Source organism: Paenibacillus sp. FSL H7-0326 (assembly GCF_001955535.1).
GTDB lineage: Bacteria > Bacillota > Bacilli > Paenibacillales > Paenibacillaceae > Paenibacillus > Paenibacillus shunpengii.
Map to the genome: position 1 here is coordinate 1,555,202 of NZ_MPVN01000001.1, position 57,671 is coordinate 1,612,872.

General features: G+C 44.2%; 59 protein-coding genes and 1 pseudogene (2 of these 60 running past the window's edge). 14 read left to right on the forward strand and 46 right to left on the reverse strand.

Annotation, left to right across the window (positions count from 1 at the left end; translation table 11 throughout):
* On the reverse strand, positions 1–375 hold the beginning of the coding sequence (locus BK126_RS07650) for a glycoside hydrolase family 43 protein (protein WP_076311993.1). The gene continues 1,284 nt to the left of window position 1, outside the view; the window shows 375 of its 1,659 coding nt (coding positions 1–375); it begins with the start codon at positions 373–375; the stop codon falls past the left edge of the window.
* 294 nt (positions 376–669) lie between these two features.
* Here BK126_RS07650 and BK126_RS07655 point away from each other — a divergent pair, with 294 nt between their 5' ends.
* Positions 670–1,560: an AraC family transcriptional regulator gene (locus tag BK126_RS07655; protein WP_083655760.1), complete on the forward strand. Its 891-nt coding sequence runs from the start codon at positions 670–672 to the stop codon at positions 1,558–1,560.
* 162 nt (positions 1,561–1,722) lie between these two features.
* On the opposite strand, the gene BK126_RS07660 is transcribed toward BK126_RS07655, so the two are convergent.
* Complete coding sequence (locus tag BK126_RS07660; protein WP_076311994.1) at positions 1,723–2,493, reverse strand: hypothetical protein; 771 nt, start codon at positions 2,491–2,493, stop codon at positions 1,723–1,725.
* Positions 2,494–2,729: 236 nt separating this feature from the next.
* Here BK126_RS07660 and BK126_RS29630 point away from each other — a divergent pair, with 236 nt between their 5' ends.
* Positions 2,730–3,053 carry a glycoside hydrolase family protein gene (locus tag BK126_RS29630; protein WP_218639242.1) on the forward strand — a complete coding sequence of 108 codons (324 nt, stop codon included), beginning with the start codon at positions 2,730–2,732 and terminating at the stop codon, positions 3,051–3,053.
* A gap of 25 nt (positions 3,054–3,078) precedes the next feature.
* On the forward strand, positions 3,079–3,924 hold the full coding sequence (locus BK126_RS07670) for a family 43 glycosylhydrolase (RefSeq protein WP_076311996.1): 846 nt from the start codon (positions 3,079–3,081) through the stop codon (positions 3,922–3,924).
* Between the two features lie 103 nt (positions 3,925–4,027).
* Here BK126_RS07670 and BK126_RS07675 read toward each other — a convergent pair whose 3' ends face one another.
* Positions 4,028–5,392 carry a TrkH family potassium uptake protein gene (locus BK126_RS07675; protein ID WP_076311997.1) on the reverse strand — a complete coding sequence of 455 codons (1,365 nt, stop codon included), beginning with the start codon at positions 5,390–5,392 and terminating at the stop codon, positions 4,028–4,030.
* 418 nt (positions 5,393–5,810) lie between these two features.
* Between BK126_RS07675 and BK126_RS30115 the strand changes: the two are divergent.
* Positions 5,811–5,993 (forward strand): annotated as a pseudogene (locus BK126_RS30115) (hypothetical protein).
* 403 nt (positions 5,994–6,396) lie between these two features.
* Here the strand turns inward: BK126_RS30115 and BK126_RS07685 are convergent.
* The 5 genes from BK126_RS07685 to BK126_RS07705 form a co-directional block, all read right to left on the reverse strand.
* Positions 6,397–6,819, reverse strand: a complete 423-nt coding sequence (locus tag BK126_RS07685; protein ID WP_076311998.1) for an OsmC family protein — start codon at positions 6,817–6,819, stop codon at positions 6,397–6,399.
* Positions 6,820–6,872: 53 nt separating this feature from the next.
* A complete protein-coding gene (locus tag BK126_RS07690) occupies positions 6,873–7,619 on the reverse strand; it encodes an amino acid ABC transporter ATP-binding protein (RefSeq protein WP_076311999.1) in 747 nt (248 codons plus the stop codon).
* Positions 7,620–7,635: 16 nt separating this feature from the next.
* Positions 7,636–8,280 (reverse strand): amino acid ABC transporter permease, encoded by a 645-nt coding sequence (locus BK126_RS07695; RefSeq protein WP_076312000.1) that lies wholly within the window; start codon positions 8,278–8,280, stop codon positions 7,636–7,638.
* A gap of 30 nt (positions 8,281–8,310) precedes the next feature.
* Entirely contained in the window at positions 8,311–9,138 is an 828-nt protein-coding gene (locus BK126_RS07700; RefSeq protein WP_076312595.1) for a substrate-binding periplasmic protein, read from the reverse strand.
* Between the two features lie 127 nt (positions 9,139–9,265).
* The gene (locus BK126_RS07705; RefSeq protein WP_076312001.1) at positions 9,266–9,898 is read right to left on the reverse strand and encodes a TetR/AcrR family transcriptional regulator; all 633 of its coding nucleotides are present in this window, start codon (positions 9,896–9,898) and stop codon (positions 9,266–9,268) included.
* A gap of 208 nt (positions 9,899–10,106) precedes the next feature.
* On the opposite strand from BK126_RS07705, the gene BK126_RS29785 reads away from it, so the two are divergent.
* Together BK126_RS29785 and BK126_RS29790 are read left to right on the forward strand one after the other, a co-directional pair.
* Complete coding sequence (locus BK126_RS29785) at positions 10,107–10,328, forward strand: Arm DNA-binding domain-containing protein (protein WP_076312002.1); 222 nt, start codon at positions 10,107–10,109, stop codon at positions 10,326–10,328.
* Positions 10,329–10,511: 183 nt separating this feature from the next.
* On the forward strand, positions 10,512–10,937 hold the full coding sequence (locus BK126_RS29790) for a tyrosine-type recombinase/integrase (RefSeq protein WP_076312003.1): 426 nt from the start codon (positions 10,512–10,514) through the stop codon (positions 10,935–10,937).
* A gap of 76 nt (positions 10,938–11,013) precedes the next feature.
* Here the strand turns inward: BK126_RS29790 and groL are convergent, their stop codons facing one another.
* The 7 genes from groL to BK126_RS07750 form a co-directional block, all read right to left on the reverse strand.
* A complete protein-coding gene (gene groL, locus BK126_RS07720; protein WP_076312004.1) occupies positions 11,014–12,648 on the reverse strand; it encodes a chaperonin GroEL in 1,635 nt (544 codons plus the stop codon).
* A 137-nt stretch (positions 12,649–12,785) separates the two neighbouring features.
* The gene (gene groES, locus BK126_RS07725) at positions 12,786–13,067 is read right to left on the reverse strand and encodes a co-chaperone GroES (RefSeq protein WP_047912166.1); all 282 of its coding nucleotides are present in this window, start codon (positions 13,065–13,067) and stop codon (positions 12,786–12,788) included.
* Positions 13,068–13,283: 216 nt separating this feature from the next.
* Positions 13,284–14,069 carry a twin-arginine translocase subunit TatC gene (gene tatC / locus BK126_RS07730; protein ID WP_076312005.1) on the reverse strand — a complete coding sequence of 262 codons (786 nt, stop codon included), beginning with the start codon at positions 14,067–14,069 and terminating at the stop codon, positions 13,284–13,286.
* A gap of 107 nt (positions 14,070–14,176) precedes the next feature.
* Complete coding sequence (locus tag BK126_RS07735; RefSeq protein ID WP_076312006.1) at positions 14,177–14,419, reverse strand: twin-arginine translocase TatA/TatE family subunit; 243 nt, start codon at positions 14,417–14,419, stop codon at positions 14,177–14,179.
* A gap of 148 nt (positions 14,420–14,567) precedes the next feature.
* Positions 14,568–15,062 carry a MogA/MoaB family molybdenum cofactor biosynthesis protein gene (locus tag BK126_RS07740; protein ID WP_047912169.1) on the reverse strand — a complete coding sequence of 165 codons (495 nt, stop codon included), beginning with the start codon at positions 15,060–15,062 and terminating at the stop codon, positions 14,568–14,570.
* Between the two features lie 16 nt (positions 15,063–15,078).
* Positions 15,079–15,585 (reverse strand): cyclic pyranopterin monophosphate synthase MoaC, encoded by a 507-nt coding sequence (gene moaC / locus BK126_RS07745; RefSeq protein WP_076312007.1) that lies wholly within the window; start codon positions 15,583–15,585, stop codon positions 15,079–15,081.
* Between the two features lie 20 nt (positions 15,586–15,605).
* A complete protein-coding gene (locus tag BK126_RS07750) occupies positions 15,606–16,289 on the reverse strand; it encodes a 5-formyltetrahydrofolate cyclo-ligase (RefSeq protein WP_083655762.1) in 684 nt (227 codons plus the stop codon).
* Positions 16,290–16,704: 415 nt separating this feature from the next.
* On the opposite strand from BK126_RS07750, the gene BK126_RS07755 reads away from it, so the two are divergent.
* Positions 16,705–18,651: an ABC-F family ATP-binding cassette domain-containing protein gene (locus tag BK126_RS07755; RefSeq protein ID WP_076312008.1), complete on the forward strand. Its 1,947-nt coding sequence runs from the start codon at positions 16,705–16,707 to the stop codon at positions 18,649–18,651.
* Positions 18,652–19,324: 673 nt separating this feature from the next.
* Here the strand turns inward: BK126_RS07755 and tsaD are convergent.
* The 6 genes from tsaD to BK126_RS29050 form a co-directional block, all read right to left on the reverse strand.
* Complete coding sequence (tsaD, locus tag BK126_RS07760; RefSeq protein ID WP_076312009.1) at positions 19,325–20,371, reverse strand: tRNA (adenosine(37)-N6)-threonylcarbamoyltransferase complex transferase subunit TsaD; 1,047 nt, start codon at positions 20,369–20,371, stop codon at positions 19,325–19,327.
* Positions 20,368–20,889, reverse strand: coding sequence for a ribosomal protein S18-alanine N-acetyltransferase (rimI, locus tag BK126_RS07765; protein WP_076312010.1), 522 nt, complete (start codon positions 20,887–20,889; stop codon positions 20,368–20,370). The genes tsaD and rimI overlap by 4 nt, the downstream gene beginning before the upstream one ends.
* 20 nt (positions 20,890–20,909) lie before the next feature.
* A complete protein-coding gene (gene tsaB, locus BK126_RS07770; protein ID WP_076312011.1) occupies positions 20,910–21,731 on the reverse strand; it encodes a tRNA (adenosine(37)-N6)-threonylcarbamoyltransferase complex dimerization subunit type 1 TsaB in 822 nt (273 codons plus the stop codon).
* A gap of 2 nt (positions 21,732–21,733) precedes the next feature.
* Complete coding sequence (tsaE, locus tag BK126_RS07775) at positions 21,734–22,216, reverse strand: tRNA (adenosine(37)-N6)-threonylcarbamoyltransferase complex ATPase subunit type 1 TsaE (protein WP_076312012.1); 483 nt, start codon at positions 22,214–22,216, stop codon at positions 21,734–21,736.
* Positions 22,217–22,378: 162 nt separating this feature from the next.
* Positions 22,379–22,564, reverse strand: coding sequence for an H-type small acid-soluble spore protein (locus tag BK126_RS07780; RefSeq protein WP_370510356.1), 186 nt, complete (start codon positions 22,562–22,564; stop codon positions 22,379–22,381).
* A gap of 1 nt (position 22,565) precedes the next feature.
* Positions 22,566–22,889 carry a hypothetical protein gene (locus BK126_RS29050; protein WP_143757692.1) on the reverse strand — a complete coding sequence of 108 codons (324 nt, stop codon included), beginning with the start codon at positions 22,887–22,889 and terminating at the stop codon, positions 22,566–22,568.
* Positions 22,890–23,062: 173 nt separating this feature from the next.
* Here BK126_RS29050 and ku point away from each other — a divergent pair, with 173 nt between their 5' ends.
* The 4 genes from ku to ligD all read left to right on the forward strand — a co-directional run bounded on the left by ku (position 23,063) and on the right by ligD (position 26,920).
* Positions 23,063–23,992, forward strand: a complete 930-nt coding sequence (gene ku / locus BK126_RS07790) for a non-homologous end joining protein Ku (RefSeq protein WP_076312013.1) — start codon at positions 23,063–23,065, stop codon at positions 23,990–23,992.
* A gap of 179 nt (positions 23,993–24,171) precedes the next feature.
* The gene (locus tag BK126_RS07795; RefSeq protein WP_076312014.1) at positions 24,172–25,035 is read left to right on the forward strand and encodes a VOC family protein; all 864 of its coding nucleotides are present in this window, start codon (positions 24,172–24,174) and stop codon (positions 25,033–25,035) included.
* A 31-nt stretch (positions 25,036–25,066) separates the two neighbouring features.
* Positions 25,067–26,023, forward strand: coding sequence for an ATP-dependent DNA ligase (locus BK126_RS07800; RefSeq protein ID WP_076312015.1), 957 nt, complete (start codon positions 25,067–25,069; stop codon positions 26,021–26,023).
* A 3-nt stretch (positions 26,024–26,026) separates the two neighbouring features.
* Entirely contained in the window at positions 26,027–26,920 is an 894-nt protein-coding gene (ligD, locus tag BK126_RS07805; protein WP_076312016.1) for a non-homologous end-joining DNA ligase, read from the forward strand.
* A gap of 146 nt (positions 26,921–27,066) precedes the next feature.
* On the opposite strand, the gene BK126_RS07810 is transcribed toward ligD, so the two are convergent.
* Positions 27,067–27,954, reverse strand: a complete 888-nt coding sequence (locus tag BK126_RS07810; protein ID WP_076312598.1) for a YitT family protein — start codon at positions 27,952–27,954, stop codon at positions 27,067–27,069.
* 184 nt (positions 27,955–28,138) lie between these two features.
* Positions 28,139–29,578 carry a cardiolipin synthase gene (cls, locus tag BK126_RS07815; protein WP_076312017.1) on the reverse strand — a complete coding sequence of 480 codons (1,440 nt, stop codon included), beginning with the start codon at positions 29,576–29,578 and terminating at the stop codon, positions 28,139–28,141.
* A gap of 277 nt (positions 29,579–29,855) precedes the next feature.
* On the opposite strand from cls, the gene BK126_RS07820 reads away from it, so the two are divergent.
* Positions 29,856–31,208, forward strand: coding sequence for a hemolysin family protein (locus BK126_RS07820; RefSeq protein WP_076312018.1), 1,353 nt, complete (start codon positions 29,856–29,858; stop codon positions 31,206–31,208).
* A 104-nt stretch (positions 31,209–31,312) separates the two neighbouring features.
* Here the strand turns inward: BK126_RS07820 and BK126_RS07825 are convergent, their stop codons facing one another.
* The 4 genes from BK126_RS07825 to BK126_RS07840 form a co-directional block, all read right to left on the reverse strand.
* Positions 31,313–32,392 carry an AI-2E family transporter gene (locus tag BK126_RS07825; RefSeq protein ID WP_076312019.1) on the reverse strand — a complete coding sequence of 360 codons (1,080 nt, stop codon included), beginning with the start codon at positions 32,390–32,392 and terminating at the stop codon, positions 31,313–31,315.
* 140 nt (positions 32,393–32,532) lie between these two features.
* Positions 32,533–33,312: an ABC transporter permease gene (locus BK126_RS07830; RefSeq protein ID WP_076312020.1), complete on the reverse strand. Its 780-nt coding sequence runs from the start codon at positions 33,310–33,312 to the stop codon at positions 32,533–32,535.
* Positions 33,309–34,214 carry an ABC transporter ATP-binding protein gene (locus tag BK126_RS07835; RefSeq protein WP_076312599.1) on the reverse strand — a complete coding sequence of 302 codons (906 nt, stop codon included), beginning with the start codon at positions 34,212–34,214 and terminating at the stop codon, positions 33,309–33,311. The genes BK126_RS07830 and BK126_RS07835 overlap by 4 nt, the downstream gene beginning before the upstream one ends.
* 73 nt (positions 34,215–34,287) lie before the next feature.
* Positions 34,288–34,668: a hypothetical protein gene (locus tag BK126_RS07840; protein ID WP_076312021.1), complete on the reverse strand. Its 381-nt coding sequence runs from the start codon at positions 34,666–34,668 to the stop codon at positions 34,288–34,290.
* Positions 34,669–34,982: 314 nt separating this feature from the next.
* Between BK126_RS07840 and BK126_RS29795 the strand changes: the two genes are divergently transcribed.
* Entirely contained in the window at positions 34,983–35,108 is a 126-nt protein-coding gene (locus BK126_RS29795; RefSeq protein ID WP_256209821.1) for a hypothetical protein, read from the forward strand.
* Between the two features lie 125 nt (positions 35,109–35,233).
* On the opposite strand, the gene BK126_RS07845 is transcribed toward BK126_RS29795, so the two are convergent.
* The 17 genes from BK126_RS07845 to BK126_RS07930 all read right to left on the reverse strand — a co-directional run bounded on the left by BK126_RS07845 (position 35,234) and on the right by BK126_RS07930 (position 52,016).
* Entirely contained in the window at positions 35,234–35,725 is a 492-nt protein-coding gene (locus BK126_RS07845) for a hypothetical protein (RefSeq protein ID WP_083655764.1), read from the reverse strand.
* Positions 35,726–35,784: 59 nt separating this feature from the next.
* On the reverse strand, positions 35,785–36,312 hold the full coding sequence (locus BK126_RS07850) for a VanZ family protein (RefSeq protein WP_076312023.1): 528 nt from the start codon (positions 36,310–36,312) through the stop codon (positions 35,785–35,787).
* Positions 36,309–37,259, reverse strand: coding sequence for an LCP family glycopolymer transferase (locus BK126_RS07855; protein WP_076312024.1), 951 nt, complete (start codon positions 37,257–37,259; stop codon positions 36,309–36,311). The genes BK126_RS07850 and BK126_RS07855 overlap by 4 nt, the downstream gene beginning before the upstream one ends.
* Positions 37,260–37,323: 64 nt before the next feature.
* Positions 37,324–38,658, reverse strand: a complete 1,335-nt coding sequence (locus tag BK126_RS07860) for a UDP-glucose dehydrogenase family protein (protein ID WP_076312025.1) — start codon at positions 38,656–38,658, stop codon at positions 37,324–37,326.
* Between the two features lie 23 nt (positions 38,659–38,681).
* Positions 38,682–40,130, reverse strand: coding sequence for an oligosaccharide flippase family protein (locus tag BK126_RS07865; RefSeq protein ID WP_076312026.1), 1,449 nt, complete (start codon positions 40,128–40,130; stop codon positions 38,682–38,684).
* 36 nt (positions 40,131–40,166) lie between these two features.
* Positions 40,167–41,186 carry a dTDP-glucose 4,6-dehydratase gene (rfbB, locus tag BK126_RS07870; RefSeq protein WP_076312027.1) on the reverse strand — a complete coding sequence of 340 codons (1,020 nt, stop codon included), beginning with the start codon at positions 41,184–41,186 and terminating at the stop codon, positions 40,167–40,169.
* A gap of 19 nt (positions 41,187–41,205) precedes the next feature.
* Entirely contained in the window at positions 41,206–41,754 is a 549-nt protein-coding gene (rfbC, locus tag BK126_RS07875; protein WP_076312028.1) for a dTDP-4-dehydrorhamnose 3,5-epimerase, read from the reverse strand.
* Between the two features lie 24 nt (positions 41,755–41,778).
* Complete coding sequence (locus BK126_RS07880; protein ID WP_076312029.1) at positions 41,779–42,531, reverse strand: sugar phosphate nucleotidyltransferase; 753 nt, start codon at positions 42,529–42,531, stop codon at positions 41,779–41,781.
* Positions 42,532–42,552: 21 nt separating this feature from the next.
* Positions 42,553–44,784, reverse strand: a complete 2,232-nt coding sequence (gene cps2T / locus BK126_RS28780; protein WP_083655765.1) for a beta 1-4 rhamnosyltransferase Cps2T — start codon at positions 44,782–44,784, stop codon at positions 42,553–42,555.
* On the reverse strand, positions 44,781–45,950 hold the full coding sequence (locus tag BK126_RS07895) for a glycosyltransferase (RefSeq protein WP_076312030.1): 1,170 nt from the start codon (positions 45,948–45,950) through the stop codon (positions 44,781–44,783). The genes cps2T and BK126_RS07895 overlap by 4 nt, the downstream gene beginning before the upstream one ends.
* Positions 45,928–47,376, reverse strand: a complete 1,449-nt coding sequence (locus tag BK126_RS07900) for an O-antigen polymerase (protein ID WP_076312031.1) — start codon at positions 47,374–47,376, stop codon at positions 45,928–45,930. The genes BK126_RS07895 and BK126_RS07900 overlap by 23 nt, the downstream gene beginning before the upstream one ends.
* 24 nt (positions 47,377–47,400) lie before the next feature.
* Positions 47,401–48,060 (reverse strand): sugar transferase, encoded by a 660-nt coding sequence (locus BK126_RS07905; protein WP_076312601.1) that lies wholly within the window; start codon positions 48,058–48,060, stop codon positions 47,401–47,403.
* A gap of 29 nt (positions 48,061–48,089) precedes the next feature.
* Positions 48,090–48,998 (reverse strand): UTP--glucose-1-phosphate uridylyltransferase GalU, encoded by a 909-nt coding sequence (galU, locus tag BK126_RS07910; RefSeq protein WP_076312032.1) that lies wholly within the window; start codon positions 48,996–48,998, stop codon positions 48,090–48,092.
* Positions 48,999–49,250: 252 nt separating this feature from the next.
* Positions 49,251–49,940: a CpsD/CapB family tyrosine-protein kinase gene (locus tag BK126_RS07915; protein WP_076312033.1), complete on the reverse strand. Its 690-nt coding sequence runs from the start codon at positions 49,938–49,940 to the stop codon at positions 49,251–49,253.
* Complete coding sequence (locus BK126_RS07920; protein ID WP_083655768.1) at positions 49,921–50,670, reverse strand: YveK family protein; 750 nt, start codon at positions 50,668–50,670, stop codon at positions 49,921–49,923. The genes BK126_RS07915 and BK126_RS07920 overlap by 20 nt, the downstream gene beginning before the upstream one ends.
* A 37-nt stretch (positions 50,671–50,707) precedes the next feature.
* Positions 50,708–51,466 (reverse strand): tyrosine-protein phosphatase, encoded by a 759-nt coding sequence (locus BK126_RS07925; RefSeq protein ID WP_076312034.1) that lies wholly within the window; start codon positions 51,464–51,466, stop codon positions 50,708–50,710.
* A gap of 118 nt (positions 51,467–51,584) precedes the next feature.
* The gene (locus BK126_RS07930) at positions 51,585–52,016 is read right to left on the reverse strand and encodes a hypothetical protein (protein WP_076312035.1); all 432 of its coding nucleotides are present in this window, start codon (positions 52,014–52,016) and stop codon (positions 51,585–51,587) included.
* A 223-nt stretch (positions 52,017–52,239) separates the two neighbouring features.
* Between BK126_RS07930 and BK126_RS07935 the strand changes: the two genes are divergently transcribed.
* A complete protein-coding gene (locus BK126_RS07935; protein WP_076312036.1) occupies positions 52,240–52,611 on the forward strand; it encodes a helix-turn-helix domain-containing protein in 372 nt (123 codons plus the stop codon).
* A gap of 244 nt (positions 52,612–52,855) precedes the next feature.
* Here BK126_RS07935 and BK126_RS29335 read toward each other — a convergent pair whose 3' ends face one another.
* Positions 52,856–53,002: a hypothetical protein gene (locus BK126_RS29335; protein ID WP_177178789.1), complete on the reverse strand. Its 147-nt coding sequence runs from the start codon at positions 53,000–53,002 to the stop codon at positions 52,856–52,858.
* A 206-nt stretch (positions 53,003–53,208) separates the two neighbouring features.
* Positions 53,209–57,671, reverse strand: partial view of a glutamate synthase large subunit gene (gene gltB, locus BK126_RS07940; protein WP_076312037.1) — the 3' portion only. The gene runs 133 nt beyond the window's last position; 4,463 of the gene's 4,596 nt are visible here — the last part of the coding sequence; the start codon falls outside the window, past its right edge; the stop codon is at positions 53,209–53,211.

The window sequence follows — 57,671 nt, forward strand, 5'->3', positions numbered from 1 at the left end:
AGAAGTCAAATAAATTGGATCAGACCAAGGTCCATTTATATCTTCAGCCCACACGGCATAGGAGTCTGAGTTGAACTCACGACCTGCCATATTGAGCATGTGGGAAAAGGCCAGCCAATATTTGTTCGTAGAAGAATCATAGGATAAATGCGGCGCCCAGATTCCAGCCGGTGTATTGGTACCGCGCAAATTGATCTCACCGTTCTTTAATACATGGCTAATGAGCTGCCAATGGGCTAAATCCGTCGATTTAAAAATTTGGATACCCGGGTTCCAATGAAATGTGGATGTGGCGATATAATAAACCTCACCTACCCGAATAATAGATGGGTCTGGTGCCATGCCAGGAATAATAGGATTTTGAATGACTGTCATTTTACTACTTCCTCTCTCTCTAATGCTATGTTGGGAACGCTGCTCAATACGATAAGCACATCCCCGATCATGACCTCCTTATTTACCCTTTTTTTCTTGCTGACTCAAACTTCCCAATGACTTCATGATTCCGCTTTCTATTTTGACTATGATAAAATAATCAAAGGACATAAGTGTTTAAGCTGATTTAAGAAAGCGTTTGCTGCTGCATAGCTATATTATAATAATAATTATTCGATCATTACGTTAGTACAACTAGGGTTAAATTTACCCTAATCAAAGGTGGCCTGATGAATGGAATATGACAACAGCTTCATGGGTTATAAGACACAAATTTTTCCACGTATTGACTGGAACATACGTTTATTCGGTGCACACAAACAAACTGTTTATTCCAATTGGTCCATGACCAAGGAATATCACCATGCTTTTGAAATCTTGATCGTCTTAGATGGGGAACAGGAAACCTGGATTGGAAATAAACAATATATGATCAAGAAAGAGGATATCCTTCTGATTCCTCCGGGTTTTGAGCATACCAACAAGTGTGTCACTGCTGATTCTATGACCTATTTTTGCGCTCATTTTGATATTGACGAACCAGCTTTACGGATGAAAATCATGAAAAATAGTGATTGGATCTATCAGCCTGCTAATCCCAATCACGGTAGGTTAAGAGCTTGTCTTCAGAGATGGCTGAATATCCTGGATGATCCAGATATCACAGGCTCCAAAGCCAAATTACGAGCACAAGTGGTACTCTTTGAGCTATTAGAGGTTCTCATCGATATCGAGCCGCTGGATACGGAGATCCGAAGTCATCAGTCGATGACAACCGCAAAATATGCAAAGGAAATTGCAGAAGCCATCAAGTGGAGCTTTAAACAAAAATGTATACAGATGGACGAAGATACCTCCATCCATATACAACCGATTATCGCTTCTCTCGGGATCAGCCCTAATTACGGCTTGGAGGTTTTTCAGAAGATTTATCGTATGTCTCCTCGTGAATATCTATCGAGTCTAAAATTGCAAGAGGCAAAGATGTTACTGCAGCAGCCGGAAATATCCATTAATGAGATCGCAAATCGTTTAGGCTACAAAAACCTCGCTCACTTCAGCAGGCAATTTAAAAGATGGACGGGATCAAACCCTACCGAATATCGTAAAAAAGCCCGTCGTTAATAAAGGAAAATTCAGCATAAATTGTTCAACGCAAAAAAGGCCGCCTATTTGGCGGCTATTTGTTATGGAATGGATTTAACTAAATTAACTTCCAGAGCGCAGATAGGTATAACGTGTACTATCAATTACTCCTCTCAGCTACATATCTTATTGTCTCGCAAACTATTTTTTATAAAAGGTGGCCATGCTGCTAAATCCATAGAGACTGTTACCTGAGAAAGTTACGATCTGTCCCTCCGTGTTTGATAAAAATCGTTCATTCCAATTACTAATCAGGGAGGTAGACATCTCAGCTAGCTCCTTATTTGCAAAATATCCTAGAGAGATGTGAGGTGTGTAGGAAGATCCACATGTTTCTAATCCAAAGCGTTCCTTATGTTTCTCAATGAGGCACTTCCTCTCCTCTTCAATCTTATGTAACGCGGCCCCGGAACGGGAATTTGCAGGTTTCAGGCTTGCTACCAGGACCGAATTCCCCCATTTAATCAGCTTATCGAACTGAAAGTCAATCGGTTCCTCCATATGGATATGTAATGGCCGGTTATCAATACTACAGAAGTCCTTCTCTCCTCCCCGAATGGAATGAGGTAGACTATCGAGCAGATCCTCCGCATTAAACCGATGCGCTCGTGATACCTCCTGTACATTGCCATCATTAATTCCATCCCATAGAGTCACATGATATGAATGAGAAGGTAGAGGACAAAATAGATATGTATTCTTCATTTCTGATAATTGTATAAGTGTTTGATTGAGACTTTTGTATAATCCTAATTGTTCAGCTTCGATATCACAGCTTAATAACTTCAAATCTTCATTCGCATCTAGCGGTAATAAGCGGTCGGATGGATTATCAAACAGAATGGAAAACCCTCTAAAATGGGACCACTCCGGTGTAAATCCAGCGATTTTAGGATTAGTAATGAGAAACATACACAACCTCCATTTTAGTAATCTTTATTTAACGTTACTACTTCATATACAAGTTGCTGTAATACCATAGATTATTTCATAACCGTTTTCAAGAAAAATATTTACCTTAACCTTTTTATTTAATGCTTTAGTTAATCTATTAATATTTACATAAAACAAAAATAAAATATAGATTATCAATTCCATATTTAAAATTAATTGGAAGGGGAACGTTTATGAAAAATGGGAGAGCATTTATGAAATGGTTATTGGTAATGGTATTGGTATTACAAACGTTGGGGATGTTTCAAGCGCCTAGTGCTGATGCTGCTGCTCTAAGTACAACGAGAGCTTCCGTCCATGACCCGTCTGTTGTGAAAGGAAATGGGAAATATTATATCTTTGGTACCCATATGGTTAATGCAGAATCTTCTAACTTGGCATCATGGAGTAATATGACCACTAGTGTCAACAATAATTATGCAAGCGTTTTCTCAGTAGGTGCAGCTTGGGCTGCACAAGGCAGCAGCAATTATAATCTGGCTGGTAACTTATGGGCGCCGACTGTCTTCTATAATTAAAGACATGAAAAAATGGTGTATGTATATGAGTGTAAATGGTGAGAACTGGTATTCTTCCATTGCACTCGCAACGGCAGATAATATAGCAGGACCTTATACTTATCAAGGAACTGTTGTTTACAGCGGGTTCGTGAATTCCACACAAGCAGCCAAGACAGATTATAGCAAGGTGACAGGAACGAACACGGTAGCATCCAGATATTTAACATCTGGGAAATGGAATCCATCTTATGCGCCAAATGCCATAGACCCTAGTGTGCTTTATGATGCAAACGGAGATTTGTGGATGTCCTATGGTTCCTGGTTTGGCGGGCTCTTTATGATGAAATTAGATAAGAACACGGGTTTGAGGGATTATTCCTACACCTATTCAACCACTACAAACTCTTCCGATCAGTACTTTGGTAAGAGAATATCAGGTGGATATGGTGGTACCGGTGAAGGGTCTTACGTTGTTTATGATCAGGCTGCAGGCTATTACTATCTCTATGTATCTTACAATGGTCTTAATGCAACAGATAATTTTGCCGGGTATCATATGCGTCTATTCCGATCCACAAGTATAACAGGTCCTTACACCGATGCAATGGGCAATTCGGCCATCGTGACGAGTGCAGGACAAGATCAATCGAACAAAGGTGGTGCGAATACAGATGGAGCAAATATTCTTCAATGGACTCATTGGGGCGGTGATATGCAAAAATTTGAAATTGTAAATGTAAACGGTGCCTATGCCATCAAGACCAAAGTCAGTGGTGGTACAAAAGCTTTAGATGTATATAACATAAGCTCAGCTGATGGTGCAGATGTTGTTCAATGGACTTACTGGGGTGGCGACGGACAATCATGGTATTTGGAGCCTGCTAATTAGAAGGTAATATCGAAGAGACCTAACTTCTCTACAATTTATAGAGGAATTGGGCTTTGTTTTCATTGCTAAGGTATAGTGGGAACATGATGCTAGTCAATTGATACTAACCTATAATAAGTTTCTCTTTCGGATAGCGATATTTTTCTTGCTTATTGTTTCTTCCCCTGATGATCAGAAAGATCGAAGGAAAACCAATTCTTCCAATAAACATTAGAAACATAAGAATGGTCTTGGCAAAATGACTGAGTTCTGGCGTAATCCCCAAAGAAAAGCCTACTGTACCTAAGGCAGAGCAAACTTCGAAACAAATAGCCGTAAGCTGCTGCTGCGTATCGGAAATAATGATCATAATAATCGAGGCTACACATATGAAAACTGCTAATAGCGTAATGGCTAGCGATTTTATAATATCTTCCTGATATATTTCCCGATTAAAGATTTTAACATAACGCCTTCCTTTCATAAAAGTATAAATAAATAACAAATTTAAAGCTAATGTCGTCGTCCTAATCCCACCCCCCATTGAATTGGGAGATCCCCCTATAAACATAAAGATACCTATCACTATAAGGGTAGGTACTGAAAATTGTGTAATATCCATTGTAGAGAATCCAGTGCTTCTTGTTGATACCGTCTGAAATAAAGCATAAAAAAAAGATTTATGCCATGACATATCCTTAAAATAATGCTGAAATTCTAGTAGTAAGATAAGGCCTGTCCCAATAATTATAAGAATACCGTATGTAAGCGTCGTTAACTTTGTGAATAATGAAAACCGGAAAGAATACTCAAATTTCAACTTTTTCCTCGATAAATATTCCTTCACCTCAATTAATACAGGGAATCCAATAGATCCAATAATAATTTGTATAATGGTCAGAAGTTGTACAAAATAATCATTTGCGAAGGGAATATAAGATTCACCGGTTATATCTATTCCGGCGTTTGTCGTCGCAGTAACGGATGCAAATAAGCCTTGGAGAAATGCTTCCCCCCATGTAGGGAAATAATTGATAAAATAAACTCCATAAATGAGTGCCCCGAGGAGTTCAATAAATAGGATCATCTTCAAGATTTCTTTAACTAATCGAACGAGTCCCGAATGTGCGATTTGATTATTATCTACCATGATAAGCTGCCGTTGCCGAAATCCAATTTTCTGTCCCAAAAATAACCAAAGAGCTGTGTTCATCACCATAATGCCAAGGCCTGAGAAATGCAATACGATCATCATAATGAAATATCCGAATACACTATAAGTCTCCGATATATTAAACAGAGTCATACCTGTGTCTGTTGCTACACTGACAGCCATGAATACTGTATCAAAAAAAGACACTTCTACCCCGGGTCGATAGGCTGCAGGCAGGCTAAACAATAGACAAGATATAAGGATGGCTAACAAATAATACCCTACAATAATTTGGGCAGGCGAAAGTTTATCCAGCCCTAATCGCACTTTGATCATACTGCACCCCTTCGCTTTCGAACCCTTTTACAACTTATATTGATGTTAATAAGCAGCTAGCAATTCAGCTATGTTTATTATGTAAAAAGCTTTGTAATTTATTCATTTACGAAAAATGGAGAGGTACAAGATAAGGAGGGGGCGGCTAGCCCCCGTCCTCTCACACCACCATACATGCGGGTCCGCATACGGCGGTTCCGCTTATGAAGTTATACATTTGACACTAGATACAAGAATAAAGTGGTGTGAAATCTCGATAATCTTCAAGTATCCTCATTCGACTACTTAAATTTTTAATAATAAAATATACCATTTAAACTAGCAGTTACTGTCGAATTATGTCTAAAGGGTATCTATTTTCCTATAAGCACGGATTCGGATTGGGAAATTTTTATGAGCATCAAAATGGAAAGTACGCTTGACGAAATTAACTTATAGCGGTTTAAAATACGGAGAAAGTGGAACTAAAATTGCTGGTGGATATACAAAATGATTGGGTTGAAATCACACATACCAAGGAAGTATCTCAAATTATGGATAAATCAAGAGGTGAATATATCATCGTAAATGTAACACCTTGAAGTTTGAGGTTGTCGCCTAATTCAAATATTTGAAAATTTAAATCATTAGAAAATTGCCATAACCGTGGAGTAACAGACAAACCTTGAGGGGGCGTCTGTTACTCGTAGCATGCTGACGCTGCAATAAGACATTCTTCATCCCCTTACTCCATTCCTCCTTCGGCCATTCCTCGTTCGTCAAATCCGCCACAAAAAAAAGAGGCTCCAGACAAGTTCAGTGAACTTATGAGGAGCCTCCGTTAAACAAATGTTAAATTTTGATGTTGCTATGTTGCTCAAACACTTGAGCAACAACTGTTTTGGGTGGCTATATTACATCATGCCGCCCATAAGGTGAAAAGCTGTAACATCTTGAAGGCGAATTTACGTTTTTTACTTGATGGCGTGATAACGCACGACCCTTTTGCTGAAGCTATTGATCAATTAAGGACGGGGTGTCTCTACCCCATTCAGAATCAGCTTAGGATGAATATCCGCGCTCAATGAAGCCGATACAGCGCAGTATTTTTCTTCAGCCATCTGGATGGCTTTCCAGATACGATAATCCGGGATATCTCCGTCGACTTTGAAGATGAGGTCAATGGACGTAAAACCTTTGGGCATCCCTTCACTGCGTGTACCCTGAGCTTCAATCTCAATTCCGGTGATTTTGTCCAGGAAGGCATCCAGAATCATCGTAATATCAATCCCCATGCATCCTCCAAGACCAGCAAGCAACAGTTCCATCGGTGTAGCACCCTTACTGTCACCGCCATAAGCAGCTGTGGCATCCATGCCTACGGCATAACCAGAGGGTCCTTCGGAAGTAAACGCGCGTTTGCCTTTCCATACGGTTGTTACATTCATGTTGTTATCCTTCTTTCTTAGAATGGTTACAATCTGCACATATCCGTGAAGACTTAGAATTCAGTAATTTGCTGCAAAAATCTTCGTGTTCGTTCCTGTTCCGGATGTTCAAAAAACGCCTGTGGACTGCCCTCTTCCACGATCGAACCGTCTGCCATAAATACGATCTTATTGGCCACATTCCGGGCAAACCTCAGTTCATGCGTGACCACCAGCATCGTCATGCCTTCCTGTGCCAACTCCTTCATGACCGAAAGAACCTCGCCTACAAGTTCGGGGTCCAGAGCTGAAGTCGGCTCATCGAACAGCATCACTTCCGGTTCCATGGCAAGTGCACGAGCAATCGCAACACGCTGCTGTTGTCCACCTGACAAGCGGGATGGATAGGCATCCTGCTTGTCCGATAGTCCTACACGATCCAGCAGAATGCGGCCGCGTTCGGCCGCTTCGTCGCGCTTGATTTTCTTCACTGTCACGAGGCCTTCCATCACATTTCCCAGTACCGTTTTGTGCGGATAAAGGTTGAATTGCTGAAACACCATGCCAGTCTGACGGCGGATTTCAAGCACCCGTGAGCGCTGAACTCGCAGCGGATCATTGCTGTCTACGATAATGCCGTTCACTTCGATCTTTCCGCCAGACAGTTTTTCAAGTCCATTCAAACAGCGAAGCAGCGTACTTTTGCCCGAACCACTCGGTCCTAACAGCACTACGATATCTTTTTCATTCACGTGCAGATCAATATTCGTAAGTACTTCATGTTTTCCAAAATGTTTCTTCAGTCCAGTTGTTGTTATCATCGGTTCTCTCCCTCCATCAGTAAGCCCGGGCCAACCGGCGCTCCACTTGTTCCAGAATGGCCGAGAAGCCGATACTCATAATCCAGTACATCACACCAATTGCAAGATAAAACGGCATATTCAAAGCATATTGCGATACCAGAAGCTGTGCTGAGCGCAGAAGCTCCGTTACACCGATCGTTGCCACCAGTGATGTTTCCTTCAGCATACCAATAAAGGTATTCCCCATCGGTGGAATGGCAATCCGGACAGCCTGAGGAAACACGATCCGCTTCATGGTTTGAAAAGGGGTCATCCCTGTAGCATAAGCCGCCTCTGTCTGCCCTTTCGGTACTGCCTGAATGGCACCCCGGAATGTCTCAGACAGGAATGCGCCTGCATTCAAACTCAGTCCTAGACAGGCGGCTGTGAGCGATCCCAGGGTTACACCATAATCGACCAATCCGTAATAGATAACAAATAATTGCACCAACAGCGGGGTTCCCCGCATGATGGATACGTAGAATCGTGCGATCATCCGAAGCCATAGTGGGCCTTTCAGCCGGACAACAGCTACAATTACACCGATCAAAAATGCAAAAAACATTGAAATTATGGTCACATAAAGCGTGTAATATGCCCCCTTCAAAAAGAAGGGGATATTCTCAAATACCAGTTCCATGGATCAAACTTCCCTTCGCCTTGCCGGTCATTATTGCGCAGGCTCTTCACCAAACCATTTTTTGAAAATGGTATTGTACGTGCCATCTTCTTTCATGCCTTGAAGGGCTTCGTTCAGCGCTGCAACAAGTTCCGGATTATTTTTCCGAACAGCAATACCGGCTTGGTCACTCTTAATCGGTTCACCTACAGCCTTAATCTTGAATCCGTTGGAATCAATAATGGGTTTAAGCGCGTAGAGGTTGTTGATTGTTGCATCAATGCGTCCTGCATCCAGATCCTTAAGCGATGTGATGACATCGTCATACGTCTTAATGGTGAAGTCTCCCACTTTCGGCAGCACTTCGTTACGCAGATAAGTTTCATCATTTGTGCCCAGACCTACGCCAATCGTTTTCCCTTTGAAATCTTCGAGTTTAGTAATATCGTTATTATCGTTTTTCACAATGATTTTGACTTGGTTTGTAATATACCCTTCACTGAAATCGAGCGCCTGTTTCCGTTCATCGGTGATCGTCATCTGGCTGATAATGGCATCAATCTTTTTCGATTGCAGGCTTGGTGTCAGGCCAGAGAATTCCTGGGAGACAAACTCAACTTCAACCCCAAGGCGCTTGGCAACCTCACGTGCGATATCTGCATCAAAACCATCCATCTCCTTGTTGTCATTCAGGAAGTTGTATGGACGGTATGTACCCATCATACCCACTTTCATGGTGCCCGCTGACTTGATCTGTTCCAGTTCATTACTTGCTTGTGCTCCATTACTGCTGCCATTGTCGGTTGTTTTGCTGCCGCATGCACTTACAACCAGTACAACCATAAGCAGAATTGCCGTCAGCATCCAACTTTTGCGCATCTTTTTGCCGTTACTTGGTGTTCCATTATTCATCATGTTAACTTCCTCTCATTCATGTGTAATAGTTGTATCCATTATTCCCTGCTTATGTCCAATCATGTAAAAAAGCCCTAAATACAGCACATCATTACGTCCCCAGCAAACCGTAAAATTCAAAGCTGGATGCTTCCGCAGCGAGCGATTCAGCTGTCTTGGCCGATATGCCTTCATGCAGCTCCACAGAGCCAAACAGCCAGCGGGAGATCATGCCTTCGATCATGCTCACCAGTAGAGCAGCCCGTACAGGCACATCCATTGAAGGTGGCAGCATGCCCAGTTCTATGGCACGTTCCATGTTATGCCGGAAAGCCGACTCCACAGCACCGCGTGTGTCCTCAACCAGACGACGTACCGATTCTTCGGTCACGACACCTTTCAGCAGCAGCTCCATAAAGTAACGGTTATCTGCGGCAAAAGAGAACAAGCGGATGAACAATCGCTCTGACGCCTTGACCATATCCTCAACCGATCCTGCATCCTTTCGATAACCCTGACCGATCGCTTCAAGCAGTTTCTCTCTGCCTGTTAACACAATCTCTTCAGCGATGGCTTCCTTACTCTTAAAATGCCAATAAAACGTCCCTTGAGCTACACCAGCTTCACGAACAATATCCGATATCTTGGTCTGGTGATACCCATGAGTCGCAAATCGCTGCATCGCAATACGTATAATCTGATCCCGGCGTTCTTCTCCAGGTTCCTTATCATTTACTTTGGACATTTCAATACCCTCCCGATTGATCAGTCAGTCAGTTAACTATATCCTATGGGATAACTAGGTTATTGTCAATATGGTTTTAAACAGTTGCGATCGGGCAGACAATCAACAACGAACTGAAGGAGATTGTGAACAAACGCTATTCCAGCGTAATGGAACTGACTTCTGCTTATTTGGCATATAAGGATTTGCAGGAATACAAGCATTGTACATGTGGTGGCAAGGGAAAAAAGAAAAATGCACGTGCGGTGCTAAGTATGCCTTTACAGTAGACTTAGGCCCAGAGCCAGTATCAGGGGAAAGAAGACAAAAACAAAGAAGTGGCTTTCAAACACAAGAGGAAGCTCATGACGTAACCAATGAACTTTTGTATGAGGTAAGACATGGAGCGTATATCGAGGAAAGCAAGATGTTATTTAAGGACTTCATGTAAAGCTGAAGAATAACACTACAGAAATGTACATACAGGCTTTATATGCTTTAAAGAAAAGTTACACTGGTAACACAGTGGATGGGGTACATCGCACGGGACGTATGATTTTCAAAAAGGCGATTGAAAAAGATCTAATTAGAAAAGACCCTTGAAGAATTAAAGGAGCCTGAAGTTCCAAAGTACATGGAAAAAGAAGAGCTCGCATTATTCCTCGATACATCCGACAAAAAAGGATTGGAGATGGATTATTTAATCTTCCTAGTCCTGGCCTACACAGGAATGCGCGTCGATGAAATAGTGTCACTTCAGTGGTCAGATATTGATTTCAGGAAAAGCAGCATTAGAATTGTCAAAACGTACTACAATCCAAGGAATAATACCATGCAGTTCGAATTAGGCACACCGAAAACAATGGGTTCTGTTCCTACCATTGTTGTAGAGGATATCGTCATACACATACCTCCTTGCTTGCAGAAGCAGGAGTCGTATTGGAAGACATTATGGAAAGATTGGGTCACACGGAAGACGATACTACAAGGAACACTTATCGCCACGTTACTGAAAAAAGAGACCTCTCAAAAGTTTGCTCAACTAATGAAAGGTCTCTAATTTTTTACTACCTTAAGTGGAAAATGGCCTTCCCCACATTCACAAACCCTTATAAATCAAGGCTTCAAGGCCCTTATTACATCATGCCGCCCATTCCACCCATGCCGCCCATGTCTGGAGCTGCAGGAGCTGCTGGTTCTGGCTTATCAGCGATAACCGCTTCAGTCGTCAAGAACATCGCTGCTACGGAAGCTGCGTTTTGCAGTGCGTAACGAGTTACTTTGGCAGGGTCAACGATACCAGCGTCGATCATGTTTACCCACTCGCCGTTCGCTGCGTTGTAGCCTACGCCAACTTCTTCGCGTTTCAGACGATCCACGATAACGGAACCTTCTTCACCTGCGTTAGCAGCGATTGTGCGAATTGGAGCTTCCAGTGCGCGAAGTACGATGTTCACACCTGTTTGCTCGTCACCTTGCAGTTGATCAGCTACTGCAGATACAGCACCGTATACGTTAACCAGGGCAGTACCACCACCGGATACGATACCTTCTTCAACTGCAGCACGAGTTGCGTTCAGCGCATCTTCGATACGCAGTTTACGCTCTTTGAGTTCAGTTTCCGTTGCCGCACCCACTTTGATGACAGCTACGCCGCCAGCCAGTTTAGCCAGACGCTCTTGCAATTTCTCTTTATCGAATTCGGAAGTGGTTTCTTCCAATTGGGAACGAATTTGTTTAACACGTGCATCGATGTCTTCTTTGCTTCCTGCACCGTCAACGATGATTGTGTTTTCTTTAGTTACACGTACTTGACGAGCTGTACCCAGTTGATCGATAGAAGCTGTTTTCAGGTCAAGACCCAGTTCTTCTGTGATCACTTGGCCGCCAGTCAGAGCAGCGATATCTTGCAGCATGGCTTTACGACGGTCACCAAATCCAGGAGCTTTAACTGCTACTGCATTGAATGTACCGCGCAGTTTGTTTACGATCAGCATCGCTTGCGCTTCGCCTTCGATGTCTTCTGCGATCAAGAGAAGTGGCTTGGATTGTTGAACGATCTTCTCAAGTACAGGCAAGATCTCTTGCGTGTTTGTGATCTTCTTGTCAGTGATCAAAATGTAAGGATTGTCGAGGACAGCTTCCATTTTGTCAGTGTCTGTAATCATGTACGGAGAAATGTATCCGCGGTCGAACTGCATACCTTCAACCACTTCAAGCTCTGTTTCGAATCCACGGGATTCTTCAACAGTGATAACACCGTCGTTACCCACTTTTTCCATAGCTTCAGCGATCAGTTCGCCTACTTCTTCGTCAGCTGCGGAGATTGCCGCAACTTGAGCGATGGATTGCTTGTTCTCCACCGGCTTGGAGATGCTGCGCAGTTCTTCTACTGCTGCACGAACCGCTTTGTCGATCCCTTTACGGATACCGATTGGGCTAGCGCCCGCAGTTACGTTCTTCAGACCTTCTGTAATCAGAGCTTGAGCAAGTACAGTTGCCGTCGTTGTACCGTCACCAGCTACATCGTTGGTTTTGGTTGCAACTTCTTTAACCAGCTGAGCACCCATGTTCTCAAATGCATCTTCCAGCTCGATTTCTTTTGCAATCGTTACACCGTCATTTGTGATGAGCGGGCTGCCGAATTTTTTCTCAAGAACGACGTTGCGTCCTTTTGGTCCGAGCGTTACTTTTACTGCATTAGCCAAAGCGTCCACACCACGAAGCATGGAACGGCGAGCGTCTTCACTGAATTTAATATCTTTTGCCATTGGTGAAAAACCTCCCTAATAATGTATATACCATATTCTAAGTACAGCCGCGTAAGAGCGGTCATATTAAGTGTAAGTTCAAATACCGAATACTACGAGTAAGCTGCTGAATTCAAACTTATTCACGATCCCTTGTATTAACCAAGAATGGCGTGAATGTCGCTTTCTTTCATAATCAAATATTCTTTACCTTCATATTTGATCTCTGTGCCAGCATATTTGGAGAAGATTACGCGGTCGCCTTCTTTTACTTCAAGAGGAACACGAACTCCATCTTTCAAGCTTCCAGCGCCAACAGCAATAATTTTGCCCTCTTGCGGTTTTTCCTTAGCAGAATCCGGAAGTACGATTCCTAGAGCTGTTGTTTGTTCTTGTTCGATCGGTTCTACCAATACGCGTTCACCTAAAGGTCTGATCATGAAAAATAGCCTCCTTAATTGATATTGTTACATATGTTACGGTTGCTGCACTTACTATTAGCACTCGACAGTCGTCAGTGCTAACAACCAATTTCATGATACTGAAATTAGAGACTGATTTCAAGTCCTTTTAAACAAATTCAGATGAAGTTTTGTCCATCCGCTGGCAAGCCCTCTACCATTCTATCCATCGCTGTCTAAAATATGCCCGGAGAATTAAGCTTTCTCACCCGAATCCAGCTTCACATATCTCGCTTCATACTCTTCCTTCTCTTCGAGCTGCTTGCGGTAGACGACTGCAGATAAGAACACACTGAATTCATAAAGAAGAATAAGAGGAATAATCACAATAACATCCGAGATAAAATCAGGCGGAGTAACGAATACAGCGATGACGACCAGCACGAAGTATGAAATTTTGCGCATTTTCTTGAGCCGAAGTGGATTAATAATTCTCAGTTTTGTCAGGAACATGACGATGACGGGCAGCTCGAACAGCAGCGATATAGGAAGGATCAGATTGAACATAAATGTGAAGAACTGTGCCATACCGTACGTTTCTACCAGGCCCAAGCTGACATTGATCTTATTAGTAAAGCCTACGGCCATGGGAAAGACAACGAAATAGGAGAACGCGATCCCCACAAGAAACAGTAAGAAGACGTAAGGAATGTAGCGGAGCGTGGCTTTCTGTTCATGAGGCTTAAGACCGGGACTAACAAATTTCCACACCTGATAGGCTGTGAAGGGAAGCGTAACGATTAATGAAAAAAGCAGCGCAATCTTCATATACATACTAAGTCCATCCCATAAGGTCAAAGCATGAAGCTCAATATCATAACTTGCGATCGGCCCCTCTTGCGTTAAATACGTGTAGATCGGATCACTGACAAAAAAACCACCCACCAGTCCTAGGACAAAAACGGCCAGCACCGCAACAAGACGTCTTCTAAGCTCCCCCAGGTGATCTACCAGCGACATTCCCTCTTTGAGTTCCGACATCTTGAATACACTCCCTCTCTGCTCTCACATGATAGAAAAAACAAAACCCTTCTAAAAGAGAAGGGGTGCTGCTTCATTCTGTGTACATAAAAAGTGTCATGGGCACGTTATTCCGGCAGACGCTTGTCCTCCACCGTAGTTGCCTTCGTCTCCTCTATCTTCGATGCTGCTGTGCCAGATTCCTTCCTGGAAGAAGAACTGTCATCCGACATAATCTCCTGTGCGCCATTCTTGAATTCCCGGAAGGTTCTGCCCACTGCCCGTCCAAGCTCAGGCAGCTTATTAGGTCCAAACAGCAGCAAAGCAACAACGACGATGAGAATAAAGCCTGTAGGTCCGATATTCGGCATTCCTGCTCCTCCTTCTTGTGTATGGATATGTATCCAATAAAATCCAAGTCTATCTGATTTGAATCATATCATAAATGCAAACACATACATAGACCATATCTCAACAATCTGGAAAAATGAGCTTATTCAGCCATACGTCCTATTTGTACTATAAATCTGGTTGTCTGAATTGTCCTGTGACCATTAGCAGCGCTTCAGGAAGCTGATCCATAATCGCAGCGAGATTCTCATGAACCCCCTTCGGTGTACCCGGCAGATTCACAATCAGCGTTCTCCCGCGAATACCGACGATCCCTCTGAACAGCATGGCTGCCCGATTCTTCTGGAGGACCGTACTCCGCATCGCTTCCGCCATTCCTGGAACTTCACGGTCTATGATTCTACGTGTCGCTTCTGGCGTGACATCCCTTATTGCAAGCTCAGTTCCGCCCGTCGTAAGGACAAGGTCCGCATGAAAATAATCGGTCATTTCAATAAGCGCCGCAATGATCTCATCCGGCTCATCAGGGACGATGCGATACTCGATAATTTCTCCGCCGAGCTCTTCCTCCACTAGTTCACGGATGACCTGTGCACTTGTATCTTCCCGTTCTCCTCGCGCTCCTTTGTCACTTGCCGTCAGGATCGCTGTCTTCCACAACATAAGATCACCCTTCCCCCTATTTGGAATAATAATCTCCGTTTTTACCGCCTGTTTTGGATACGAGCTGTGTAGGCCCGATCACCATATCTTTCTGTAATGCCTTACACATATCATATATGGTCAGTGCGGCAGCAGATGCTGCTGTTAAAGCTTCCATCTCCACACCGGTTTTTCCTTCTGTCTTCACCGTTACTTCAATATACAATTCATTCACGCCATTATCGCTGAAGGAGATATTCACACCTGTGAGCGGAAGCGGATGACACATTGGAATCCAGTCCGAGGTTCTCTTCGCACCCTGAATTCCAGCCACCTGAGCTACGGCGAGCACATCGCCTTTACCAATCCGGCCTTCCTTGATCGCCTGCAGTGTGGTCTCTGCCATCGTGAGCCTGGATTCGGCAACGGCTGTCCTCGCGGTTACCGCCTTCCCAGATATATCCACCATGCGTGCACGGCCCTGCTCGTTAAAATGCGTAAATGAACCGTTCCCCGCCTGTCCTTCTCCTGAATTCATATTCATGACTCATCACTTTCCTTCGTTCATTGTATATGTAATACGCCGTGCTCCGTGAACAGCAGGTTCAATCTGAAGTCCTGCGGCTCCATGGGGATCTCTCCTGCCGGAAGCAGCTGTCCAGGCAGTACAAGCCCTGCATATACGGGCTCTGTCACCTGATCTGTCATCTGCTCCGGCACCTGCTTACCAGACAACGTGGACGCAAGAATTCGGGCACGAACCTCTCCTGCGAACCGGTCGTAATAGCCTCCACCGTATCCGATTCGGCCGCCTTGAAGATCATAGGCGAGTCCCGGCACGATAACGAGATCGATGTCTGTCCATCGCTCTCGTTCCCATACCTCCGTGTTGGCAGCAGGTTCTAGAATCCCCCATCTGCCAGGCTGAACATCCTGCATCCCATGAATTCGCCGAAGCTCCATTAGAGAGGAATTCTCGTTTACTCTAGGAACGAGAACAATATCCTGTTGCTCAAAACCATACTTAAGGATCGGGGCAGTATCGGCTTCACTGCGGTATGCAATATAAGAGAAGATAACCAGTCTGTCCTTATTCGTAAGTACTCTCAGCTGCTCTATCTCATGAATCGCGTGTTGGCAGAGCTGCTCAGAGATTTGGAGTCGTACGTCAATGGATAGGGCATCTCGAATTTGATGCATCTTAGAACGAAGCTGCTTCTTGCGGCCTTGCTGTTGGTCCATCTCCATTGGATTACGCACCTTCCAGTCTATTCTTCATCAAATGGAATGAAAAAGTTTAAATCCATTTCATAATCCCCTGAGCAGGTCTGATCAAATGGATATATAGATCAAATCGGTACAGCTTGTCTATATATAGGTTCAAATTCATCATTTCAGTGAGATATACATATGATTCTGCTGAAGTTCATTTCAAGTAATATGAAATAGATTACATGCTTTCTTTTCATTTTTTAGTTTATCATCTATTCGAAGAAAAGACTATAAGCCTCAAGGAGAGAATCAACAGAAGAAAACACGGTGCTTAAATGTTTTAACCTGTTCTATGCGATGCAAAGCTTCCCTTTTTCATGTACACTAGAAATAGTATGTTTACAGCCCTATTCAGCTACAGAACGAAGATTACATTAACGGAGGAACCATCATGCTTTTTCAGGCTAGTGGAATTATTAAAAGATACGGCATTGACAGTATTCTAGAAGGTGTCAGCCTACAAATATTAGAGCGTGAACGCATCGGACTCGTCGGTGTCAACGGCGCAGGCAAATCCACACTGCTGAAGATCCTCGCAGGAGAAATGTCCTACGACGGCGGGCAGATCTTCAAAGCCAAGGAAACTACGCTCGGATATCTCGCTCAGAACAGCGGTCTTGAATCAGACGGAACGATCTGGGAGGAGATGCGCAAGGTATTCGCGGATCTGATTGAAGCAGAAGCCGAGCTTCGGCGCATGGAGCAGCAGATCTCGGATCCGAAATATATGGAGGATGAGAAGAAATACGCAGAATTACTGGAGCGATACGCCAGACGTTCCGATTGGTTCAAGGACCGGGGCGGTTACGAGATTGAAACGAAGATTCGCAGCGTGCTGCACGGGATGGGATTTGGCGAATTTCCGGCGGACACGAAGATATCTACACTTAGCGGCGGTCAGAAGACAAGACTGGCACTTGCCCGAATATTGCTGCTGGCTCCGGATCTGCTCATGCTGGATGAGCCGACGAACCATCTGGATATCGAAACACTGACCTGGCTCGAAGACTATCTTCGCAGTTACTCCGGCGCACTGCTCGTCGTATCCCATGACCGGTATTTTCTTGACCGGCTGGTAACGAGCATCGTCGAAATCGAACGTCATCGCTCCAAGAAATATACAGGCAATTACAGCCGCTATATGGAGATCAAAGCTGCAGAATACGAGTCTCAGCTGAAGCAATATGAGAAGCAGCAGGATGAAATCGCGAAGATGGAGGCTTTTGTACAGCGGAATATCGTCCGTGCATCTACGACCAAGAGAGCCCAGAGCCGGCGCAAGGCACTGGAGAAAATGGACCGTCTGGATCGTCCGCAGGGCGAGCTGAAGAAGGCACACTTCTCATTTGACATCGCTTATATGTCCGGCAAAGAGGTGCTCCAGGTTCGAGACCTCTCGGTAAGCTTCGAGGATCCCAGCAAGCCGCTGTTCGAGCATGCCCAATTTGATCTGCGCCGCGGCGAGACAGTTGCCCTCATCGGACCGAACGGAATTGGCAAATCTACATTACTGAAATGTCTCACCGGACAGATGAATCCACGAACCGGGACTATTAACTGGGGCACCAAGATTAAGGTAGGCTACTACGATCAGGAGCAGACCGGCCTTAATCCGCAAAATACCGTGCTTGAAGAGCTGTGGAGCGAGTATCCTCACATGGAGGAGGCGCGTATTCGGACTGTGCTTGGTAATTTCCTGTTCAGCGGAGATGATGTGACCAAGAAGATCAGTTCCTTGAGCGGCGGGGAAAAAGCACGTGTCTCGCTTGCCAAGCTGATGCTGCAAGAGTCCAACGTTCTCATTCTCGATGAGCCGACGAACCATCTGGATCTGTTCAGCAAGGAAGTGCTGGAGTCTGCTCTGATCGACTATGAAGGCACCCTGCTGTTCATCTCACATGACCGCTACTTCCTGAACAAGATGGCAGAGCAGATCATTGAATTGAATCCGGACGGCACACAACATTTCCTAGGAAATTATGATGACTATGTTCAGAAGAAACAGGATCTTGAGGAGATTGCCCAGGAACGTCTTGAACAGCAAGCGGCTGCCAATAAGACCGTCGTGGTAGAGACAACACCAGAGAAATCCGGAGCTGCCACCTTCCAGGCGGAGAAGCAGGCGAAGCGTGAGGAAAGAAACCGGCAGCGGAAGCTGGACAGCCTGGAGGTACAGATTGCAACCCTTGAGGAGCAGATTGAAGTGCAGCAGGCCGAAATGGCCAAGCCTGAAGTGTATCAGGATTACATGAAGCTCCAGGAAATTCAACAGCATATTGAGACATTAAAGTCGAATCTCAGCACTGCTTATGAAGAATGGGAAGCTTTAGCCGATTAAAAAAGGTTTCAAATTATGATCACAATTTGCAGCATTCCAATAATTAACAACATTATCCACAACAAAAGTGGATAATATATCCATTGAAACAGCCGATGAGGCTGTTTTTTTGGCGTTATGGTAGGTGTTTTATAGAAAAAACCAATATTATCCACTAAATTGTCCACACTATCCACAATTTTATGGTTGCTGGATGAAGTTATTTTCATTCATTTTCGAAAACACGTCCAATTTCGACTTTTGCTATTTATCCCCAAAATCTTCCGGATATGTGGATAATTTTGTGCACATATTGACATTTTACGACTTTTGAGTAATTGCTGTGTTTAATTTCGACATAAGAAAAAATACATGGCGTGATTGCACACGCAAGTGGCTATTATAATTCGCTAGTTTATAGGCTGTATTCTTCCTTACTTATTATCTTAGCTAATGCTCGTCCAATTCCGCCGTAACTCACAATCCTCCATGCTATTTTCCGCCCTTCAACAACAAAAAAATCGTAGTCACATACATTGGTTGTATCACTCATCTTCTAGCGGCTATGAATCTCAAACCAAAAATAACAGAAACCAATATCCTGGCGAGTGAAATGATTCCTCGACAAATGCAAAGAAGCTCGTCTGTATTGAGAGACGAGCTTCTATTGTCTTCTATATAAACTTTACCACACTTACGACTTAACGGACCACGCTTCGAGTGACAATCCAGGCTGAGCCTGCAGATCAAGACCGGCCAGCTCGCCTCGCTGCCATTTCAGATGTGCTGCCGCGCCAATCATGGCTGCATTATCTGTACAATATTCCATCGGTGGAATCAGCAGATGAATACCTTCCTTGGCGCAGCGCTCTTCCAGCGCCTTACGAAGACCACGGTTTGCAGCGACGCCTCCGCTTAACAGGAGCTGCTTCGAACCGTAGGCACGCACGGCTCGAATGGCTTTTTCAACCAGCACCTCAACAACGGATTCCTGGAATCCCCGGGCAACCGCTGCCGGGTCCAATGTCTCCTTCTTCATAGAGGCCTGGTTCACCACGTTAAGCACGGCGGATTTGAGTCCGCTGAAGCTGAAGTCATAGGAATCGGCCTCGAGCCATACTCTAGGCAGGGTCACAGCGTGATCCGCCTCATGCGCCATACGATCCACATGGGGACCTCCCGGATACGGACACCCTAGTGCACGCGCTACCTTATCATAGGCTTCGCCTACCGCATCGTCCCGAGTCCGGCCGATCACTTCAAATTTCCCTTCCGCTTCCATATGAACCAGCTCCGTATGTCCTCCGGACACCACCAATGACATAGCTGGATACTGCAGCTCCTCGATCAAGCGATTGGCATAGATATGCCCCGCAATATGATGGGTTGCAATGAGCGGCTTGCCGAGTGCCATCGCCAGTGTCTTCGCGGCAACAATACCAACGAGCAGTGCCCCGACAAGACCTGGTCCCTGAGTGACTGCAATGGCTGATAGATCCTGCGGCTTCACTCCCGAAGCGGCAATCGCCTCTTCGATCATTAGTGTGATGACCTCAACATGCTTGCGGGATGCCACCTCCGGAACGACACCGCCAAATGCCTTGTGCGTCTCCACCTGGCTGGAGATGAGATTTGCTAATACCTCGCGTCCGTCCTTGACGACAGATACCGAGGTCTCATCACAGCTGGTCTCGACTGCAAGTATATAACTGGATTGTAATGTATCGGATGAATGTGTCATGAATCCTTTAAACTTCCTTCCTCTTTACCATCAGAACCATGATCGATGCTGGCAGGCAAGTCCGCCCACATGATCAGCGCATCTTCATTATTATCGGAATAGTACCCCTTACGAAGTCCTGATGGCTTGAATCCTTTTTTCTTATATAGGTTCTGGGCTACGGTATTCGATATCCGAACTTCAAGTGTCATTCTCGTCATGCCGAGGTAAGCTGCCGTCTTCATCATCTCATGGAGCAGCTTCTCGCCCAGCTTGCGTCCACGATAGGCTTCTCTCACCGCAATATTCGTAATATGGGCCTCATCCACGATGGTCCACATTCCGCAATAGCCGATAGCCTGACCGTCCAGTTCCATGATCATATATTTCGCAAAATGATTCTGTGTCAGCTCATTCACAAAAGCCGTTTCCGTCCACGGCAGGGTAAAACACTCTTGCTCTATGACGAGTACATCTGGAATGTCCTCCAGCTTCATGAATCTAAATTCTAACCGCCCGGTCTGCTCCTTGCTCTCCATGCCTCCACGTACGACTCCCTTCATCCTTTGCGTAGAAGATTCGCTTCTGCTTCCGCAAGCTGTGTGTAATTCGGTATGAGCGTATGCACATCATCGTGTTGACCTGCCTTAAGCTTCAGCGAACCCAGCTTGCCCACATATCTTCCTTCCATGTCATACGGCATCAACACAAGCTCGCAAGACAAACGTTCTCTCAGTTTCTCGATCGTCTCTTCGTGCTGCGACACGTCCCCTGCAAAAATAATGCCAGCAGGCCGGCCCGCAGCATCGGTCTGTTCATACTGCGCAGCAAGCTTCTGCGTCCATGGCTCGACCAGCCGGATGCCATCCTCTTCAAGCCGGTGCACCGGCTTATCACCATCGGACCCTTCAAACCATGCAGTGTAGGCCTGTCCTCTTCTTGCATCCATCAGGGGAACGACCCAGTATTTGGACTGCTCTGACTTCGCCGGATTTCCGGAATCTGTTACAGCTGATTCGATGCCCTTATTGCCCTTGAAGGAACCGAGCGCTCCCCAAGCAAGTGCCTCCAGACTGGACACAGCTGCAACAGGCACATCCCATGCCCAAGCCAGCGTCTTCGCCGCTGTAACAGCAATGCGAATACCAGTGTAGGAACCAGGTCCGATCCCAACGGCAATGCCGCCGATTTCAGATCGCTCTATATGTTGTTCTTTCATTAGATCCTCCAGTGCCTGAACCACATGGACGGCATGATTCCGCTCCGCACGTGAATTCGACTCAGAGAGCACCGTCTCGTTCTCCATTAATGCCGCAGCGAGTACCGCTGTTGACGTATCCAACGCCAAAAACCGCTCACGCGGCTTCCGTTCTTCCTTCATCCTCAATCGACTCCACTTCTCTTCAAATCTTCGCACCAATCCGTGTACGGCGAGCCATAACCATTCAAGCGAATGATACGATCTCCCGTCTCTGTTACCGTCATCTGGATATGCAAATGTGCCTCCGGCAGCAGCTCCGAGATAATGCTGGACCATTCAATCAAGCTTACTCCACTGCCATAGAAATATTCTTCCAGACCGAGTCCCTCGGCTTCGTCAAGCGTAATCCGGTAGACATCCATATGATATAACGCAAGTCTGCCTTCATATTCCTTAATCAATGTAAAGGTCGGACTATTCACGACGCCCTCTACACCTAAATACTGTGCAAAATATTTGGAAAATGCCGTCTTTCCTGCACCCAGATCACCATCAAGGGCGATAACCGAGCCAGGCACAGCGAGCTTGGCCAGACGGGCAGCGAGCCGCTCCGTATCCTGTACACTACTGGAGTGGTACACCCACTCCTGATGCTCGTACTTCAATATGCTAACCTTCTTTCGATCTATCGTAAGCAAACCATTCGCTAGTTATCAGGGCAAATCCTTCACCTCATTATATAGTTCCCTATCTGTCCAAGCAAGGTAAGGTAGACACACAAAACCCGGGGTACCATAGACCCCGGGTGCATATTCATTATCGTATGATTAGCTCTCGACCAAACGATCCACTCGTACCGTATGCGTCTCCAGCGGGTTGTTGCCGATCTGCACGGTTGCCATTTGGTTTTCTACATCCACATGCTCAATCCATATAGGCTGTTCACCATCCAGCTTAACCGAGATATTTTCCTTCGCTTCATAAATCGCTTTTGCACGGTTTGCATCCATCATGTTATAAGTCTCCTTCTTCCTTATTAATCTCCAGCTCATGCTCATCAAATAGGGCATCTGAAGTGCTGTCTCCGATATAACCATTGTCGTCAGTGACCTGTCCACCGCCCAGGCCTTCGTTCACCATACGATCTACGTCAAATGCCGTCTCTTCTATACTCTCTTCATCTCTTGCTTCCGGCGTGGTGACCTCTTCCCAGTCCACCATATCGGCTGCGAGCATATCCGTGCCGCTGAGTGCATCCCAGAATCGATCCGATCCAGCTGCATCTCCATTCTCCCTGTCTCTTCTGTCCGGCTCGTACATATCACTTGTTCTGGACATGTCTTCTCTCCTTCACCCTTTTTAATCCGTAATATGTCCGGATGAAGCACCAATCATGCATCATTCTCTGACTAAGCCTTTTTTCTCGTTCCATGAATAAGATTACAAACGTCTTTTTTTGCCCATAATATGAAGAAAGATCACGCTACAGATTATTTGAAGGAGGGATCGTCATGCATACCGTTTGGAAAGGAGCCATCAGCTTCGGACTGGTTCACGTCCCTGTCAAAATGTTCTCTGCTACGGAGGACAAGGATATTTCGATGCGATACATTCATACCGAATGCGGCAGTCCGCTCAGCTATATTCGTAAATGTCCATCCTGTGAGGTTGAAGTCAAATGGGAGGAGATTACGAAGGGATACGAATATGAGAAGGGAAAATTCGTACTGTTTGAGAAGGATGAGCTCGATCAGCTGTCTGAGCAGGCCAATAAGAACATTTCGATACTGGATTTTGTGAATCTAACGGATATTGATCCGATTTATTTTCAGAAGACCTACTATTTATCTCCTGATCAGTCCGGAGGTAATGCGTACCAGCTGCTGATGACGGCTATGCGGGAAACGGGCAAGATCGGAATTGCTAAGATCTCCATCCGTTCAAAGAGCAGCCTTGCAGCCATTCGGGTGCTTGAGGATTGCCTTGCCATTGAAACGATCTTCTACCCTGATGAGATCCGCCCTGTATCCCAGGTGCCTAATCTGCCCGAGAATATTGCCGTGAACGACAAAGAGCTGAACATGGCCAAGCTGCTGATCGATCAGCTTAGTACGCCATTCGACCCGGAGAAATATACCGACGATTATCGTGAAAGACTGCTTGAACTCATTAATCATAAAGTCGCAGGCGAAGAGTACAAGATTGCTCCTGCCAAGCCGGAAGCGAACGTCGTCGATCTTATGGCTGCGCTTCAAGCTAGTATTGAGGCCACGCAGCAGCAGCCGCCGATTGTTACCGATCCAGGACCGGCCAAGCCTGCCAAGAAACGGACGACTCGTAAAAAGGCCGCCTCCGCAGAAGACAACAATCGCGATGAACCCGTTGTCAAGCCAAAGACAACGAAGCGAAAAACTGCCAAAAAGAAAGAGACCGGAGCTTGAAGCAGTTTCCAGTTCCACAGGCAGATTAATCGGGTGCTGGGATATTCAGTTCAGTTGCCATTGACGCGTCCAAGGGTACACTATATACTAACTTACATAAAGTAACTTAGTGTAGGTTAGTAATTTTAGTTTCTTTAACTACTCCATCTATGGACATGATCAAGGAGGCAAATACAAATATGACATACTCTATTCATCCCGCAACGACACTCGGTGAAGTGAAGCTTCGCGTCAGCGAGCTTACACGCTCTATTGATTTTTATGAACGGGTCGTAGGACTCAAGGTGCTGTCTCAACAAGGGAATCAGGCTGTATTGACCAGTGACGGTGTGCGCTCACTTGTCATACTGGAAGAGCTTGCGGACGCCAAGCCGATCCGCCCAAGAAGTCACGCCGGGCTGTACCACTTTGCAATTCTTCTGCCGGACCGTGAGTCTCTGGGCCTTGCCCTTCGCCACCTGATCGACAGCGGAATGGAAATTGGGCAAGGCGATCACAGTGTTAGTGAAGCACTCTATATTAATGACCCGGACGGGCACGGCATTGAGATATACGCTGACCGGCCACGAAGTGTATGGCGCCGCGATGCGAACAATCATTATATTATGGGAACCGATCCTGTCGATGTTCACGGACTGCTCGCGCTGGCGGGGGACAAACCATTTACGGGACTGCCTGCAGACACCGTTATCGGTCATGTGCACTTTCATATATCCAGCCTCCCGGCAGCCCGCGAATTCTACAACAAGCTGCTCGGGTTTGATATCGTGCTGGATGATCCGCGCTTTCAGGCTGTATTCGTGTCGGCTGGCGGGTATCACCATCATATCGGACTTAATATTTGGGCGGGTCAAAATGCTCCGGCTACCCCTCACGATGCGGTAGGAATCGATTATTTCACCATCGTATTTGAGGGTAAAGAAGCGTTCGACGATACTCTGCTGCGTCTTCAGTCCGGCGGATATAACGTAACTACTCAGGATTCAGAAGGCTATGTTACCGATCCATTTGGTATTGGCATTCGTTTGACCTATCAATCATAAATAATTTCAGTATTAAAGGAGAAGCAGGTGCATGGAACTTAAGCCGGTCATTCCTTTCGAACCGATCCGAACGAATCTCTTTCCTGTCGGCCCTCCCTGGATTGCCCAGGTGAAATGGGACGGTGTCCGCATGCTAACGTATTATGACGGGCATGAAGTGAAGCTCATTAATCGCAAACGGAATGACCGGACCCTGCAGTATCCCGAATTCACACAAGCGGATGTCTATTCATCCGCTTCTTCTTTTATCCTCGATGGAGAGCTGATTGCATTCAGAGAGGGCAAGCCGTCTTTTCATGAAATCATGAGACGAGACAGTCTTCGAAGCGAGCGCAGTATCCGGCAAGGCCTGAAGAGTGTTCCGGTTACCTACATGGTCTTCGATATTCTGTACCTCAATGGAGTATGGGTAACGGATAGGCCGCTGTCGGAGCGGCAGCAGCTGCTCGCTGAGATGATCAAGCCTCATCCGCAGGTTCAGCTGGTACAGAATTTTCCGGATGGCAATGCCTTGTTTGAAGCGGCCAAAGCACAGCAGCTCGAAGGTGTCGTCGTCAAGGATCTGAACAGTACCTACGCGCTAGACGGCAAAGACAATCGGTGGCAGAAACGCAAGAAGAACGGAGATTTGTATGCCGTTATTGGCGGCGTTACATTCAGAGACAAGGTCGTTAATTCTCTTCTGCTTGGATTGTATAACGAACAGGGAGAGCTGGAGTATATCGGACATGCCGGAACCGGCAGATTTACCGTCCAGGACTGGCGGAACCTTACCGAACAAGTGCTGAGCATGGGTGTACAGCGGATGCCTTTTGTCAATGTACCGGGTAGAAATCAAGGGGCACTGTGGATACAGCCCAAGCTGGTCGTACGTGTTACCTTTCTCGAATGGACTCCCGGCGGAACGATGCGCCACCCTACAATAGAGAGCCTCGCCCCTCACGTCCCTGCAGCAGAATGCCAAGTATCACAGAAGGAGGAGAGCTGACCTATGCCGCGTTCGATCAAGGGCACGATTCAAATTGAAGGACAGGATATTACGATCACGAATCCAGACAAGCCGCTCTGGCCTGAAGCCGGCGTTACCAAAGCCATGTATTTGCAGAAGCTGGCAGAGCTCTCCCCCTATCTGCTGAAATACTGCAGGAACCGCCTGCTCACGACGATCCGGTATCCGCATGGGATTCATGGAGAATTTTTTTATCAAAAAAATGCGCCTGAGCCCCTCCCTCCCTATGTCAAGACAGCCGTTCACGAAGGGATCAACTACATTGTAATGGAGGACCTGCCAGTCCTTCTATGGCTTGGCAACCTTGCCGCACTTGAGTTTCATCCTTCGCTTCATTATGCAGGCAGTAAGCTGCCCTGTGAATGGATGATTGATCTCGACCCCAGTCTGCCGGAAGAACCCCGAATAATGGAAGCTGCGCACATCGTCGGGCAGACCCTAAGTTCACTTGGCATTCAATCCGTACCCAAGACGTCGGGCGCTACAGGTGTGCAGATTATTGTGCCCATCCAGAGCGGGATTACGTTCGAGGAGCTTCGGACGCTTGGTCATTTTGTCGGCATGTATGTGTGCCAGAAGCATCCAGGCTTATTCACATTGGAACGGCTGAAGAAGGATCGGGGCAACAAAATATATTTTGATTATCTCCAGCATTATGGCGGTAAAACCTTGGCCGCCCCCTACACTCCACGCGCCAGGGAACACGCCTCCGTCTCGACGCCACTCTTATGGGATGAGGTAGCAGCAGACGTACGTCCGAAGGACTTCCATTTGCTCAATATCGGCGCTCGTCTGGCCGAAAAAGGCGATCTCCTCTCCGCTCTGCAGCCGCAGCCACTGGAGAATATATTGAAGCACCTGAAGAATAAGAAGTAGATCACAACCGCACAAAAAGTGTATATATCACGTATCCCGTACACCGAACAGCTTCCTTCCGAACATAATAAAATACCCGGTACTCCTAAAATGTTAGGAATACCGGGTTTCTTTATACAAATACCAATAGCCGAACGAATCGCTCGCTAATGAATGCCTTTTTTCTTGAAACGTCCGCCTTTTACATCATGAATATTACCAATCGCTACAAAGGCCTGTGGATCCCAGTCCTCTACGATGCTCTTCAGCTTGGCTTCCTCCAGACGCGTAATGACGACGAAGATCACCTTCTTCTCATCCCCGCTGAATCCGCCTTCTCCATCCAGGTATGTAACCCCGCGGCCAAGACGATCTGTAAGAGCTTCTCCGATATCCCGGTACTTCTCACTAATGATCCATACCGACTTGGATTGATCCAAACCTTCAATCGTGACGTCAATCATCTTCATCGCAATATAATATGCAATCATGGAATACATCGCGTTCGGCCATCCAAACACGAAGCCTGCCATAACGAAGATGAACACATTAATGACCAGCACGACCTGTCCGACCGAAAATGGAGATCTTGCACTTAGCAGAATGGCAACAATCTCCGTCCCATCCAGAGAACCTCCTGAACGGATGACGAGTCCTACCCCCACGCCGAGGATCACACCGCCAAATACAGCACCCAGAAGCGGCTCATTCGGCGTTAACGCCTGAACGTGATGCAATAGATGCGTTCCGATCGACATAATAACAATGCCGAACAATGTAGATACCGCAAAGGTCTTGCCAATCTGCTTATACCCAATCAGAAGAAACGGCAGGTTGAACAAGGTCAGCAATACACCAAGCGGCAGGCCGGAGAGCTGTGACACCATAATGGATATCCCTGTGATACCACCATCAATTACGCCATTGGGAATTAGAAAAATCTCAAGAGCTATAGCCATAAGCGATGCACCGACCAAAATCATGATGGCACGCTGCAGCAGCTTCAAGCTAATTGGAGAACTGTTTGCCTTCGTCTGTTTGCCCGGACTCGGCATCATTTCCTTCGTTGTCATATTTGACATAGAATCCCCCCTATTCTTTTAAGCTTTCTATGTCCGCAAGACATGACCTGAGACTTTATTATATCATATTCCGACTCCATAAAACACTAAAAGAGTAAGCAAAGACGAGATAATGGAATAGAAAGCAGGTTTTTATCACAGAAATCATCCCAAATCCTTAGAGTAGAGGAGATAATAACCTACATAGGATTTCGGTGGATTTGCCTAATTTTGAACGCTGACTAAACGTGCTTAATTCGACCTTCATGCTGTGCGTAAGATCGCCTGTAAAATCCTGCACCAGCCTATCGATCGCACTCTTTGAATACATGACCGACGTCAGCTCAAAATTGCTGTAGAAGCTGCGCATATCCAGGTTGGCCGAGCCCACCGAAGCGAGCAAATCATCGACGATAATAACCTTCGAGTGAATGAAGCCTTTCTTATAACGATAGAACTGAACTCCCGCCGTCAGCAGCTCTTCTACATAAGACAGCGTTGCCTGCAGCACAATCGCGTAGTCCGCCTCATACGGGATTAGAATGCGTACATCCACACCCGCATAGGAGGCTGTCTTCAGTGCAGTCATCAGCGCATCGTCTGGTATGAAATACGGTGTTGTAATGTAGATCCGCTTGCTCGCTTGTGTAATGGCACTGAAGCATACCTCCTGAATCAGATGCCGCGTCTCATCCGGTCCGCTCTCCACAATCTGAACCTGCTCATTGATCTGGCAGTCATGCGGCGGAAATAAGGAAGATATGAGCTCCTCATCTACGGTCTGACCGGATACCATCTCCCAGTCCTTGAGAAAGGTCGTCTGCAGGAAGTACACCGCATCCCCGCTGATCCGCATATGCGTATCACGCCAAAATCCCATTTTCTGCGATTGACCCCGGTATTCATCCCCGATATTCATCCCACCGGTATATCCGATCGTTCCGTCGACGACAACAATCTTGCGATGGTTGCGGTAGTTCAGCTTGCGAAGCTTCATCGCAAGGCCGGGCGGCAGGAAGAAGTGAATCTCGATCCCCGCATTCTTCATTCTCTGAATGAAGGGCTTAGGGAGGGTTTTGCTGCCGAATCCATCACAGATGATGTTGACTTTCACGCCCTGCTTGGATTTTTCAATGAGGAGATCCTGAAACATGGTGCCGATAATGTCATCACGAAAAATATAAAACTGGATGTGAATATGATGCTGCGCCTTCTCTATATCATGCAGCAGGGAAGCAAACAGCGGTTCACCTTCTGTAAAATACTTCGTTTGGTTGCAGCCCGTAATCGCACTGTTCGGAGTATGGGACAGCAAGTTAAACAGCCTGGTGTGTGTTGTAAATGTCTCTCTCTGCATGTCTTCTGCCTTCGTTATTACGTTGGTCTGCGAAGCAAGGTGCTGATGAATGTGCTCCCACACCTCCGTCTTGACATGCTTCCTCATTCGCTTGTAGGGACGGCCGGCCAGGAAATAGAGAGCTATTCCAATAACAGGCAGGGTGATGGAGATTAGAATCCATACTCCTGCCTTGGCCGGTCTCTCATACTCCAGTACAAACAAGAGGACGGTTTGCAGGAAATAAAATAAGATCAGTATAACGATGACCAGCCACATCATATGCCAGCCCCCTTCTTATGTAAGGATTCGGAGTCATCTATACAGTGTGACAATTTTTTGCAAGAAACATGCATGTCAGAAGGAAAAAATATAGGCTGTCCGCACAAAAATAGCTTTGTAATTAAAGTACTTGACATTCACTATACTTTAGGGCGTATTTCCACGCGCACTGAATTGAGCTATAATATTCGATAAACTGAATCAAGTTCATACATGATTTATCTGTTGAATTTGATTCGCTTTATAGTTTAAATTCATGAAGAGGAAGAGATGTGAAATGGAAGAAGGTAGTAGGTACGCGTTATACCTGGTCCTAGTGGCCGTATTGATTGGTTTATCGGCATTTTTTGTCGCAGTAGAGTTTGCGATTGTACGTGTAAGGACGAGTCGATTGGATCAACTGATCGCAGAAGGGAATAAAAGAGCCGCCGCGGTTAGGCAGGTGGTTGCTAATCTGGACGGCTATCTATCCGCCTGTCAGCTGGGGATCACGATTACCTCGCTGGGACTCGGATGGCTGGGGGAACCGACCATAGAGAAGATTCTGCACCCTCTATTTGAAAGAATGTATTTACCGGAGGCCGTAGGATCATTGTTGTCCTTCTTTATCGCCTTTATGGTGATTACTTACTTACATGTCGTTGTCGGCGAGCTGGCTCCGAAGACGGTTGCAATTCGAAAGGCAGAAACGGTCGCAATGTTAACGGCCAAACCGATCATTTGGTTTAACAAAATCATGTACCCATTTATTTTCGTCTTGAACGGCTCTGCCAATGGTCTTGTGAAGCTGTTTGGCGTTAAACCTGCTTCTGAGCACGAAGAGGCTCATTCTGAAGAAGAGCTGCAGATTATTATTAATGAGAGCTTCGAGAGCGGCAAGATTAATCAGAGCGAATTTGGATATGTAAGCCGGATCTTCGCCTTTGATGAAATGCTCGCTAAGGAAATCATGGTTCCCCGAACCGATATGGTATGCTTGTACGTCAACAAATCCGTCGAAGAGAATCTTGCCATCATTCGTGAAGAGCAGTACACCCGGTTCCCGGTCGTGAATGAGAATAAGGATGATATTATCGGCATCATTAATACGAAGCAATTTTTCCTGGAATATTACGGAGGCAGCTCCTCCGACATTGATATCGCCAGCCTCATTCATCCGATTCCTGCAGTTCACGAAACAACTCCGGTGAAAGAACTGCTTCACAAGATGCAGCAGGAAGGCAATCATATTGCCATCCTGGTTGATGAATATGGCGGAACCTCGGGTATGGTTACGATTGAAGACGTGCTGGAGCAGATCGTCGGAGAGATTCGGGATGAATTCGACGCCGATGAGGAAGAAGAAATCCAGTTCGTGGATGAGAACTACATCATATTTAACGGGAAGGTATCCTTGTCCAAGGTGAATGATCTACTCCTCGCCAACCTGGACACAACCGAATGGGATACCATAGGAGGATGGCTGTACAGTCATCAGCCGGAAATGAATGAACAAGAAGAATTCGAATTTGAAGGACTTACCTTCGTTCTGCTGGAGGGAGAGAAGAACCGCTTCCTGAAGGTCGCTGTTATTCCCAGAGAACCTCTGACTACCGCAAAAGGTGAAGAGGAAGCCGCACTCGCAGAGTAATTCGTTATTATATAAAGGATAAGGCCCGCATGTCTGTTCGTGACAGATCTGCGGGCCTTATTGGTTTTTATTTTTAACAGAATACGAATTCCGGCGCTGTGAGGCTATGCCTTCTCCCATTTGTCCTTGAAGAAGATATGATACACCTTGGTGATTACAATCTTCAGCGTCATATAGAACGGAATGGCAAGAATAACCCCCATCAAGCCTGCAATATCGCCACCCACTAGCACCACAACAATCGTCGTGATCGGATGGATATCGAGCGATTTGTTGAAGATATACGGTGCCAGCAGGTTATCCTGAATTTGCTGTGCAGCAAGGATAATAACCAGTGCCCAGATCGCCATCGAAGGGGACTGGATAAAGGCAATGATCACAATCGGCACCGATGACAGGAATGCCCCGATGAAGGGAATGAAGTTCATAATGACCGCGATCACGGTCAGCAGCAGGGCATACGGCAGATCGATAAACAGAAATCCGATGTACATCAGTACGCCAAGCGCCACATTGATGATGACACGCCCGACGATGAATCCACTGAGAGAGCTGTCGATCTCATCCATCAGATCTGTCCCCACGTCACGGAAACGCTTCGGCATGAAGCCTACAATCTTCTCCCCGAATTTCCCGCCTTCCTTCAGCATGAAGTAGAGAATAATCGGAGTGACAAACAAGACCATTATGAAGCTGGAGAAGAAGGAAACGACGCCGGACATGTAATCGGTCAGCACGGTAAACCCTTGATCAATAACCTCTGTGATCCGCGACAATATGTTGCTTCCCTCCGGCAGGAACTGAGCCAGTATTCCGCTCTCTTCCAGCTCCTGGACCTGCTCTGTCAGCATTTTAATCAAATTCGGCGCATTCTCGATGAATGCGAGGAACTGCTCCCGCAGCGACGGCCAGATCCCGATAATAAATCCAGCCATAATCAGACCGAATACCAGGTAAATGAGGAAAATGGCGAGCGTCCGATTGACTCTCCGTTTATGCATCAGCTCAACGAGCGGCCTCAGCAAATAATAGAAGAAGCCTGCCAGCATCGCCGGCACTAAGATTACGCTGAGTAAAGAAATCAGCGGATTAAAAATAAATTTGACCTTGTCACCTAAGAAGATAACAAGCAGGATCAGGATTATACCGATACAGAATCGGAAAAACCTGTTGGTTTGAGCCAAGTTCACTTCCTCCATTCATGTCTATTTCTAATGGTAAATATGTAAGTCACATAACGAGTTATGCAACATCCTCTCACACCGCACTCCTAGACATTATAGCAAATGAAGGGGTCCTAATCGAATGACAAGACTCTTCTATTCTAGGCTGCCACGTCTCTCTTGTGAAAGACATACCAGGCTATACCCATAAATAGAACATAATAAACAGCAAGCACCGTAATGGAGAAGCCTAGACTCATTACACTGTCACTCGAACCGAACATATATTGACTAAGGTCCATATTGGTAAACAGAATGTATTTCGCCCAGGAATACCGTTCCGGATCGAAGATTAGACCAAAGATCCCTTGAGTGAACAAGATAAATAGAGACAACCCGATGGCAAGCGCTCCAGATCTGAATACGGTGGATACCATGAATGCGATCGCCAAGGTGATAAACAAGTCCACATATTCATACAGCCAGCTGACGAGCGCATAGCCTGCAGGTGTGTAATCCCCCGGCATCTCTGACACAACAGGCTCTGTAGACATCAGCACCGAGGAAGTAAGCAGCGATAACCCTGTCATCAGCAAGGTCGTCAGCAGACTGAATAGCAGTACCGACACATATTTGGAAGCCAGAATCTTGCTTCGGGTCCATGGCCGAATCAGCAGCAGCTTAATCGTCCCCCAAGAGAATTCACCTGCCACCGAATCTGCCGCAATGACGACCGCAAAGATCGTATTCAGAAAGCTGATGAACGACACCGTCAGCATGGCGCCTTCCCAATAGTGGGTTGAAGCACCACCCCCTGTGCTGGACAGCAGGTAAGGAATCAGAATCGACATCACAATAATAATCCCGAGCATCACCCAAGTCCGTACACGGCGATAGATCTTCATATTCTCATTATGTACCAGCATCAAAAAGTTACTCATGGACGCTTACCTCCCGTCATGGCCAGGAACTGATCTTCGAGGGTGCTTGTTCGCGCCCGTATCCCATACACCTTGATGCCATGTTGGACTAGTCTTGCATTCAGATCGGCGGCGTCATCTCTTGTACAAGATATGCTCAGCACCGGACCCTCAGTACGTCCCTGTCCTGCCAGCTCGAATGCCGACTCGGGATCACTCACCTCAAACGTATATTCTAGGACTTCAAGAGCTCCACTCTCCGGTCTCAGCTGCCGAACATCAATCAGCTTCCCATCCTGAATAACCGCGACCGTATCACACATCAGCTCCATCTCAGACAGCAAATGACTCGATACGAACACCGTCGTCCCTTCGGTAAGGGTGAGCTTGCGCAAATAATCTCTCAGCTCCCGAATACCCTGCGGGTCTAATCCATTCGTCGGCTCGTCCAGCACGAGCAGCTTCGGACGATGCAGAATGGCTTGTGCGACGCCAAGCCGCTGACGCATGCCGAGAGAGTACGTCTTGACCTTGTCATGGATCCGGTCTCGGAGGCCAACGAGCTCAATCGCTTCCTGGATCCTCTCTTTGGTCACGCCCGGTGACATCCGGGCAAAATGAACCAGGTTCTGGTAGCCTGTCAGGAACTTGTACATCTCCGGATTCTCTACAATCGCGCCAACCTCACGGATGGCATCCTCAAACTGCGTCTTCACACTGTGACCGGCGATGAAGATATCCCCGCTACTAATGGACATCAAACCAACCATCATGCGGATTGTGGTCGTCTTCCCCGCGCCATTGGGCCCTAAAAAACCAAAGACCTGGCCTGGATATATATCCAGAGTCAGGTCTTGCACGAGATGGCGGGAAGAAATGACCTTACTTACACCTTGCATACGAACAACAGGTTCCTGGTGCATGTCATAGTTCACTCCCTCTTGATCATGCTCGAATCGTGATTCGAGCAAGGATTCTCACTCATAAGCTTCGTGCCTAGTGTAACATAATCTGTGAGAACCTGTCCCGCGTATTCGCAGGAATGAAGCAATTCTGTTCCTCTTGCGCTGCTTCAGGAGACGGCGAATGCTCCTCTTCTGCAGTGGGAGCGGCTTCCTGCTGCTCTTCCACAGCCTCTTCACCGTTCTGGCAGCAGTTACAGTAGCCTAAGGGCATTTCATTTCTGTAGAATCCGGTCCGGAAGACCTGATTAGGTATGATATGGGGAAGGTCTTTCATCCTGGATATGGACTGTTCATATGATAGACTACCTGAGACTTTGGCCTCTTCTATTCCTCTCGACTCCATTGGATATTCCGTGTCTACCGACAATATCCTCCCACAGGCGACACAATAAAATCGACTTGTCACGATCACTTCAGCCGTCCTCCATTCATAAAGACACATAGTTTCATTTCCTGTGAAACCAACTTCAGGGGCAATCGTCCAACCAACCGCATAAATCGATTCTTTTCGATACAAATTGTATCTTGAACATAATAGAGTCCCATATTTTTGTCAAGAATTTTCGAGGGTTACTAGATATTTAACCAGGAAAAGGGCGGGAAAACGCTCATCTAAGAGATATTTTCACTTGTTTTCATGAAAAACATGTCATAAGCATTCACAGAGCAGGACTTTCAATGATACAATTTGTATTGAAGTACATTTTTTTCTAGGGGGAACGTGTGTTGAAGAAAACGATTCGTAAACTAAGGAGAAGCGCATCAAGAACAATCTCCGTGGTTCCGGTCGCTGTTATCGTTGGGGCTCCGGTCTTGACCTACTTTATTGTACGTATGGTTCTGCAGAAATAGGACAAATTGTAAAAATATTTGTCTTATGACCTATGTACGAGCACACGACAAAAAGCACCTCATTGCTAAGAGAGAATAGGCTCTTGGCAATAAGGTGCTTTTTCCCCATTAAATACGAATCTAAGCTAGAACTCTTGAGCCTTATCAAACGACCACAGGACGCGCCATTCTCCGGACTCCTGAGAAGCATATACGGGCTGTACAATCTTAAAGTTACCAAAGGAAGAATGGTAGATCTGGGTCACGGTGAATTCATAGACTTCGGCCAGCGCTTCTTTTCCTTCTATGAGCTGAACATCAAACAGCCTCTTCGGTTCAGATACTTCATATTTAAAGGTATTCGTACCAAAATGCTGCATGAACACATGGGCCCTGGTCTGGACATAGTCCGGCTTCTTATATCGTTCCTGCAGCAGAGAATGAAACAGCTCCCATGAGCTCCCGAAATCGCCCTCTTGCTCATATGTATAGAATTGTTCAATGGCTTTACGTGCATCTTCTTCTTCATTAGACTTCATAACCCCTTGAATACTGAAGAAGAGCAGAGCTAACAGACCCACGATGAGTAAGGTAGCCGCGATCTTAAGCAGACCATTTGCTCGTCGTTTACGCAACATCAAATAAGCCTCCTCCTCTCTTGTCCCTTGTAACTCAAGGTATGAGAGAGGAAGAGGCTTTAGACCTTCCTTTTGTGCTGCACATACTGAACCAATACATATAGAAGAATAGCTATACAACCCCCGGTCAAGTCCAGCAATACATCATCGAAGGAGGGCGTCCTGCCTGCGGAGAATCGCTGCAGAAACTCATCTGCACATGCAATAAGTAAAGTAATGACCAACGGCACCCAATAGACTTTAAGGGTATGGCCCCATCGCTTTTTCAGGATCATATGAGCGGCCAGCGTTAAGATACCATACACGAACATGTGAGCACATTTGCGGAATACGAACTCCGTGAAGCCGTATGGATTATTGCGGAGCGAATTGGTATGACCTCCATAGCTGATTCGGATATCAGGCAGCTCAAAATCAATATCCAGCTTCTGAACCGTTTGGATGAGAAGAGGGCGAATGGTCTGCTGCTGATATGTCCTTGTGGACATAAACAGAATGAACAGAACCCAGAATAGCAGGAAGAGAGCTAGAAGGATGCGTTTTCTATGCTTCCCTTTCTGCTGCTGTCTTCTCTCAGCTCTGCTCAAGAGGGTTCAACCTCATTCATATGCTCGTTCATCGCATCCGTTACCCTCTGTCTCTCTTGCTCATCGACAATATAGTAATAGATTCCGTTAATTCGCTGTCCATGTCCGTTAATCTCCATAGTGTCGATCTTCTTCAGACTACTTGCATATTCCAGCGCAAATTTCTTCATTTCATCAAATGTAATATCGGTCTTCACATTTCCCCCGACTTCATCCAGGATGTTCTGAATCTGCATTACGCTGGATACTTGAAGCGCATTCTTCATCAGCTCCTGTACAATCTCCTGCTGTCTTGTATTTCGGCCAAGGTCTCCACGTGGGTCATCATATCGCATACGAGAGTAGAGCAGCGCTTCTTCACCTGTCAGTGTGATTGGCCCTTCCACAAATTTCTTGTTACCCATATTAAATTCGAATGGATTGTTCACCTCAACACCACCCAATAAGTCAATTACCGATACGAACCCTTCCATATTTAATTTGACATAGTAATCAATAGGAACGCCAAGGAATTGTTCTACCGTCTGGATCGACATGTTTACACCACCGAATGCGTATGCATGATTAATTTTGTCAACTGAACCTCTGCCTACGATTTCGGTTCTCGTATCCCTTGGAATATTAAACATCTGAATGGATTGCTTCTGCGGATTCACCGTCAGAACAATGATTGTATCTGAGCGGCCTGCATCATTGGCTCTCTCATCCACACCTAGCAGCAGAACGGAGAAGGGATCTACTTCCTTAATCTTCTCTACCTTAGGCTGTACAGCTGGGGCAGATTCCTGTCCCCCACCGATATCCGTAACGGGTACTACCGCTTCACGCGGTTCATAGATTGTATTCGCTGTAGTCTCAAGGGAAGCATACATATACCAGACGAAACCCACCCCGACAGTGACAATAGCAGCGACTCCGCTGAGACTGATCTTTAACCAACGTTTCATATTGAGCCATACCTTTCTTTCCAGAAATGAGAAGTCAATAAAAGCAAAAAAAGACAGCTATGTCCTAGGACATAGCTGTAGTATAAGAATCTGAAATATTGTCCGCATTCGGACGTCCGACAGAGTAGTAGATAAATGAGGATTCCTTCACCTTCGCAGGATCATATACATTTCGACCATCAATCAGTATTGGCTGATTCATCGATCTGGCTAACTCGGTCAGATTCACTTCACCGAACTCCTGCCATTCCGTGAGCAAGCATAAGGCATCACTGTCTTTTGCAGCAGATTGAGCATCATCACACCAGTAGATAGAGTCATTATTTACTTCACGCCGGAAATTTTCTGTAGCTACGGGATCATATGCGTATACCGAAGCACCTGCACGAACCAGTTCCTGAATAATCTCAATCGCAGGCGCATCACGAATGTCATCCGTATTGGGCTTAAATGCGAGTCCCCAGATCCCAATCCGCTTCCCTGTCAGAGAACCAAGGGCTAGCTGCAGCTTGTGAATAATATTAAACCGCTGATCCTTGTTCACTTCTACTACGGATTTCAAGAGCTTGAATTCATAATCCACATTACCCGCAATTTGAATAAGCGCCTGAGTATCCTTCGGGAAGCAAGACCCTCCATAACCAATCCCTGCCTTCAAGAAGGAGCTTCCGATTCGACGGTCATACCCCATCCCTTCCGCAACTCGGGTAACATCGGCTCCTACCTTCTCACAGATATTTGCAATCTCATTAATGAATGAGATCTTGGTCGCAAGAAATGCATTCGAGGCATACTTAATCATCTCTGCTGATCGGATATCGGTGATAATGATATTATCCGTGAGTGGAGCATGAAGAGCACTCAGTGTATCTGCCGTCTCTTGATTCTCACTACCGATAACAATACGATCTGGATTCATCGTATCCCAGATGGCCGTGCCTTCTCTAAGGAATTCTGGCAGAGAAGCAATAGAGAATGGATGCTGACTATACTCAGAGATGATATGCTTGATCCGTTCATTCGTACCTACTGGCACTGTACTCTTCGTAGCTACAATCTTGCGTCCGTTCATCGCAAGGGCTACTTCACGCGCTGCCTGTTCGATATACTGCAGGTTCGCTTCTCCATTCGGCAACGATGGAGTCCCGACGGCAAGGATAATCAGATCCGATGCCTGAACCGCAGTTTGCGTATCAAAAGTAAAAGACAGCCTTCCGGCTGCCTTGTTCTTGTCTATGAGTTCTTTAAGCCCAGGTTCATATATTGGAACTTCACCACGTTCCAGCATTTCGACCTTGGCAGGGTTATTATCGACACAAATAACATGGTTACCGATATCCGAGAAACACACTCCTGATACCAAGCCAACATATCCGGTTCCAATGACGGTAATGTTCATATTGGTTCTCCCTTCTTCTAAACTTACTGTTTTGCATTTTCCGATTGTTTCTCTTTAATATATCTGTTAGACATTAATTTCTTTAGAATCTTTCGAGAATCAGATACATTAAATAACAATATACATAAAAAATACACTATAACTCCAATAAATATAGAAACTATCAGGCTCCAAGGCCCTGTTTGTAAACGAAACGGAAAGATAGAAAAACCCATTATTAGTGCGGAGGCAACTATTTTAGTACTAATTTTGAAAGGTATAGGTAGTTGTAGAATGGACCTTCCAATCCACCAAGTAATCACTAATGAAACGAAATATGATGAAATGGATGAAATGGCAGCCCCACTAGCCCCCAAACTCGGAATCAGAAATAGATTTAAAGTAATACTTAAAATGGCAGCTACAATAACTGGGATTATCTGTATTATGGTTTTATTTCCTATTTGGAATGCTTGATCAAAATAATAAGATTTGAATCCTGATAAACATGTTCCTATAAGTAACAAAGGGAGTAATACACTAACTGAATCAACATAGTCCTCACTAAAAAAAACATGAGCAATATTGTTAGAGAGAATAATCCCCCCCACTACAACTGGTAGAGATAAACCGAGCATTAGAATAAAGTTTTGCTCAAATTGCTTTAAAGCTTCTTTAACACCTTCACTTTCATATTTTTTAATAGCAATTGGTAATGCCCCTAGATTGATAATCATCATGAGCATAGCTATTGTCTGGTTTGATAAATCTGCAGCTACAGCATAATATCCTGCTTGTTCAGGCCCCTTTAACCATCCAATAATAAATCGATCAGAAAATTGAATAATAAAAGTCATTGAAAATGTTAATGTAAGAGGCACTCCATATTTAAGCAGTTTTTTTAGTATATTCAGATCAAAAGATGCGTTTAGAACTTTCCATTGATTAAAAGTTACACTAACAATTGATAATAATGTCCCAAAAAAAATCCCTAAGAAAACTCCTTTTTCTCCTAAACCAAGGATGATTAGAACACAACTAAATACAAAAGATACGAACACTTTAACAAAAGTTATAAGTCCATACTTTTTGGGTTTTAATAATGTTCTGTATAAAGTTTGATTTAATTCAAACCATCCCAAAATCAATCCATTTAGCAGTACTAACATAATTAAAAGAATATCATTTGTAATTATTAGGCCGATTGGAGATATACAAATAATAACAATCGACGTTAATAGGAACCCTGTTAGTATAGTCTTTTGAAATGACATCAAATTGTCTTCTACAGTTCCTGGGAGATGGCGTAATAATCCAACGCGGAGCCATTGAAAGAAAATTACATTTATAAAATTTATCATAGTTATAAATAATGCATAATTTCCGTATTGGCTAGGTGAGAGAAGTCTAGTGTAAACAAGAATTGCTAATAAACCTATGATGCTAGGAATGATTCTTGATACTAGATATATAAATGAGTGCTTCAGTAACATATACTTGACCTTCTATCTGTTAGAAAAATTGCTAACTTAGATAAGTGAATTTTCATATTGATTCTTATAGTATTCAATATATTCCCCGCTTTTAATTCTTCTCCACCAATCTTCATTATCTAAATACCATTTGATCGTTTCTTTAATTCCAATATCAAATGTATAATTAGGATTCCATCCTAATTTTGTTATTAATTTTGTAGGATCAATTGCATATCTTCGGTCATGACCTTTGCGGTCTTCAACATACTTTATAAGTGTCTTAGGTCTATCCAAATTCTCTAGTATTAACTGTACAATATCGATATTACGACGTTCATTGTGACCACCAATATTATATACTTCTCCTGATTCACCGTTTCTCATAACAAGATCAATGGCAGATGCATGATCTGAAACATGCAGCCAGTCTCTTACATTAAGTCCATCTCCATAAACAGGAAGCACTTTGTTTTCTAATGCATTTGTTATCATAAGTGGAATCAGTTTTTCTGGAAAATGATACGGACCATAATTGTTTGAACAACGTGTAATATTGATATTCATCCCGTAAGTCTCATGGTATGACCTAACTAATAAATCTGCACTCGCTTTACTTGCTGAGTAGGGACTATTTGGAGCTAAAGGGGTTTCTTCAGTAAAATATCCATCTTCTCCTAGGGACCCATATACCTCGTCTGTGGATATTTGTACAAACTTTTTTATATTCTTATCTTTCGCAGCTTCAAGAAGAGAAAGAGTTCCCATTACATTTGTCTTGATAAAAATCGACGGATCACTAATGCTGCGATCTACATGAGATTCAGCTGCAAAATTAATAATAGTATCTATAGAATACTGTTCAATAATATTAAATATAAGTTCTTTATCACATATATCGCCACGTACAAAAAAATAGTTTTGTTTACTTTCAATCCCTCGTAGATTCTCTAGGTTTCCTGCATAAGTAAGATTATCTATATTCACGATTTTTATTTCTTCTTTATATTTATCAAACATGTAATGTATAAAATTGGAACCAATAAATCCTGCACCACCGGTTACAAGTAAGTTCATCTGATTCTCTCCTTCTACTTTAATTAAAATCATTATCAGCTTCATTAAGTAATGGATGCTGTTGATCCTTATCCGATAAGATCACTTTATTAGTTGGCCAATCAATATTAAGTGTTGGATCAGACCATAGAATACCTCGATCATTTTCTTTAGAATAATAATTATCTACTTTATAAAGCACTTGTGTGTTTGGAGTAATTGTACAGAAACCATGTGCAAATCCTTTTGGAATTAGTAACTGACGTTTATTGCTCTCACTTAAAACCACACCAACCCAATGACCATACGTAGATGAGTTTTTTCTAATATCCACTGCTACATCATAGATCGCACCCGCTAAAACTCTGACTAATTTTGTTTGTGCAGCTTCATTTAATTGATAATGAAGTCCACGTAATGTACCAGCTTCAGCAGAAAATGAATGATTATCTTGAATAAAGTTATTCTCTATTCCAAATTCATTGAATGTACTTTTATTATATGATTCCGTGAAAAAACCCCGGTGATCTCCATACACCGGGGTTTCAATTAAAAGTACTTCTGATAATTTAGTTTTTATTAACTTCAATTTAGTCACCTCGATATTAATTATTCATTTACTAGTTGTAATAACTTTTCCAAATGTCAGATCTAAATCCTTAGTTTTCATCAAATCATTTGCATGGGCTAATGAATCATGTGTTCCAGCATCTGTCCACCATCCAGATAAAATATCATACGTTAAGAGCCCTTCTTGAATATAAGCATTATTTACGTCAGTAATTTCAAGTTCACCACGATTAGATGGTTTTAATGTTCTTACAATATTAAATACATTCGAATCGTACATATAAACCCCTGTAACAGCGTAAGGGCTTTTCGGTACCTTAGGCTTTTCTTCAATTGATTTAATAGTATCCCCTTCAATTTCTGCTACACCATAACGCTCCGGATCTTCAACTTGTTGTAACAATACTTTAGCTCCACTACCCTGCTTTTTAAAGTTTTTTACGTAAGTATCTAAAGAATCCGAAAACACATTATCTCCTAAGATCACAAGCATCGATTCACCTTTAGAAAAATTCTCGGCTAAACCAAGTGCCTGTGCTATTCCACCTGCTTGATCTTGCACTTTGTATGTAAACGTCACACCAAATTCATGACCGCTCCCTAGTAAATTCACCACATCTCCCATGTGATCACGCCCAGTTACAATAAGAATATCCTGTATATCTGCTTCCCTTAATTTATAGATAGAGTGATAAATCATTGGATATTTCCCTACAGGTAGTAAATGTTTATTTGTTACTTTTGTAAGAGGATATAATCTTGAACCAGTCCCACCAGCTAAAATAATTCCTTTCATCACGAAACACTCCCTTTAAAATTATTTGGATAAAACAGTTGTACTATTATTAAGAGTGACAGGTGTTACCACTTGCTTCTGATCTTCTAAAAAGGTTTTTTCGTACGAATTGATAATATCATCCCAAGAATAGAAATTAGCCATTCGATTAATTGCCCGTTTTTGATAATCGTCAATCTCTTGTGTCGTGAACTCCTCAACTTGACTAATAATTGTGGCTAATTGTGACGATTCTCTGTTGAAATATACTGCTGCCTCCTGACCTACTTCTCTGTTAAACACAACATCAAACAATATATTTAGTTTTGTACTACCCATTGACTCTAAAAGAGACGGATTAGTACCACCTACTTCATGTCCATGCAAATAAGCAAATGCATTCTCTCTTATCTTCATTAATAGCTCATTATCGTAAACAGTCCCAACCCATTTAATTCGTTTATCTTTATCAAAACCCGTAGTGTTTAATAAATAGTTATAAAATGAATTTTCTTCTACATTAGTAATAATGACCAAATCCTTATCTGAATTTGATTCCATAAAACCTTTAATCATTAACTCATAATTATTCTCTGGTACAAATCTTCCAACTATAAGAAAGTACTCTCCAATTCGAATATCATTTTTACTATTCCAACTGAGTAGCTTTTCATCAGAGTCTGAAAGAGAGGATTTTCTTACATGTGTCCCATAAGATATAAATTTAGTAACTGGATTAAATTTTTTGTATTCTTTGTTTATATATTGTTCGATACCAATCGAATCACAAATAATGAGATCAGAATGTTTAATCATCAGTTTTTCTGAGTACTTCCAATACTTCCTGATGAATTTATTCCATTTACTCCTTTTCCACTCATGTCCATCAGGATTAACATAAAAACTTATATTATGTTTCCTGAGTAACCATTTTAATAAAGAGAATACTGGACCAATTCTACAGGCTAATATATATATAGTAGAATCATTCATTTTATATTGCTTAATATATTTAGCAACAGATAATAAACTATATACATCATAAATTAAAGCTTTATAACTACCTGTTAGAGGAACTGGTATTTCAAAACATCGAGCATTATTATGAACAAACTCTTTTCTAGTGTTACTAGATAAGCAGGAAACATGATATTGTATAATTGGATTTTTTTGGTACTCAGTGAGTTGGTCTACAAATGTTTCAAAACCACCATACTTAGCAGGTATACCTTTGGATCCTATGACAAATACGTGTTTCTTTGTATTCTGATTATTTGAAGAAGAAATATTTAGTGGTTCGCTGGTCTTAATTCCAAACCATTGCAAAAATGCCTTGTTATCAACTTCTGATGTATTTCTGATTAGGCTCCTTCTACTTTTAATAAGCTTTAGGTTTTTGGAAATATATTTCAATCCAGTAATTGATGATCTTTCCTTCAATAAAACATAAGCAATAATCATAAGATCATATGGAATGAAATACCAACCATGTTTTAAGAAACCTTGCTTTGATTCATTTTGTAAAAGCATAATAATTCTATTCTTAACAGAATGCATATTTACAAAATTACTCATCTGCTTTCTTTTTTCAGGTGTGTTATTTCTGACATGATAGGCCACTGCTTCATAATTATATACACATGTCCAACCTTTCAATTGAGCTCTCCAAGCTAAATCAACATCTTCTCTATAAGCAAAAAAATCTTCTAAAAAATATTGATCATTAATCTTAATGTCCTCAAGCATTTCTTTACTGTATAAAGGTGCGGCACCTGACGCTCCGAACACGTATTCCTTATTATCGTATTGCCCTACGTCTAAGCTTTCTGCTCCTCTATCAAGTGATCTTCTATTTTTCTTAAAATAAATTCCAGTAGAATCAATAATTTTAGTTTTTTTATTTTCCACGGGATCAAATCTGAGCAATTTCCCACTTATCGAGCCTATCATATTGCCAGTCGTTGCAGCATCAATCATTTTTTCTAAAAAAGTAGGTTCAGCGAAAATGTCTGGATTATATGGCATGTAAAATTTACCAGTAGATTCTTTTATCGCTAGATTATGTCCGCCACAAAAACCTGTATTTTCTTTGTTTATGATTAAGTTGGCAGATGGATAAATTTTCTTAATAATTGATACTGTCGAGTCAACTGAACCATTATCAACAACAATTAGTTCAAAATCTTGAAAACTTTGATCTTTTAAACAACTTAAACATCTTTCAATATACTGTTCACTATTCCAAGTCACTATACCGACGGATAGGATTGTCATTTTACTCCTGCCTTTTCGATTATTTCATAGATTAAACTTGTTCTGGAATTCCATGAGTTGTTTTTCATATAGTTTATTCTGTTCTCTTTAAGTTCATTTCCTTCCTCACTCAAGGCGCGCTCTAATTGCTGCTTAAATGAATTCGCATTTTCTGCAACATATACGAGAGAACCGACTACATCTGAAGGTGGGATAGGTGTAGTTACAATGGGCTTACCGAGAGATAAATAATCGTACATTTTCATTGAGTCTTGAGATAGAGTGTAGGGACTTATAATATGAGGTACAATACATACATCAAAGTCATTAATATAGCTTGCGACATCAGAGTATGGTATACCAGGTATATGTTCAATATTTTTATAGTTATTCAAGAGCCTTTCAAATTTATCATCACTAAATTCATTTACTCCAATGAATAAAAACGTAACATCAGGGAAGAACGTTAACATTTCTTCTAATAGTGATAAATCGATACGTTCATGAATATTGCCTAAATAACCTACTACTTTTCCAGTATATTTACCTTTGAGAGGTCTAGATACATCGATTTCAAGATTCAATGAGGACGTATTGTTAAGTAAATATACATTATTTTTATTATTCTTCGTTTCGAATTTTTCTTTCATTTGCAGAGTGTTAACAAAGATAATATCTGAAAGCTCTTCCGCTTCTTTATAACCCTTATTTATTGCTTTTAAATGTTTCGGCCTGTTTGTATAAAGAGGAGATAAAGTCCAATCATCATAAGCATCAAATAAAGTTAGATGTGTGGAGAATTTTACTAACCCAACAGATTTAGGATCTGCAATAAGCATTATCGATCTCTTAAACTCTAATTTTTTCTCGCAAGTTTGTATGATTCTAGGTAAGATAGATTGCTCAATTTTTCCGAACGGTAAACAATGCTCTAGGTAATATGTGCACTTTGAAACATTACATTGACTCAGACGATATCCTAACCCTTTGGATATTGTCGTTCTCGGGGAATCACTATAAATTAGCTTTGGATGAACTCTGCTAACTATCATGATTTTTTCAAAATATGAATCTTTACTAAATTGTTCTGCTAGTTTCAATGGACGATTCATTTTATTTTTGGATACATGTTCAAACCAATTATGAGGTGAAATAAATATTAGATTAAATCTGTTTGCTTGTACCATGAACATTCCATCTTCCCTTTTCTTTTTTGTCTAGAGAACTCGGCTTCTTAATAAAACTTACAGGCGTATAAAGAAGAACACGATAACAAAAATAAACACCAATACTTATAAAAGGAAAAACACTTGTTGCAGCATACCCAGCAAGTAAGTTATAGCTCATGTAAACTAAGAAGAATACATAAAATATTATTTTAAATGGATTTTTAGGATCTTTTTTAAAACTTATAAATACAGCATTCAATAAAAGAAAAGTAAAAAACGGAATTATGAAACACCCAATTAATCCAAAATTAGCATACGCTTCGCCCAAAGCTGAGGGTATTGTTCCTCCTCCTAGATAAGATTGACCTAGTGCTTCTTTAATTTGCATATCCAAAGTGTACTGAGTGCCAGGGAGTACAGTTAGTACTGGCCCTAAATAGGTCTGCCCATATTCATATGGAATAACTGATGGAAATAACTGAAGTACATCGCTAAAGTTTTTATATCCAATCCCAAGATAATGCCCAAAAATAAATAAAGACAATCCGATGTAATCTTTGTCAATGAGGTATGATTTGTATTCTGGAAATCTATAGAATAACTCTGTATTAACAACTCTATAGGCTCCAATTCCTCCTACGAAAACAACTACTGTTAATAACACTACTGTTCCTAAAAGAATAAAGTTCTTAGTTCTAATTTTCCCCTGAAACTTCAGATAAACGAATATAAGAAATGTAGACAAGATTATCGTAAATACTGGCGATCGATTACTTAATAAAAGTAGAAATATAATCCCAAAAATATATATCCATAGTGAAGATTTTTGTGGAGTTATTCCATTAAACTTCAAGAAAAAATAATTGTAGAATCCTACAATCGATGAAATTATAAGAAGATACGTTAATACTCTTAATTCCGCCCCTCCACTAATAGAAGCATCTACACGAGATTGTTCTAGATTTCCCATAAATAATGGAATACTACCGATTCTCAAAATATACAGTCCAAAAGCAAGAGTCCCAATTAAAAAAACTATCTTCTCAAAAAAAAGGGAATTTTCGAAATAAATTGTTTTATTCGCCATATCTCCTTGGTTACTTTTCCTTACAACTTTAAAAAACATAAAAGCATATAAGTAACCAAACACACCCAAAATTATACAGAGGTCAGCTGTCCTAGCCGCTTGATCACTTACATCAGACGCTAATAGCTTTCCTACTCCAAAAAATAAAAAATAACAAAGTGGATACAAAAAGAATGGATCAAGTAAATTTATAGACCTTTTACTTATTGAGACAATTAAATATGTTAGTGGGGGTAAGAGAGTAATAAAGAACACTATCTGGCCAATAATATTAGTAGAATAGGACATAGTTGTACCAATAAAACTAACTGTCATAGCTATAATTAATGTAGAAATTATTATAATTAATTTTTTCATTTTTATAATTCCTTATAAAGGTTATTAAAATGCATCCTTTGCTCCAAACAACAACCTTACCGTCTTTAAAATAATTCCGATATCATACCAATACTTCCGCTTGCGAATGTACTCCAAATCCATCTCAACCATTTCTGCGAAGCCAACACTGTTACGGCCGCTAACCTGCCACAGACCTGTACAACCCGGTGTTACATGCAGTCGTTGCTTGTCGTATAAGGAATATTCTTCGACTTCTCTTGGCAGCGGTGGTCTTGGACCGACCAGGCTCATATCGCCACGGACGACATTCCATAGCTGAGGAAGCTCATCCAGACTTGTTTTGCGAATGAACCGTCCGATCTTCGTGACTCGCGGATCATTCTTCATCTTGAACATGGCCCCACTGACTTCATTCTGAGATAAGAGCTGTTCCAGCAGCTCCTCCGCATTGTGAACCATAGATCGGAATTTATACATATAGAAGACTCTCTCATTCTTGCCTACACGTTGCTGCTTGAAGAATACCGGACCTTTCGGATCCTCCAGCTTAATCAATACGGCGAGCAGTAGAAACAGCGGAGATAGTACAATTAATCCTAGCAGCGAGGCGACCATATCCGTTAATCTCTTCATAATAAGGTAGGTTTGATTTGCTTCTGTTCGTTCGAGCGTTGCTTCATAGACTCCAGACTCTAGTGCAATCTCTGCATCATTCGTCCGCGGATTCGAGCTCACTCGAATTCACCTCCACCGATTGCCAATCTCGCTACCGATTCTTTCTCAAGTATGTCTCCTAATGCGTTTAGAATCGGAATACGGAGCTCTTCATTTTTCAAGGCAAAGTCAATTGTCGTCAGGATAAAGCCTAGCTTCTCGCCCACATCATAACGAGTCCCTTCGAAATCATATGCGTATACTCCCTCTGCTTCATTCAGCCGCTGGATCGCATCCGTCAGCTGAATCTCTCCATGAGTACCTGCCTCTTGATCATCCAACAGTTCAAATATTTCAGGCGTCAGAATATATCTTCCCATAATCGCGAGATTAGAAGGGGCTTCGCCAAGCTTCGGTTTCTCAACAAACCGGTTGACTGCACACAAACGTCCTTCCGAGCTGAGTGGGTCTACAATCCCGTAACGGTCTGTATGCTCTTCAGCTACGGTCTGCACACCCACAATGGATCTGCCTACCATTTCATACTGTTCAATCAGCTGCCGGGTACATGGCACTTCGGCTTCAACAATATCATCACCGAGGAGTACAGCAAATGGCTCATCACCAATAAAATTACGCGCACACCAGACGGCGTGACCCAGCCCTTTTGGCTCCTTCTGTCTTATGTAATGAATATCCACATTGGATGATTTCCGAACTTCTTCGAGCAGATCGAACTTGCCCTTAGACTGTAAGGTATGCTCTAGCTCGAAGGCATTATCGAAATGATCCTCAATTGCTCTCTTCCCTTTGCCCGTGACAATAATAATATCTTCAATTCCGGATGCAATCGCCTCTTCGATGATGTATTGGATGGTCGGTTTATCAACAATCGGCAGCATTTCCTTCGGCATCGCCTTCGTTGCAGGTAAGAATCTAGTACCTAGACCTGCAGCAGGTATAATGGCCTTTCTCACTTTTTTCATACATCATCACCTTATCCTTCTCTATTTATATTGAATGACTTAAAAGCACGAGTTGTACCGTTTACGTAAAAATATGAATGTAAGCGATACAATTCTTACTTTCAATTTCATAACAGGGCATTAAACCCCACCTCACATCACACCCTCGACGATGAACGTCTAAGGTACACTGACCCACAGTGTGACCGAGTGCCTGCAGTGATAGAGGTACAGCAGGCATTACCTGTTACTGACATAATTCAAATTACTTCATCAGCGTTCGCCGTAATAATAGTAGTAATTGGATTGATTCTTGTTAAGCTGAATGTTGTTAAGCACAACACCTAGGATTCGGGCATTCACATGTTCCAAGTGGCCCTTCGCCTTCTTCACGAGATCTTTCTTCACTTTGCCTGAATTGACGACGAGCACAACACCATCACACAAGGAGCTGATAATCATTGCGTCAGTAACAGCAAGCACTGGCGGTGTATCGAACAATATAATGTCATATATTCCTTTTAGTTCCTCAAGTAAAGCTGTCATCTTCTTCGACCCCAGCATCTCGGAAGGATTCGGAGGAATCGGTCCTGATGGCAGGACGTCCAGATTGTGGACTGCGGTCTTCTGAAGCACTTCTTGAACCGGATACTGCGCTGCAATTGCACTGGATAGTCCGGCATGGTTCGAGACTGTGAACACTTGATGCAAGGAAGGCTTTCTTAGATCCGTATCGATCAGCAGCACCTTCTTGCCTTCCTGTGCGTAAGTCACGGCCAGGTTACTAACGGTTGTCGTCTTTCCTTCTCCCGATTGAGCGGAGGCCACCATAAGGACCTTGATCTGATCATCAATTGCTGAGAATTGAATATTCGTCCGCAGTGTTCTATAGGCTTCCGATATCGGTGCCTTCGGATTGACTGCAGTTACTAGATTATGCTGATTACTGGTTGATCGTGGCATAGTTCGCCTCACCTACCTGCCCTTGTGATATAGATGTATGATGTGAAGACTTGACATCGTCCTTCTTGATTCTTGCGATGACGGCGACAACCGGCAATCCCAGCTCTCTCTCCAGCTCCGCTTCTGTCTTGAAGGTATCATCCAAATATTCAAGCAGGAATACGAGACCAACGGACAGCATCAAACCAACAACAAAACTGATTAATATGCTCATCATCAAATTAATATTCACAGGAGGGACATTTGCCTCCAGCGGTGCTTGGTTCAGGATCGTGACATTATCCACCTCCATGATGGAAGGAATCTCACGCTCGAATATTCTGGCGACGGCGTTTACGGTCTTGGCAGCCTTCTCATAGGAAGTCGCTGTCACGGCCAAATTCATAATTTGTGATTCGTTCGCAGCAGATACGGTAATCATGGAAGCTAATTGCTCTGTAGTAAAACCGAGATCTGGGTAAGCCTCAAGTACTTTATCTAAAATGGCTGAGGATTTAATAATCTCCGTATAAGAATTGATCAGCATGACATTCGTTTGAATCAGCGTATAGTCAAGCATCGCCGTTCCTTGTCTGTCATAGGTCTGGTTCACAATGATCTTGGCCTCGGCTGGATATTGCGGGGTCGTCATATAGGTCTTAACTCCTGCACCAATACAAGCAACGATCACAATAATGGCAATAAGCCAAATCCTTTTTCGAATAATATTCATGTACTCCTTGAGTTCCACTTCTATTCCTCCTTCATTCATGTAGCGCGCAATCGTCTTACCATGGAAGTATGCGGCGCCGTGTACTCACTGGTTCTGCAAGCTCTACCAATCTGTTATCCCATACTCTTCGCGCATTGGTCTGGAGCTGCTCTACCATTTCGAGTCCAAACCGTGATTCTAGTCGTTCATAGGCAGCCTGGAGCTCGAAACTGCGACGTTCTGTATCATGTGCGTCTGATGAAATGAAATGAAACCCATTTTGTTTGCAAAAATGAAAACACCATTTCTGAACTTTTCGACCGAAAAGCCCTAAGAACGATTGAGCGGTGATCTGACATAATGCACCTTGACTCATATATTGCCCGAGTAATTCAGGCTCTCGCAGCAAGACAGCGTTACGCTCTGGATGTGCAATGATTGGTATGATATTGCGGACCTTCAGTTCGTGAAGCAGATTGGGAAAGAACGAAGGCACCTCTCGGCTCGGCAGCTCCAGCAGCATATATTTACTTGAAGCCAAGGTAAGAAGCTCCTCATTATTCAACAGATCGATAAGTCTGGGGTGAATTCGAATCTCCTGACCCGAGCGAACTTGTAACGGGATGTTATGTTCCCTGAGTTCCAAGTTAAACAACTGTACGGCTTCTTCCACTTGATGACTCGGATTATCGTGACTCACATTCAAGTGATGCGGGGTAGCAATAATCTTAGTGATTCCTGCTGCAACAGCAGCTTGTGCCATAGCCAGTGAACGCACCATGGATGTTGGTCCATCATCCAGACCAGGCAAGATGTGACAATGAATTTCAATCATAAGCGTGCACCCTCAATACTATGTCCCCCCTCATCAAAATATGTTTCACACATTTATATTGGGGTCAAAGAACTAATGCAGGAACATGATAAATATAGTAAAATGGCGTTAGCGCAGGCTAAGCCTGAGTATTAATCCGTGAATACGGATATGGTATGTCTTCGACTATGGTCCAAGCTTCCAGCTGCTTCTGGAAATAGGAATGTACCGGATACTGCAGCTGATAAATCATCTGATTCAACTGACCATATATATATAGTCTGTGTTCTTCATGAATATGTAACTTTGCATAATATAGTGTGAAACTTCCTAACTCCTGCTTCCACTGCAATGTACAGTCGAGATGAATGACATTGTTCTTCTGACCTTCCAGCTCTAACCCAACGAGAAGCTCAGGTACAGGAGGAATGATGAGGTCGCTTAAGAAGTGAATGGACTTCTGATTCAACCCAAGAATAATAATGGGACGGCTCCTGCTGTTAATGACTTGCTCTTCATACTTGTGAATATACATACTTGCGTTAATGCCCTGACTACTGACCTGTTTCATAGATTTCCATCCCTTACATAATTGCGATCCCAGGTATGAATGAATGAATCGGGGTCAAGGCTAGAAATGTGCGATAAAATGATACAATTTGTAACCTTGATGTATCCAATTTACGATACAAATCGTATCGTGTCAATAGATTTTTGGACACATCGTAACTTATATGACAAAGGCAGCTAGATTCGGTAAACGTTCATTTAGTAACCAGGAGGAATAAAAATAGATGGATTACGGACACCGTATTGCAGAATTAAGAGAAAAAAGGGGAATGACTCAAGAGGAGCTCTCCAGTGTGCTGGAGATTACGAGAGCTTCACTGTCTCACTATGAGAAGGGAAGGCGCAAGCCGGACTTTGAGACCCTCACCAAGCTCGCTGATACCTTCAATGTATCTGTCGATTATCTGCTTGGAAGAACGAGTCAACCGGAGATGGTGCTCGATGACGATGTGAGAGGATTTGTCGACGCATTGGAGCTCTCCGATCGGGAGGTACTGAGTAAATTCGAGCTCATGATTGACGGCAAGCCGTTGTCAGAGGAAGAAGCTAGGAGATTTATCGCCTTCGTACGAATGGAACGTAATATGGACTCGTGATGCTCGTTCTGGTATCTGATCATTTAGTCCCATATCGATAATCATCATTGTAGAATTCTGACTGTAGTCCCTCGATGTGAGGGACCTTTTTTATGTTCAATATATCTCTTATGCCAGTTTCACAGAGGTAGGTTATCCACCCAGCAAATACTAACATTGCAAGCTGCGACATGAGCTTCATGCATAAGGAATATATATCACAGCTCTTACTTGGGTTCGTGCTCATCTCTTCCCTATAGCGAACTTATCTATCCTGAGGGGGAACAAGAGATTGCCATTCCTTCGGATCGATGCCACATTGCTTCAAAACATCCACGATATCAAGCGGTTTCCTCGGGTTGTTCTGGTTCATCGGTTGATCATCGCTCCTGCTTGGATAATCCATGTTCATACCGGACAACCTCTCCTATACCTTTTTATATGTATGTTAAATTAACTAGACCTATTATACGAAAAATTTCCTAGTAATGTTGTCGTCTCATGGCGGAATGTCAGGTTTTCGAGGTTCTAATTTTGTCGAATAAAAAAACAGGACTTCATAGCGTCCTTCTTAAGTGAAGGTCCTGCTATAAAGTCCTGTTCGATTAATAAGTTAAATTACTGACCAGCACGTGCCAGTTCACGCATGTTGGCTTCAAATGCTGCAAGCAATGCTGCATCACCTGTAAGTCCTTCTGCCTGTACCTTCTCAATCTGTTCAAGCATGCGCTTGAAGTCCTTAGGAATGATACGTACGAAGCTGCCAACCTCCTGCTGCCAGTTCGCAAGAATCTGCTCACCACGGCTGCTGCCTGTGTACTGAACGTGACGACTGATCATTCCACGCAGATCTTCTTCCTCTGCCGAGTCCTCGACGCGCTCTAGCAGTACCATCTCAAGGTTAACACGTGACAGAATTGTGCCTTCCGGATCGTATACGTATGCGATCCCTCCAGACATACCTGCTCCGAAGTTGCGGCCTGTTCCGCCCAGGATGACAACACGTCCGCCGGTCATGTATTCACAGCCGTGGTCACCCACGCCTTCTACAACGACACGCGCTCCCGAGTTACGTACTGCAAACCGTTCACCAGCGATTCCGTTGATGTACGCTTCGCCGCTAGTCGCCCCATACAATGCTGTATTACCGATAATGATATTATCTTCAGCAGCAAAGGTTGCGCTTGGTGAAGGCTTCACGATCAATTTACCACCGGAAAGACCTTTACCTACGTAGTCGTTGGAGTCCCCTTCAACAGTGAGGGTCATTCCCTTAGGTACAAAGGCCCCGAAGCTTTGTCCTGCAGAGCCGACAAATTTGAATTGAATCGTATCCTCCGGCAGTCCAGCTGCGCCATATTTGCGCGTTACTTCACTGCCCAGAATGGTTCCGACTGCACGGTTCACGTTCGTAATCGGAAGCACAGCTTCAACCAGCTTGCCGGATTCAATTGCAGGCGCAGCGAGTGGAACCAGCTTCTGCATATCCAGCGTCTCTTCGAGACCGTGATTTTGTTTCTGAATACGAGTTCGAGCAGAGTTCGCAGCATCAGCGACATGGAGCAGAGCCGACAGATCAATGCCTTTCTTCTTCCAATGCTCAGCTGCAACTTCAGCATCCAGACAGTCTGTGCGTCCTACCATCTCTTCAATGGTACGGAAGCCAAGCTCTGCCATAATCTCACGTGTGTCTTCCGCTACAAAACGCATAAAGTTCACGACATGAGCAGGATCACCCATGTAATTCTTCCGAAGCTGAGGATTCTGGGTAGCCACCCCTACTGGACAAGTATCCATCTGACATACACGCATCATAATACAGCCCAGAGCAACAAGCGGTGCTGTGGAGAAGCCATATTCTTCTGCGCCAAGCAGAGCAGCGACCACGAGATCACGGCCGTTCAGCATCTTGCCGTCTGTCTCAATGACGACACGATCACGCAGATTATTCAGCATGAGCGTCTGATGCGTCTCTGCCAGACCGAGCTCCCACGGCATCCCCGCATGTCTGATCGAGCCTTGAGGTGACGCACCAGTTCCGCCATCATATCCGCTGATATGAATGACATCGGCACGGCCCTTGGCAACACCGGCTGCGATCGTACCTACACCAGCCTCGGATACAAGCTTAACGTTAATATCTGCTCGTGGATTGGCATTCTTCAAGTCATAGATGAGCTCTGCCAGATCCTCGATCGAATAAATGTCGTGATGCGGTGGTGGAGAGATCAGGCCGACACCTGGTGTCGAGCCGCGGACTTCAGCTACCCATGGATATACCTTACGTCCCGGAAGCTGACCGCCCTCACCCGGTTTAGCCCCTTGAGCCATCTTAATCTGGATCTCATCGGCATTGACGAGATAGTTCGATGTTACACCGAAACGTCCGGATGCAACCTGCTTAATCGCGCTGCGGCGAGAGTCTCCGTTCGCGTCAGGTGTGAAGCGAGCCGGATCTTCCCCGCCTTCACCGGTATTGCTCTTGCCGCCGATGCGGTTCATTGCAATCGCCAGATCCTCATGCGCCTCTTTACTGATGGAACCGAAGGACATCGCACCTGTCTTGAATCGACGCATGATAGACTCTGCGGATTCAACTTCGGACAATGGGATCGCCTCGCCATTTGACTTCAGCTTCAGCAGGGAGCGAATGGTCAGCTTCTTCTCATTCTCGCCTTGAACTAATTTCGCATATTTCTTGTAGAGATTATAATCTCCCGTTCTTACTGCGTGCTGCAGTGTGTGAATCGTCTGCGGTGTGAAGAGGTGATCCTCTCCATCATTACGCCATTGATACTCACCACCGGAATCCAGCACTTTATCGTTACCGTCTTTGTCCGTAAACGCACGGTTATGATGCACAAGTGCTTCTTCTGTCACTTCCTCGATACCGATACCGCCGATACGAGAAGGTGTCCATGTAAAGTAACGGTCTACAAAGTCACTATTCAAACCGACAGCCTCAAAAATCTGAGCCCCGCGGTAAGATTGAATGGTCGAGATCCCCATCTTCGACAGAATCTTAACGACCCCTTTGGTAGCCGCTTTGATATAATTCTTCACGGCTTTGTCATGAGAGATGCCGCGCAGCATGCCTTGCTGAATCATATCATCCAATGTCTCGAATGCGAGGTAAGGGTTCACTGCACTTACGCCGTAGCCGAGAAGCACCGCATAATGATGCACCTCACGAGGCTCACCGGATTCAAGCAGGATGCTGACCTTAGTCCGTGTCCCTTGACGAATCAGATGGTGATGCAGACCTGATACGGCCAGCAATGCTGGAATGGCTGCATTCTCCGCATCCATACCGCGGTCGGACAGAATGAGTATATTATGCCCTTTCTCAATGACCCGGTCCGCTGCTTCGAACAGAACCTCCATTGCGTTCTTCAGACCTTCGGCTCCCTCTTTCGCCGGGAAGAAGATCGGAATCGTCATGGAACGGAAGCCTGGTCTGCGGATATGACGGATCTTCGCAAATTCCTCATTGGACAAGATCGGAGTCGCCAGACGAATCTGTCTTGCACTCTCCGGTTCCGGAATGAGCAGGTTGCGCTCAGATCCGATCGTCGTCAGCGTCGATGTTACGATCTCTTCACGAATCGCATCAATCGGCGGGTTGGTTACTTGGGCAAACATTTGTTTAAAATAGTTATAGAGTCGTTGAGGACGATCTGACAAAATCGCAAGCGGTGCATCATAGCCCATGGAACCTGTCGCTTCCATGCCTGTCGATGCCATTGGCTCGATGATCTTGCGCAGCTCCTCGAAGGTGTATCCGAATGCCAGCTGAAGCTGGTTTATGTTATCATGCTTCGGCTCCGGAAGCTCTGGAGCATCAGGAAGCTCGTGAAGATCTACCAAATGCTCGTCAAGCCATTCTTGGTACGGCTCTTCGGAAGCAATCTGTGCCTTCACTTCGCTGTCAGAAATAATGCGTCCTTCCCGGGTATCAACAAGCAGCATGCGTCCAGGACGCAGTCTGTCCTTGTACAAGATATCTTCAGGTGCAATATCCAGAACACCCACTTCTGAGGAGAGAACAATACGGTCATCCTTCGTTACATAGTAACGTGCAGGACGCAGTCCGTTCCGGTCCAGAATGGCACCGATCTGCACACCGTCCGTAAAGGCCATTGCAGCAGGTCCGTCCCATGGCTCCATCAGTGTGCTGTGATATTCGTAAAAAGCCTTCTTCTCAGCATCCATTCCTTCGTCATTGCTCCAAGGCTCTGGTACCATCATCATGGCCACATGAGGCAGGGAGCGTCCGCTCAAATACAGAAATTCCAGTGTATTATCGAACATTGCCGTGTCAGAACCGTCTGCGTTAATGACCGGTCTGACTTTGGACAGATCATCTCCGAACACTTCACTCTCAAACAGCGACTGACGTGCATGCATCCAGTTCACGTTACCGCGCATCGTGTTAATCTCACCGTTGTGAATCATGAAACGGTATGGATGCGCTCTTTCCCAGCTCGGGAACGTATTCGTACTGAAACGGGAGTGCAGCAGCGCCATCGCAGACTCAACACGCTCGTCCTTAAGATCAAGATAGAACTGGCCAACTTGTTCTGTGGTCAGCATGCCTTTGTATACAATCTTACGGCAGGACATACTCGGGATATAGAAGGCGTTCGCATCCTTCACCTGATCCGAGTAGCGGATCGCCTGCTCCGCCCGGCGGCGGATTACATACAGCTTCCGTTCAAAATCAAGCTCATTCTGGATGCCTTCAGCACGGCCGATAAATGCTTGACATACATAAGGCTTCGCAGCCAGAGCCGATTTACCCAGCATCTCGTCATACGTCGGAACTTCACGAATTCCAAGGAACTCCTGTCCTTCCTCCTGTACGATCTGTTTCAGAATCGCAAGGTGGGCACTACGAACCTCTTCATCATTTGAAGTAAAGATCATCCCTACTCCGTAATGACCCGCTTCAGGAAGACCAAAGCCAAGGCGTACAGCCTCTTCTGCAAAAAAACGGTGTGGAAGCTGAATCAGAATTCCGGCTCCGTCACCCGAATTCGGCTCACTTCCCTGGCCGCCACGATGCTCCATATTACTCAGCA

Coding starts and splice junctions, on each gene's coding strand:
- BK126_RS07830 (WP_076312020.1), bottom strand. CDS start 33,312: ATGAGTAACTTTTTGATGCTGGTACATAATGAGAATATGAAGATCTAT.
- BK126_RS07820 (WP_076312018.1), top strand. CDS start 29,856: ATGGAAGAAGGTAGTAGGTACGCGTTATACCTGGTCCTAGTGGCCGTA.
- BK126_RS07800 (WP_076312015.1), top strand. CDS start 25,067: ATGGAACTTAAGCCGGTCATTCCTTTCGAACCGATCCGAACGAATCTC.
- ligD (WP_076312016.1), top strand. CDS start 26,027: ATGCCGCGTTCGATCAAGGGCACGATTCAAATTGAAGGACAGGATATT.
- BK126_RS07780 (WP_370510356.1), bottom strand. CDS start 22,564: ATGATGGATGCAAACCGTGCAAAAGCGATTTATGAAGCGAAGGAAAAT.
- BK126_RS07685 (WP_076311998.1), bottom strand. CDS start 6,819: ATGAATGTAACAACCGTATGGAAAGGCAAACGCGCGTTTACTTCCGAA.
- rfbB (WP_076312027.1), bottom strand. CDS start 41,186: ATGAACTTACTTGTAACCGGTGGTGCAGGATTTATTGGTTCCAATTTT.
- galU (WP_076312032.1), bottom strand. CDS start 48,998: ATGAAAAAAGTGAGAAAGGCCATTATACCTGCTGCAGGTCTAGGTACT.
- BK126_RS29790 (WP_076312003.1), top strand. CDS start 10,512: ATGGAAAAAGAAGAGCTCGCATTATTCCTCGATACATCCGACAAAAAA.
- BK126_RS07880 (WP_076312029.1), bottom strand. CDS start 42,531: ATGAAAGGAATTATTTTAGCTGGTGGGACTGGTTCAAGATTATATCCT.
- BK126_RS29785 (WP_076312002.1), top strand. CDS start 10,107: ATGTGGTGGCAAGGGAAAAAAGAAAAATGCACGTGCGGTGCTAAGTAT.
- rimI (WP_076312010.1), bottom strand. CDS start 20,889: ATGGAGAGCAAGGAGCAGACCGGGCGGTTAGAATTTAGATTCATGAAG.
- BK126_RS07705 (WP_076312001.1), bottom strand. CDS start 9,898: ATGTCCAAAGTAAATGATAAGGAACCTGGAGAAGAACGCCGGGATCAG.
- moaC (WP_076312007.1), bottom strand. CDS start 15,585: ATGAATATGAATTCAGGAGAAGGACAGGCGGGGAACGGTTCATTTACG.
- BK126_RS07735 (WP_076312006.1), bottom strand. CDS start 14,419: ATGCCGAATATCGGACCTACAGGCTTTATTCTCATCGTCGTTGTTGCT.
- BK126_RS07865 (WP_076312026.1), bottom strand. CDS start 40,130: ATGTTACTGAAGCACTCATTTATATATCTAGTATCAAGAATCATTCCT.
- BK126_RS07670 (WP_076311996.1), top strand. CDS start 3,079: ATGAGTGTAAATGGTGAGAACTGGTATTCTTCCATTGCACTCGCAACG.
- BK126_RS07935 (WP_076312036.1), top strand. CDS start 52,240: ATGGATTACGGACACCGTATTGCAGAATTAAGAGAAAAAAGGGGAATG.
- ku (WP_076312013.1), top strand. CDS start 23,063: ATGCATACCGTTTGGAAAGGAGCCATCAGCTTCGGACTGGTTCACGTC.
- BK126_RS07695 (WP_076312000.1), bottom strand. CDS start 8,280: ATGGAACTGGTATTTGAGAATATCCCCTTCTTTTTGAAGGGGGCATAT.
- BK126_RS07925 (WP_076312034.1), bottom strand. CDS start 51,466: ATGATTGAAATTCATTGTCACATCTTGCCTGGTCTGGATGATGGACCA.
- BK126_RS07930 (WP_076312035.1), bottom strand. CDS start 52,016: ATGAAACAGGTCAGTAGTCAGGGCATTAACGCAAGTATGTATATTCAC.
- BK126_RS07845 (WP_083655764.1), bottom strand. CDS start 35,725: ATGTTGCGTAAACGACGAGCAAATGGTCTGCTTAAGATCGCGGCTACC.
- BK126_RS07855 (WP_076312024.1), bottom strand. CDS start 37,259: ATGAAACGTTGGTTAAAGATCAGTCTCAGCGGAGTCGCTGCTATTGTC.
- BK126_RS07690 (WP_076311999.1), bottom strand. CDS start 7,619: ATGATAACAACAACTGGACTGAAGAAACATTTTGGAAAACATGAAGTA.
- BK126_RS07700 (WP_076312595.1), bottom strand. CDS start 9,138: ATGCGCAAAAGTTGGATGCTGACGGCAATTCTGCTTATGGTTGTACTG.
- BK126_RS29630 (WP_218639242.1), top strand. CDS start 2,730: ATGAAATGGTTATTGGTAATGGTATTGGTATTACAAACGTTGGGGATG.
- groES (WP_047912166.1), bottom strand. CDS start 13,067: ATGATCAGACCTTTAGGTGAACGCGTATTGGTAGAACCGATCGAACAA.
- BK126_RS07740 (WP_047912169.1), bottom strand. CDS start 15,062: ATGTTGTGGAAGACAGCGATCCTGACGGCAAGTGACAAAGGAGCGCGA.
- BK126_RS07860 (WP_076312025.1), bottom strand. CDS start 38,658: ATGAACATTACCGTCATTGGAACCGGATATGTTGGCTTGGTATCAGGA.
- BK126_RS29050 (WP_143757692.1), bottom strand. CDS start 22,889: ATGTCCAGAACAAGTGATATGTACGAGCCGGACAGAAGAGACAGGGAG.
- BK126_RS07900 (WP_076312031.1), bottom strand. CDS start 47,376: ATGAAAAAATTAATTATAATAATTTCTACATTAATTATAGCTATGACA.
- BK126_RS07915 (WP_076312033.1), bottom strand. CDS start 49,940: ATGCCACGATCAACCAGTAATCAGCATAATCTAGTAACTGCAGTCAAT.
- cls (WP_076312017.1), bottom strand. CDS start 29,578: ATGATGTGGCTGGTCATCGTTATACTGATCTTATTTTATTTCCTGCAA.
- BK126_RS07835 (WP_076312599.1), bottom strand. CDS start 34,214: ATGCACCAGGAACCTGTTGTTCGTATGCAAGGTGTAAGTAAGGTCATT.
- tsaD (WP_076312009.1), bottom strand. CDS start 20,371: ATGACACATTCATCCGATACATTACAATCCAGTTATATACTTGCAGTC.
- tatC (WP_076312005.1), bottom strand. CDS start 14,069: ATGTCGGAACTCAAAGAGGGAATGTCGCTGGTAGATCACCTGGGGGAG.
- BK126_RS07810 (WP_076312598.1), bottom strand. CDS start 27,954: ATGCCGAGTCCGGGCAAACAGACGAAGGCAAACAGTTCTCCAATTAGC.
- tsaB (WP_076312011.1), bottom strand. CDS start 21,731: ATGAAGGAAGAACGGAAGCCGCGTGAGCGGTTTTTGGCGTTGGATACG.
- BK126_RS07750 (WP_083655762.1), bottom strand. CDS start 16,289: ATGGAGATGGACCAACAGCAAGGCCGCAAGAAGCAGCTTCGTTCTAAG.
- BK126_RS29335 (WP_177178789.1), bottom strand. CDS start 53,002: ATGAACATGGATTATCCAAGCAGGAGCGATGATCAACCGATGAACCAG.
- BK126_RS07675 (WP_076311997.1), bottom strand. CDS start 5,392: ATGATCAAAGTGCGATTAGGGCTGGATAAACTTTCGCCTGCCCAAATT.
- groL (WP_076312004.1), bottom strand. CDS start 12,648: ATGGCAAAAGATATTAAATTCAGTGAAGACGCTCGCCGTTCCATGCTT.
- BK126_RS07895 (WP_076312030.1), bottom strand. CDS start 45,950: ATGGTACAAGCAAACAGATTTAATCTAATATTTATTTCACCTCATAAT.
- BK126_RS07655 (WP_083655760.1), top strand. CDS start 670: ATGGAATATGACAACAGCTTCATGGGTTATAAGACACAAATTTTTCCA.
- BK126_RS07755 (WP_076312008.1), top strand. CDS start 16,705: ATGCTTTTTCAGGCTAGTGGAATTATTAAAAGATACGGCATTGACAGT.
- cps2T (WP_083655765.1), bottom strand. CDS start 44,784: ATGACAATCCTATCCGTCGGTATAGTGACTTGGAATAGTGAACAGTAT.
- BK126_RS07660 (WP_076311994.1), bottom strand. CDS start 2,493: ATGTTTCTCATTACTAATCCTAAAATCGCTGGATTTACACCGGAGTGG.
- BK126_RS07795 (WP_076312014.1), top strand. CDS start 24,172: ATGACATACTCTATTCATCCCGCAACGACACTCGGTGAAGTGAAGCTT.